Origin of the sequence: Pseudomonas sp. PA27(2017), assembly GCF_001945445.1 — a bacterium.
Classification (GTDB): domain Bacteria; phylum Pseudomonadota; class Gammaproteobacteria; order Pseudomonadales; family Pseudomonadaceae; genus Aquipseudomonas.
In genome coordinates, this window is sequence record NZ_MSXW01000015.1 from 1 (window position 1) to 57671 (window position 57671).

At 60.8% G+C, this 57671-nt stretch carries 48 protein-coding genes, 3 tRNA genes and 1 pseudogene (1 of these 52 running past the window's edge); 22 read left to right on the plus strand and 30 right to left on the minus strand.

Annotated features, from left to right (window positions below; translation table 11 throughout):
* Positions 1-741: 741 nt before the first annotated feature.
* Complete coding sequence (locus BVH06_RS07360) at positions 742-948, minus strand: hypothetical protein (RefSeq protein WP_073266986.1); 207 nt, start codon at positions 946-948, stop codon at positions 742-744.
* Between the two features lie 326 nt (positions 949-1274).
* Here BVH06_RS07360 and uvrY point away from each other — a divergent pair, with 326 nt between their 5' ends.
* From uvrY to BVH06_RS07385, 5 genes are all read left to right on the plus strand, one after another.
* Positions 1275-1919, plus strand: a complete 645-nt coding sequence (gene uvrY / locus BVH06_RS07365) for a UvrY/SirA/GacA family response regulator transcription factor (protein WP_075930171.1) — start codon at positions 1275-1277, stop codon at positions 1917-1919.
* 1 nt (position 1920) lies between these two features.
* Positions 1921-3744, plus strand: coding sequence for an excinuclease ABC subunit UvrC (gene uvrC, locus BVH06_RS07370; protein WP_075930999.1), 1824 nt, complete (start codon positions 1921-1923; stop codon positions 3742-3744).
* Between the two features lie 33 nt (positions 3745-3777).
* Complete coding sequence (pgsA, locus tag BVH06_RS07375) at positions 3778-4338, plus strand: CDP-diacylglycerol--glycerol-3-phosphate 3-phosphatidyltransferase (protein ID WP_075930172.1); 561 nt, start codon at positions 3778-3780, stop codon at positions 4336-4338.
* Between the two features lie 66 nt (positions 4339-4404).
* Positions 4405-4480 (plus strand) — tRNA-Gly (locus BVH06_RS07380).
* A 38-nt stretch (positions 4481-4518) separates the two neighbouring features.
* Positions 4519-4592, plus strand: a tRNA-Cys gene (locus BVH06_RS07385).
* A 274-nt stretch (positions 4593-4866) separates the two neighbouring features.
* Here the strand turns inward: BVH06_RS07385 and BVH06_RS07390 are convergent.
* Positions 4867-5301 carry a hypothetical protein gene (locus BVH06_RS07390; protein ID WP_075933649.1) on the minus strand — a complete coding sequence of 145 codons (435 nt, stop codon included), beginning with the start codon at positions 5299-5301 and terminating at the stop codon, positions 4867-4869.
* 232 nt (positions 5302-5533) lie between these two features.
* On the minus strand, positions 5534-5824 hold the full coding sequence (locus tag BVH06_RS07395; protein ID WP_013791523.1) for an Arc family DNA-binding protein: 291 nt from the start codon (positions 5822-5824) through the stop codon (positions 5534-5536).
* 253 nt (positions 5825-6077) lie between these two features.
* On the opposite strand from BVH06_RS07395, the gene BVH06_RS07400 reads away from it, so the two are divergent.
* The 6 genes and pseudogenes from BVH06_RS07400 to BVH06_RS07425 all read left to right on the plus strand — a co-directional run.
* Complete coding sequence (locus BVH06_RS07400; protein WP_075930174.1) at positions 6078-6281, plus strand: hypothetical protein; 204 nt, start codon at positions 6078-6080, stop codon at positions 6279-6281.
* Between the two features lie 258 nt (positions 6282-6539).
* Positions 6540-6788, plus strand: coding sequence for a DUF1652 domain-containing protein (locus BVH06_RS07405; RefSeq protein WP_075930175.1), 249 nt, complete (start codon positions 6540-6542; stop codon positions 6786-6788).
* 79 nt (positions 6789-6867) lie between these two features.
* Positions 6868-7119, plus strand: a complete 252-nt coding sequence (locus tag BVH06_RS07410) for a hypothetical protein (protein WP_075930176.1) — start codon at positions 6868-6870, stop codon at positions 7117-7119.
* Positions 7120-7211: 92 nt separating this feature from the next.
* Positions 7212-7547, plus strand: a complete 336-nt coding sequence (locus BVH06_RS07415; protein ID WP_013791518.1) for a YqjD family protein — start codon at positions 7212-7214, stop codon at positions 7545-7547.
* Between the two features lie 176 nt (positions 7548-7723).
* Positions 7724-7810: transfer RNA gene (locus tag BVH06_RS07420), tRNA-Leu, on the plus strand.
* A gap of 161 nt (positions 7811-7971) precedes the next feature.
* Positions 7972-8184 (plus strand): annotated as a pseudogene (locus BVH06_RS07425) (integrase arm-type DNA-binding domain-containing protein); the annotation flags it as partial.
* Here the strand turns inward: BVH06_RS07425 and BVH06_RS25045 are convergent.
* The 19 genes from BVH06_RS25045 to BVH06_RS07515 form a co-directional block, all read right to left on the minus strand.
* Positions 8141-8488, minus strand: a complete 348-nt coding sequence (locus tag BVH06_RS25045; RefSeq protein WP_083651911.1) for a DDE-type integrase/transposase/recombinase — start codon at positions 8486-8488, stop codon at positions 8141-8143. The pseudogene BVH06_RS07425 and the gene BVH06_RS25045 overlap by 44 nt on opposite strands.
* Positions 8489-8536: 48 nt before the next feature.
* Complete coding sequence (locus tag BVH06_RS26250; protein ID WP_371915271.1) at positions 8537-8785, minus strand: IS3 family transposase; 249 nt, start codon at positions 8783-8785, stop codon at positions 8537-8539.
* A 322-nt stretch (positions 8786-9107) separates the two neighbouring features.
* Positions 9108-9965 (minus strand): class I SAM-dependent methyltransferase, encoded by an 858-nt coding sequence (locus tag BVH06_RS07435; RefSeq protein WP_075933650.1) that lies wholly within the window; start codon positions 9963-9965, stop codon positions 9108-9110.
* 39 nt (positions 9966-10004) lie between these two features.
* Positions 10005-11438: an isochorismate synthase gene (locus tag BVH06_RS07440; RefSeq protein ID WP_075933651.1), complete on the minus strand. Its 1434-nt coding sequence runs from the start codon at positions 11436-11438 to the stop codon at positions 10005-10007.
* Complete coding sequence (locus tag BVH06_RS07445) at positions 11435-11740, minus strand: isochorismate lyase (protein ID WP_075933652.1); 306 nt, start codon at positions 11738-11740, stop codon at positions 11435-11437. The genes BVH06_RS07440 and BVH06_RS07445 overlap by 4 nt, the downstream gene beginning before the upstream one ends.
* The gene (locus tag BVH06_RS07450) at positions 11737-12483 is read right to left on the minus strand and encodes a thioesterase II family protein (protein WP_075933653.1); all 747 of its coding nucleotides are present in this window, start codon (positions 12481-12483) and stop codon (positions 11737-11739) included. Before BVH06_RS07450 ends, BVH06_RS07445 begins: the two co-directional genes overlap by 4 nt.
* Complete coding sequence (locus tag BVH06_RS07455) at positions 12477-14084, minus strand: (2,3-dihydroxybenzoyl)adenylate synthase (protein ID WP_075933654.1); 1608 nt, start codon at positions 14082-14084, stop codon at positions 12477-12479. Before BVH06_RS07455 ends, BVH06_RS07450 begins: the two co-directional genes overlap by 7 nt.
* Entirely contained in the window at positions 14077-14811 is a 735-nt protein-coding gene (locus BVH06_RS07460) for a VOC family protein (RefSeq protein WP_075933655.1), read from the minus strand. The genes BVH06_RS07455 and BVH06_RS07460 overlap by 8 nt, the downstream gene beginning before the upstream one ends.
* A complete protein-coding gene (locus BVH06_RS07465) occupies positions 14808-15953 on the minus strand; it encodes a Gfo/Idh/MocA family oxidoreductase (protein WP_256575145.1) in 1146 nt (381 codons plus the stop codon). Before BVH06_RS07465 ends, BVH06_RS07460 begins: the two co-directional genes overlap by 4 nt.
* Positions 15950-17134, minus strand: a complete 1185-nt coding sequence (locus BVH06_RS07470) for a cytochrome P450 (RefSeq protein WP_075933656.1) — start codon at positions 17132-17134, stop codon at positions 15950-15952. The genes BVH06_RS07465 and BVH06_RS07470 overlap by 4 nt, the downstream gene beginning before the upstream one ends.
* Positions 17131-18849 (minus strand): class I SAM-dependent methyltransferase, encoded by a 1719-nt coding sequence (locus BVH06_RS07475; RefSeq protein ID WP_075933657.1) that lies wholly within the window; start codon positions 18847-18849, stop codon positions 17131-17133. Before BVH06_RS07475 ends, BVH06_RS07470 begins: the two co-directional genes overlap by 4 nt.
* Positions 18846-19910, minus strand: coding sequence for a class I SAM-dependent methyltransferase (locus BVH06_RS07480; protein ID WP_256575146.1), 1065 nt, complete (start codon positions 19908-19910; stop codon positions 18846-18848). Before BVH06_RS07480 ends, BVH06_RS07475 begins: the two co-directional genes overlap by 4 nt.
* A complete protein-coding gene (locus BVH06_RS07485) occupies positions 19907-21028 on the minus strand; it encodes a hypothetical protein (RefSeq protein WP_075933658.1) in 1122 nt (373 codons plus the stop codon). The genes BVH06_RS07480 and BVH06_RS07485 overlap by 4 nt, the downstream gene beginning before the upstream one ends.
* A gap of 58 nt (positions 21029-21086) precedes the next feature.
* Positions 21087-26543: a non-ribosomal peptide synthetase gene (locus BVH06_RS07490; RefSeq protein ID WP_075933659.1), complete on the minus strand. Its 5457-nt coding sequence runs from the start codon at positions 26541-26543 to the stop codon at positions 21087-21089.
* A gap of 36 nt (positions 26544-26579) precedes the next feature.
* Positions 26580-33074 (minus strand): non-ribosomal peptide synthetase, encoded by a 6495-nt coding sequence (locus BVH06_RS07495; RefSeq protein ID WP_075933660.1) that lies wholly within the window; start codon positions 33072-33074, stop codon positions 26580-26582.
* 263 nt (positions 33075-33337) lie between these two features.
* Entirely contained in the window at positions 33338-35113 is a 1776-nt protein-coding gene (locus BVH06_RS07500; RefSeq protein ID WP_075933724.1) for an ABC transporter ATP-binding protein, read from the minus strand.
* Entirely contained in the window at positions 35106-36803 is a 1698-nt protein-coding gene (locus BVH06_RS07505) for an ABC transporter ATP-binding protein (RefSeq protein ID WP_075933661.1), read from the minus strand. Before BVH06_RS07505 ends, BVH06_RS07500 begins: the two co-directional genes overlap by 8 nt.
* Before the next feature lie 14 nt (positions 36804-36817).
* The gene (locus BVH06_RS07510) at positions 36818-38068 is read right to left on the minus strand and encodes an MFS transporter (RefSeq protein ID WP_139315595.1); all 1251 of its coding nucleotides are present in this window, start codon (positions 38066-38068) and stop codon (positions 36818-36820) included.
* Positions 38069-38147: 79 nt separating this feature from the next.
* Positions 38148-40262 carry a TonB-dependent receptor gene (locus BVH06_RS07515; RefSeq protein ID WP_139315596.1) on the minus strand — a complete coding sequence of 705 codons (2115 nt, stop codon included), beginning with the start codon at positions 40260-40262 and terminating at the stop codon, positions 38148-38150.
* Here BVH06_RS07515 and BVH06_RS07520 point away from each other — a divergent pair.
* Both BVH06_RS07520 and BVH06_RS07525 read left to right on the plus strand, forming a co-directional pair.
* Positions 40261-41325 carry an AraC family transcriptional regulator gene (locus BVH06_RS07520; RefSeq protein ID WP_168172897.1) on the plus strand — a complete coding sequence of 355 codons (1065 nt, stop codon included), beginning with the start codon at positions 40261-40263 and terminating at the stop codon, positions 41323-41325. The two genes, BVH06_RS07515 and BVH06_RS07520, sit on opposite strands and share 2 nt — an antisense overlap.
* A gap of 334 nt (positions 41326-41659) precedes the next feature.
* Complete coding sequence (locus BVH06_RS07525; protein WP_075933662.1) at positions 41660-42229, plus strand: GNAT family N-acetyltransferase; 570 nt, start codon at positions 41660-41662, stop codon at positions 42227-42229.
* A gap of 52 nt (positions 42230-42281) precedes the next feature.
* On the opposite strand, the gene BVH06_RS07530 is transcribed toward BVH06_RS07525, so the two are convergent.
* Positions 42282-43070, minus strand: a complete 789-nt coding sequence (locus tag BVH06_RS07530) for an outer membrane protein OmpK (RefSeq protein WP_075930178.1) — start codon at positions 43068-43070, stop codon at positions 42282-42284.
* A gap of 247 nt (positions 43071-43317) precedes the next feature.
* Positions 43318-43569: a hypothetical protein gene (locus BVH06_RS07535; protein ID WP_075930179.1), complete on the minus strand. Its 252-nt coding sequence runs from the start codon at positions 43567-43569 to the stop codon at positions 43318-43320.
* A 147-nt stretch (positions 43570-43716) separates the two neighbouring features.
* Between BVH06_RS07535 and galU the strand changes: the two genes are divergently transcribed.
* Positions 43717-44553: a UTP--glucose-1-phosphate uridylyltransferase GalU gene (gene galU / locus BVH06_RS07540; protein WP_075930180.1), complete on the plus strand. Its 837-nt coding sequence runs from the start codon at positions 43717-43719 to the stop codon at positions 44551-44553.
* A gap of 76 nt (positions 44554-44629) precedes the next feature.
* On the opposite strand, the gene BVH06_RS07545 is transcribed toward galU, so the two are convergent.
* A complete protein-coding gene (locus BVH06_RS07545) occupies positions 44630-45052 on the minus strand; it encodes a VOC family protein (RefSeq protein WP_075933663.1) in 423 nt (140 codons plus the stop codon).
* Between the two features lie 117 nt (positions 45053-45169).
* On the opposite strand from BVH06_RS07545, the gene gorA reads away from it, so the two are divergent.
* Together gorA and BVH06_RS07555 are read left to right on the plus strand one after the other, a co-directional pair.
* On the plus strand, positions 45170-46525 hold the full coding sequence (gene gorA / locus BVH06_RS07550; protein ID WP_075933664.1) for a glutathione-disulfide reductase: 1356 nt from the start codon (positions 45170-45172) through the stop codon (positions 46523-46525).
* Positions 46526-46532: 7 nt separating this feature from the next.
* Positions 46533-47156 (plus strand): trimeric intracellular cation channel family protein, encoded by a 624-nt coding sequence (locus BVH06_RS07555; RefSeq protein WP_075930183.1) that lies wholly within the window; start codon positions 46533-46535, stop codon positions 47154-47156.
* 48 nt (positions 47157-47204) lie between these two features.
* On the opposite strand, the gene tcyN is transcribed toward BVH06_RS07555, so the two are convergent.
* The 4 genes from tcyN to BVH06_RS07575 form a co-directional block, all read right to left on the minus strand.
* Positions 47205-47966 (minus strand): L-cystine ABC transporter ATP-binding protein TcyN, encoded by a 762-nt coding sequence (gene tcyN / locus BVH06_RS07560; protein ID WP_075933728.1) that lies wholly within the window; start codon positions 47964-47966, stop codon positions 47205-47207.
* 11 nt (positions 47967-47977) lie between these two features.
* Complete coding sequence (tcyL, locus tag BVH06_RS07565; RefSeq protein WP_075930184.1) at positions 47978-48646, minus strand: cystine ABC transporter permease; 669 nt, start codon at positions 48644-48646, stop codon at positions 47978-47980.
* Positions 48643-49440: a cystine ABC transporter substrate-binding protein gene (gene tcyJ, locus BVH06_RS07570; protein WP_075930185.1), complete on the minus strand. Its 798-nt coding sequence runs from the start codon at positions 49438-49440 to the stop codon at positions 48643-48645. Before tcyJ ends, tcyL begins: the two co-directional genes overlap by 4 nt.
* A 104-nt stretch (positions 49441-49544) precedes the next feature.
* Positions 49545-50543, minus strand: coding sequence for a D-cysteine desulfhydrase (locus tag BVH06_RS07575; protein ID WP_075933665.1), 999 nt, complete (start codon positions 50541-50543; stop codon positions 49545-49547).
* 219 nt (positions 50544-50762) lie between these two features.
* On the opposite strand from BVH06_RS07575, the gene BVH06_RS07580 reads away from it, so the two are divergent.
* The 6 genes from BVH06_RS07580 (at position 50763) to BVH06_RS07605 (ending at position 57066) form a co-directional block, all read left to right on the plus strand.
* The gene (locus BVH06_RS07580) at positions 50763-51542 is read left to right on the plus strand and encodes a MetQ/NlpA family ABC transporter substrate-binding protein (RefSeq protein WP_075930187.1); all 780 of its coding nucleotides are present in this window, start codon (positions 50763-50765) and stop codon (positions 51540-51542) included.
* A 490-nt stretch (positions 51543-52032) separates the two neighbouring features.
* Positions 52033-52926: a TauD/TfdA family dioxygenase gene (locus BVH06_RS07585; RefSeq protein WP_075933666.1), complete on the plus strand. Its 894-nt coding sequence runs from the start codon at positions 52033-52035 to the stop codon at positions 52924-52926.
* 214 nt (positions 52927-53140) lie between these two features.
* Positions 53141-54184, plus strand: a complete 1044-nt coding sequence (locus BVH06_RS07590; RefSeq protein WP_075933667.1) for an ABC transporter substrate-binding protein — start codon at positions 53141-53143, stop codon at positions 54182-54184.
* Positions 54185-54190: 6 nt separating this feature from the next.
* Positions 54191-55054: an ABC transporter ATP-binding protein gene (locus BVH06_RS07595; protein WP_075933668.1), complete on the plus strand. Its 864-nt coding sequence runs from the start codon at positions 54191-54193 to the stop codon at positions 55052-55054.
* 13 nt (positions 55055-55067) lie between these two features.
* Positions 55068-55934, plus strand: coding sequence for an ABC transporter permease (locus BVH06_RS07600; protein ID WP_075933669.1), 867 nt, complete (start codon positions 55068-55070; stop codon positions 55932-55934).
* Positions 55935-56049: 115 nt separating this feature from the next.
* Entirely contained in the window at positions 56050-57066 is a 1017-nt protein-coding gene (locus tag BVH06_RS07605; RefSeq protein ID WP_075930192.1) for an ABC transporter substrate-binding protein, read from the plus strand.
* Positions 57067-57293: 227 nt separating this feature from the next.
* Here BVH06_RS07605 and BVH06_RS07610 read toward each other — a convergent pair whose 3' ends face one another.
* A protein-coding gene (locus tag BVH06_RS07610) for a formate/nitrite transporter family protein (RefSeq protein ID WP_075933670.1) crosses the window boundary here: on the minus strand, positions 57294-57671 show its 3' end. 519 nt of this gene lie beyond the right edge of the window; the window shows 378 of its 897 coding nt (coding positions 520-897); the start codon falls outside the window, past its right edge; the stop codon is at positions 57294-57296.

Here is a 57671-nt window from a genome sequence, read left to right on the forward strand (position 1 = left end):
AAGTGCTGAGGTCGGAGAAGTTGAAGAGATCGCCGAGGTCGAGCAGTTGCTGCTGAATGGGCATAAAAAATCCGATACCAGGAGGCTGGTATCGGATTTTCTAGAAACCCCGGCTTGGACTCAAATGCTTAAGTGAACAGCATTACGGCACTCGCCGGGCTTTTTCATTCCTGTCCTGCCTCTGCGCAAATCCTCGACCGTTTACTTTTGCCGCGAGATCACAGCGTCATTCGCTCATGCGTTCGAACATGCATCAGTGCGCCGTGCCGTGCCCGGGCAAGTCTGTATGCGGCCATGCGCGGCTGATATGGCCCGATGAACTGCGAGGCTCAGTTCTGGCTGAACTCCCCGAGGATCTGCAGCAGCGAATAGATGCCTGCGCCCAGAAGCGAGGCGAGTGACAGGGCGACGCTGAGTGCTATCCAGATCATGGTCATGCTCTTCTATTGCTGGTTACGAATTGCCCACTGGCCACTGGCGCTGGTCGGGACATGATCGAAATAGAATGGGCACTTTGCGGGTTCGTTCAGGGAATTTGTGCGACCGATCGGTCATGTTTTGCGCAATTGATGGATAGCTGGCTATCTATCGCTCAAGAGGCGTATTGGTGGCCGGCATTCGTTGGGCGGACTCGGATTCAAAAGTGAGAGCGGGGCAGAGGACGTTGCATGGACGTGCAGGTTTTCAGCGCGGCTCAAGCGTGCCGAGGCCGCGCTGTGATTGCGGCGATGATCACCTCGATCAGTAACCCAGCGTACCTTTCAGATCGGCATACACCGCCGTCATGAGGATCTTGTTCTGCATCTGGGCGGCGGTCAGGCGGCGTGTCGCCACCAGGTTACACTGCAGATCGAGGCAGTCGACCTGCAAGCCCTCAGCAGAAGTTTCCGTGACGATGTGATAACGGCCAGCGGTTACGGTTTTGAGCTGCTTGATGAGCATGTCCATGGAAAACCCCTCGGTATGGTTCGCGTTCTGTAAATTCAGAGCAATGCCTCGGGAGTCGCGTTCCGAATAAATTATTCGCGGGTCGATTTCCCGTTGCGGCGCTGGTGATCAGGTGCGTGCGGCGTGGGGCCAGCGCATGTCGTAATGACCAAAGGGGAAGTGTGCCGAATACGCAAAGATGTACGTTTGTCAGATTCCGCTGCCTTCGGGTTACTTGACGCTTGTAAGTTGACGCTTATGGCTAACTCACCCGTCAGGTTTTTTGTTATGGTGTATTTCTCTCAGGTAGTCGCCGTGCGGCGCTCGCGCAGGTACGAGGTGTTCGTTTGATTAAGGTATTGGTTGTCGATGATCATGACCTCGTTCGTACGGGTATCTCGCGCATGTTGGCCGACATCGACGGCTTGCAGGTCACCGGTCAGGCCTGCTCGGGCGAAGAAGCGCTGAAGAAGGTTCGTGAGCTCAAGCCTGACGTTGTGTTGATGGACGTGAAGATGCCTGGCATTGGCGGGCTCGAGGCTACCCGCAAGTTGATGCGCAGCCATCCCGATCTCAAGGTCGTGGCGGTTACCGTGTGCGAGGAAGACCCGTTTCCGACTCGGTTGCTGCAGGCTGGCGCCGCAGGCTACCTGACCAAGGGCGCTGGCCTTGAAGAAATGGTGCAGGCCATTCGCATGGTGTTTGCCGGACAGCGTTTCATCAGCCCGCAGATCGCCCAGCAGTTGGCCCTGAAATCCTTCCAGCCGCAAAGCAGCAATTCGCCATTCGATCTGCTATCCGAGCGTGAGATCCAGATCGCTCTGATGATCGCCGGCTGCCAGAAAGTGCAGAGCATTTCCGACAAGCTGTGCCTGTCGCCCAAGACGGTCAATACTTACCGCTACCGGATCTTCGAGAAGCTTTCGATCACCAGCGACGTGGAGCTGGCGCTGCTCGCCGTCCGCCATGGCATGGTCGATGCCACCAGCTGAAGTGACGCCCGTGTTCGATTCCAGTGCTTTTCTCGCTACCTGCAGTGGGCGTCCGGGCGTCTACCGCATGTTCGACGCGAGCGGCAATCTGCTGTACGTCGGCAAGGCGAAGAACCTCAAGAAGCGACTCGCCAGCTACTTTCGCAAAACCGGGTTGGCGACCAAGACCATGGCGCTGGTGGGCAAGATCGCCCAGGTGGAAACCACCATCACCGGCAACGAGACCGAAGCGCTATTGCTCGAGCAGACGCTGATCAAGGAATGGCGGCCGCCGTACAACATCCTGCTGCGTGACGATAAATCCTACCCCTACGTGTTTCTGTCTGACGGCGATTACCCGCGTCTGGACATTCACCGTGGCGCGAAGAACCGCAAAGGTCGCTATTTCGGCCCCTATCCCAGTGCCGGCGCGATCCGCGAAAGCCTGGCGTTGTTGCAGAAGACCTTTCTGGTTCGCCAATGTGAGGACAGCTACTACCGCAATCGTACACGCCCGTGCCTGCAGTATCAGATCAAGCGCTGCAAGGCGCCGTGCGTAGGCCTGGTCGAACCGGCCGAATATGCCGAGGACGTGCGTCACTCGGTGATGTTTCTGGAAGGGCGCAGCAATGCCCTGAATGCCGAGCTTTCCACCAGCATGCAGCAGGCGTCCGCCGCGCTGGATTTCGAGAAGGCCGCCGAACTGCGTGATCAGATGGCCCTGCTGCGCCGCGTTCAGGATCAACAGAGCATGGAGGGCGGTAGCGGCGACGTCGATATCATCGCGGCGATGGTCAATCCCGGCGGTGCCTGCGTGCACCTGATCAGCGTGCGTGGCGGGCGTGTGCTGGGCAGCAAGAATTTCTTTCCTCAGGTGGCAATCGAGGAAGAAGCACAGGATGTGCTCGTCGCCTTTCTCGGCCAGTACTACCTGGGTAGCCATGAGCGGGACTTGCCCAGCGAGTTGATCGTCAATGCGCCTCACGAAGACTATCCCGTGCTGATCGCGGCGATTCAGGAATTGCGCGGTCGTGAGCTGGCCATCAGCTATCGGGTTCGTGGCACCCGTGCGCGCTGGCAGGCGCTGGCGGTCACCAATGCCGAGCAGGCGCTGGGCGCACGGCTGGCCAATCGCGAGCATATGGCCGGTCGCTTCGACTCGCTGGCCGAGGCGCTGGAGATGGATGAGGTGCCCCAGCGCCTGGAATGCTTCGATATCAGTCACTCCAGTGGCGAGGCGACGGTGGCGTCCTGCGTGGTATTCGGTCCGGAAGGCCCGATCAAGTCGGACTACCGACGCTACAACATCGAAGGCGTGACGGGCGGTGACGACTATGCAGCCATGCACCAGGCGCTTACTCGGCGTTTCAGCAAGGCCAAGCAGAACGAAGGCAAGCTGCCGGACATTCTTCTTGTCGACGGCGGCAAAGGCCAGCTGGCGATGGCCCGCGAGGTGTTGACCGAGCTCGAGGTCCCGCCGTTGATCCTGCTCGGCGTGGCCAAGGGCACCACCCGCAAGCCCGGCCTGGAAACCCTGTACCTGAACGATGCCGCCCATGAATTCACCCTGCCGGGCAATTCGCCAGCCTTGCACCTGATTCAGCAGATTCGCGACGAATCGCACCGTTTCGCCATTACCGGCCACCGGGCGCGCCGCGGCAAGGCGCGTCGCACCTCCAGTTTGGAGGAAGTGGCTGGCGTCGGGCCGAAACGGCGTCGTGAACTGCTCAACCATTTTGGCGGTCTGCAAGAGTTGTCCCGTGCCAGCACGGAAGAAATCGCCAAAGCACCCGGCATCAGTAAAAAGCTCGCCGGTTTGATTTATGCGGCACTGCACAGCGAGTAGAATGCCGCCTCACCTAACCGTCCAGTCGAGCCGATGAATATCCCCAACCTCCTAACGGTGCTCCGCGTTCTGCTGATCCCGATCTTCATCCTGTTGTTCTACATGCCATTTTCATGGAGCTATTGGGCTGCCAGCGCCGTGTTCGCCTTCGCTGCGCTAACCGATTGGCTGGATGGTTATCTGGCGCGCCGCTGGGAACAGAGCACGCCGTTCGGTGCGTTTCTGGATCCCGTTGCCGACAAGCTGATGGTGGCCACCGCGCTGGTGCTGCTGGTGGCTGAGCATGCCAATCTGTGGCTGACGCTGCCGGCAACCATCATCATTGGCCGCGAGATCGTCGTATCGGCACTGCGTGAATGGATGGCGGAGCTGGGCGCCAGGGCGCATGTAGCAGTCTCCAATCTGGGCAAATGGAAGACCGCTGCGCAGATGGTGGCGTTGGTGATCCTGCTCGGCAACCCGCCATTATTCGGTTTCTGGGTGTTGATGGGCTATGTGCTGTTGATCGTGGCCGCGGCACTCACGCTGTGGTCGATGGCGCAGTATCTGCTCGCGGCCTGGCCGCATCTGAGCGTCACCGCAGAAAAGAAATAACTTTTTTGAATCAAGGGCTTGACTGGGCGTCGTGAAGATATAGAATGGCGCCCGTCGACAAGACAAGCGGGAATAGCTCAGTTGGTAGAGCACGACCTTGCCAAGGTCGGGGTCGCGAGTTCGAGTCTCGTTTCCCGCTCCAGTTTCAACGGGCCGTCAGGTACGGCCCGTTCAGTTTAAGGCTGAGTAGCAGAGTGGTTATGCACCGGATTGCAAATCCGTGAACGCCGGTTCGATTCCGACCTCAGCCTCCAAACGCAAAGCCCCGTAGCTAATGGCTACGGGGCTTTTTTATTGCGTCTGAGAAAGTATGCGTCAGCTACTCATCCGTTCAGGTGCGCCAGTGTACTCAAAAGCTTGGCCCGGCTTTCGCTCAAGCGTCGTTAGATGCCATGAATGATTTTGACTGCGAGAGACGCTGGCGATCCGGATGCGGTTCAGATCAGGAAGCGCTTCAGAATGCCCAGATCTCAACGCTGTGAGGGCAGGAATCCCAACGCGCTTTATGCCCAAACAGTCAGGCTTGATTCAAACCGCTCTCGAGCGAGGGTAGCTGGTGAGAAAACGAGAGAGCTCGTCCCGGCCTGGTGCGCGGTGCGGGGCGCCGGGGCCGTCATTGGGGATATAGAACTTGTCGGAGCGGGGGTGCTTTTCCTCGGCCAGGGACACGGTCTGCAGTGATACCCAGGGCAACACGATTGCGCCATCCTCGAAACCGTAACAGCCGGAAAGCGAGGCCAGGTGAATGGTCTTTTTCTTACCGCCTGGCAGGGTCAGGGTGGCCTGGCGCTCATTGAACAGGCGACGGGCGAACCCCGGGCCCAGAAGCTTTTCGATGTGCTCGTTCAGGCTGCTGAGGATTCCAGGAACCAGCATGACCTCGTCATGCTTGTTCATCGCCAGATCGAGAACGCGCGAGAACTCTTGCAGGCAAGCGCCGTACTTCAGGGTGTGGTGCATCATGGAGGGTGTGTCCTTACTCAGTGTGGCTCCTGTGTAATAGCGTAGCCCCCCAGCACAAATCTTGAAAGCTGCAGCCGTTGTGCAGGACAACAATCCGACGATCAGGCTTCCGTGCCTCAAGTCATCGCCCGTGGTTTTCACGGTTTCGAGCGCGGTTCTCGGCACGAGCTCAGCCGAAAATAAAAAGCCCCGAATACTCGGGGCTTTGTTTGACCTGACGCAGCTTGCGCAGTCAGCGTGTGCCTGTCTTGAGGCCGTCGAGGTAATCGATATTGGCTTCCTGAGCTTTTTTGCCTGGTTTCGCCGCGGTTTGCAGCTCGCTCTTCAGCTTGGCTTCCAGGGCATCGATCAGCAGGGTCTGCCTGGCCTGGCCCTCAAGGTGAGCCTCGATGGCACGGATGATTTCGGTGTTCATGCTCGTGTAGTTGTCATTGGCCAGATCTTCGATGCGCTTACGCATTCCATCAGGCAAACGGACGACGAACTTGTCCGCGGTGCGGGCATTGAAAATGGGTTTGCTCACGATTGGTTCCTCCATATCGAGTAATACTAGCTATTTGATGGTATCTGAAGCGATAGTTCAGTCGACCGGACGATTGGTCGTAAATAAGTCGCCGAGCCATCACTTACCGACCGAAAACCCGGCCCACGCAAGAAATGATTATTATACGCCGGGTAATGTGGCATAGTGATATCGCCTGTCAACTCAGTTCCGGCATGGAAAGCCGGTAGCGTGATGCATGCATCACTATCTGAACGAACGAGAAGGACCTCGCATGACTGTTCACATCCCGTTATTGAAGATCGCCTCTGACATCGGCCTCAGCGAGAGCATGCTCTCGAGCTGGGTCACCCATTCGCGACCTTACGCGGACGGCAGCGGCTACCGTGTGTTTTTCAAGGTCGAGACGCCAGGCGATGTCCGTCAACTGCTGCCGCGAATCACGCCCACCAATATGTTGATCGTCCTGGCGCGCTGATCGACAAGGCGTAAGGGCGAGATCGTGTCGTTGGGCGGGAAAGTCCCCTCTAAGCATGTTCTTGAGAAGGCCGTCCACACAGTCTTGTTCGATGCCGTTCGCCATTCTTATCGTGCCCACAGCGGAGTGGGGCGGCTGACGAGCGGCCCCGAAGAGAGCCGAAATGGCCAGCCGATGGACGGGACAAAATGCCTCATGCCAGATCTTGCACGACAGCTAGACTCCACTCGTCATCAACGTGAGGAAGGAGTTTCCAGGATGATGTCCGTTCTCGAGCAGCGTCATATAGTCGAATGTGCCTTCTTGCCGTTGGCGTGCAGTTGCTCCATTGGCAGTGAGTCGGTGACGATTCAGATCAGGGACCCGGTCACCGCGCAGGTCTACCTCAATGTCACGGGTATCTCCCGCGCTGAACTGTCTACCTCGCGGCAGATTTCGCAGTTGGTGATGCAACTTCGCCAGGATCTGCTCACCCTGAATTCCGGCACCGCCAAGCGCCAGGCCTGAATGGGTGTGAAAGACAGAGGGAACTGCCAGCCCGGGCGGGCGGCCTCAGTTAGCAACACTGACTGAGGAGGGCGACGATATGGACGGTGGCAAATTCGATGGCTTCGACCTCGAGCGTTTCAACGCCTTGCTGGCGCAGGAGCTGGGCCTGACCGAAGATGAGCTGCAAACGTGGATGCAGGATGAGCGCGAACGCGTGGACGAAAACGGCCAGCTGATCGGTCATGCGGTTACTTTCAAGCCGGATATGCCCTTCGATCTGCGTGCGCGGGTGCGGGGTATGGCGGGCGACCATGTGGCTCATACCGGCATCATCCCGCTCGATGCCTGAGGTCTTGCAGGTCGCAAGCGGCAAAAAGCCTGAACTCTGCCGCTTGGCCAGGCCTCCAAAAAACGTCAACCACTGTTATGGAGCACTCGCCAATGGCACGTAAAACTTCGCTTGAGAGCGGCCTGGATCAGTTTCAACAGGAAAGCGCCAAGGAACTGAAGAAACTTCTCGATCAAGCCAGCAAGGCGCTGGGCGATGCTGAGTCGTTCTCCGGCGACAAGGCTCACGAAGCTCGTGAGAAAGTGATCGCGTTGCTGAATGAGGCCAAAGGCACCATCACCGACAAAGGTCGTGAGGCTGTCGAGCTTGGCCGTGAGACGATCGGCAACGCGCAGGATCGTATCGAAAGCAACCCGTGGACCTCGGTAGCCGTGGCCTCTGGTTTCGGCTTGCTGATTGGCCTGCTGGTCGGCCGTAGCAGCAAATAACTGCCGAAGCGCAGCTGCCTGAGCCCCGCAGAGCCTGCCAACGCTGTTGAGCTGCCAAGCCGGCCGCTCAGCGCATTAACCCCGTAGATCACTGATTTACGGGGTTTTTTAATGCATGCTTTAAACTTGCGGCGCTGCCTGGGGGTGTATATAGTCCTGCCCTCGCATATTTCGCCGCCCCGATGGTGAAATTGGTAAACACAGCAGACTTAAAATCTGCCGGCCGCAAGGCCTTGCCGGTTCGATTCCGGCTCGGGGCACCATTTAGCTTTCCATGATTGTCTTCTGACTTCCATGAAGCCCAATAGAACCGGCCATTTGAGCCGGTTTTTTTGTCTTTGGGGTTCCGCTGATGGTTATGTACATCTGGCCAATATAGGGGTATTTTTTGGGGTCTGTTGGTTCGATATTGGAGCGTACCCCAATGGCGCGTACCGTTACCCCATTGACAGTCCCCAAGTGTGAAGCCGCAAGACCCCGTGAGAAAGATTACAAATTGTTCGACGGGCAGGGTTTGTTTCTGCTCGTGAAGACCTCCGGTGTTAAAACTTGGCGCCTCAAATATCGACGACCCGACGGACGCGAAGGTCTTGCTACCTTTGGCAATTTCCCCGCTGTTGGTCTGCGAGCGGCCCGAGATCATGGCTGGGCACGATGTAATGTCGCCGCAGCAAGGCCTGGTAATCGTACGCGCAGTATTGGCTACCACGATCCGAGTGCAGCAGTGCCTCGGTTTGCGGCTGTCGGCGAGCCACGGCCATCTCCAGCGCGGCGTGTACTAGGGCCTGCTGTATTCGATGGTGCGTCGTCCAACCGACGACAGCGCGTGAATAAAGATCGAGCACGACGGCCAGATACAGCCGGCCTTGGGCCATCCGCACGTAGGTCATGTCCGAGACCCAGTGCAGATTAGCGCGATCCGAGGCGAACTGGCGATCCAAGTGATTCGTGGCAATCGGCAGGGCATGACGACTGCTGGAAACCAGCCGCTAGCGTTTGCGCGAGCGAACGCGCAGACCGGCTTCGCGCATCAGTCGAGCCACTCGGTGTCGACCACACACATACCCCATGGCCGCCAACTCGGCCTTGATTCGGCGATGGCCATAGATTCCATTCACCTCATGGTGGATGGCGCGGATCTCCTTGCTCAGACGCCGATTCGCCATCTCTCTCGCTGAAGGTGGCCGCTGCTGCCAGGCATAGAAGCCGCTGCGTGATACCCGCAGCAGCCGGCACATCGGCGCTACGGGATAGCGACCGGTCAGCGCCTTGATGGCGCGGAACTTCACTTCGCGGGCTGCGAGAAGATGGCGAGCGCTTTTTTAAAACATCGCGCTCCATGGTGACCTGAGCCAGTTGCTGGCGTAGCTGGCGCAACTCCGCACTCTCGCCACGCTGCTTGCCATTGCCCGGAAAGGCATCGTCACCTTGCTGTTCGTACTGGCGCTTCCATTTGCCCAGCAGGCTTTCAGCTCAGCCCGGGACAGACCAGTAGAGGTGGTAGCCAGGAAAGGTATCGGACCACTTCGCCAGGTCTATGCGGTTTAACGGTAGGGGGGATTAATCACCGTCGACTTTCAATTCGTAAACTCCGTAGAAAGACACTCCGAAGATGGCTTGAAAGATGGGCCCCATGAGGTTGTAGGGCAGTCCGTATTCTTCCATGACCCGATGCACCACCGGCTTCTGCAATCGGGAATGTGCGCCATGAATGTCCTGCAGACGACGCGGCCCCCAGCCAAACTGAGCCTTGGTGTGCTTGACCGAGCGATGCTGGTGGGCGCGTCCTGCGATCAGCCAGCAAATCGCATCGAAGGCAAAGGTCGAACCTGCGGGAGCACGTTCACCGAACTCCTGCAGTACGGCGCGGACTACCCCGGGCTGTAAGTACATAAGAACGCCCTCGCTGAAAAGAAATACCGGATCAGCGTTTCGGCTCTCGGGCAAGCCCAGACGATCCCACCAGCCTTTTTCGCACAGATCCAGGTCGCTCAGGCGCTGGCGCTCGCCAGCCTCACCCAGCAGGGCACGACGTTGCACCATCACATCCGGCAGGTCGGCATCCAGAAAGTTGGCCTGGCCATTGTCGAGCCACTGGCTGTAATCGCTCAGCCCGCACCCCAGGTTGGCGACCAGACCCGCGGGGCGGCGCTGCAAGTAGCGCGCGGACAGTTCTTTGAATAAGCAGGTTCGCTTGAGCACACCAAACACGCTTTGACGATCGGCCAGCCATGTGCTGCCGTCGTCGCCCAGGCGCGCGAGCGCCTGGCGGGCGTTGAGGTCATTTACGGCTACGCGGGGGAACAGGCTATCGCCCAACGCCCGCGCTGCCAGAGGGATGCGTAGGGTTTCACTGATGGCCGCCTGTTCCACTGTGGCGGTGCTGGGCTTATCGATGATTTCGGCGTTGGCTGACATAGGGTCTTCCTGTAGAAAAACGATTGAAAACGGTGGTAATCAGGCGCTGAGGTAGTTTGGTGTAGGGCTTGGCTCACTGCTGGATGACGTCAGGTTTCCCGAGGGCTGCTTGGTAAGGCCAAGCGCCTGCTGCATGGTGAGCAGCTTGCTGTCGATCTCGCTCCATTCCAGAGCGGCGCTTGAGCCCTGAACGATTCCGCAGCCCGCGAACAGGTGGCAGTGTTTGCCGCGGAGCAAAGCCGAACGCAGTGCCACTAGCAGATCGCCATCACCATTGGAGTCGATCCAGCCGATGGGGGCGGCATACCAACCGCGGTCAAAACCCTCATGCTGGCGGATGAAACCCAGCGCATCTGCAGTAGGCGTGCCACCGACTGCCGGCGTGGGGTGCAGTCGTGCTGCTAGTTGCAGCAGGTTGCCACCTACCGGCAGTGAGGCCTGAACGGGGGTGCTCAAGTGCTGCACGCTCTTCAGTTTCAGCAGGTTTGGCGCTTCGGGGTACTGCACATCGCAGGCGTGCGCATGCAGTACGCGCGTGATGTGCTCGACTACCAGGCGGTGCTCGTCGCGCTCCTTGGCATTGGCGATCAGGGCCTCACCCAACAGCACATCCTGCTCGGCATTCAAGCTGCGGCGAGTTGTACCGGCCAGTGCATGGGTGAACAGGTGACCTTGATCTGATCTGATCAAACGTTCTGGAGTGGCACCCAGAAAACAGGCGTCTCCTCGGCGAATTGCGAATACATGGGCTGCCTGTCGAGACTGGCACAGCTGTTTGATGATCGCAGCGCTGTCCAGCGGTTGTTGGAGTTGATAGTCAACGTGGCGTGCCAGCACGGTCTTTTCCAGCGCACCGGTTTCGATGCGTTGCAACAGCCGCTCCACCATTGCCTGCCAGTGGGCTTGGGAGGTCGATGCACGTTTTACTATCCGCGGAGTGTGATTATTTGCTGCGCAAGCTACGCCGCGCACCCAGGACGTATAGCGTTGCAAGCCTTGTGTGGCCATGGCCTGAACATCGCTGTCGGCCTCCACCACATATTGGCCGCTGAGGCTCACGCTATCTTCTCGCTGGATGAACAGCCATTCGGCCAGGACAAAACTGGCATCGTCAAAGGCTTGCCAATTTTCACTGCGTGGGCTGCAGCTGTCGAATCGTGCTCCGCCAATCAACAGTGCAGGAGTTTCGGTGCTCTGAATTTCGCAGAGCTGCGCCCAGCGTTCGGCAATATCCTCAAGAGCACCGCCCCCGCTGGAACTGAGGTGCAGGCTGCAGCCCAGGCCTAGCAAGGTAAGATCCGGATGTTGGCTGCGCAGGAAACTCGCGTGGTTGACTTGCCCGTAGATAGCAGCCAGATCAGTGGCTGGCATGGCATAGCGTGCGACTGCCAGGACTGACCGTTGCTGGCGAATGGCTTGCTCGCGTGCCGTCTCAAGCACGCTTTGCAGGGATTTCCGATCAGGGCCGTTCATGGCTGTTCTCGCTGGTTGAGCCAATGAGCGGTTTGCTGCTCGATGTACCAGGGGATGATCGTGCCGAACAGTCCAAGGATGAACTTGCTATCGAGGCCGGCATCTTCTGCCCAGCCGCGCCGCTCGGCGAGCATGCTGGCGACTCGTTCAGGGGCGGCGATGCTCGCTTGATCGGGTTTGAAGGCCGCCGCTGCCAGCACATACTGCATGCGTTGGCGCAGGAGCTCGACGAGTTGCGCGTCCAGGCTGTCGATGCCTTGACGTATGTCGTGCAGGCCTGTGCATTGCTGTGGCGATTTCATGAACCGGTTCCTCGAGTAGGGGCGATTTGTCTGAGCAGGTGGCGCACGACTTTGCCGGGCTGATGCTTGAGGTAGAAATGATCACCGTCGAACCAGTGCAGCGAGGCATCTGCCTCGGTCAGGTCATGCCAGGCTAGTGCCTCTTCGGCACTGACTTCCCGGTCATCGCGTGCCAACAGCACATCGATCGATGTACTCAGCGACTGAGCGTTGCTACGCCAGGTTTCGATGGCCTGGTAATCGCTTCGTAGCACCGGTAGGAACAGCCGTCGCAAGTCGGCGTTTTGCCAGAGGTGGGCGGTATCACTGGCTTGGCGGCAGATGTCGTCTATCAGCGCCTGATCCGATTGCCGGTGCAGGTCGCTCCTGCGCTGTCTGTGAGGCGGCGGGTGGGCAGAAACGAACAGCCGAGCGGCCGGGCGTCCTGCTGCTTCCAGGCGCAGGCCAACTTCGTAGGCAACCGCTGCGCCCATGCTGTGGCCGAATAGCAGCAGGGATCTTACGGGTCTGGCCAGCAGGGCGTCGCTGATATGCTGGGCCATGTCCACCAGTGAAATGCAGGCCGGCTCGTTAAAACGATCTTCGCGCCCGGGATACTGAGCTGCCAGCAGTTCGATCCCCGCCGGGAGCTCATCACGCCAGTCACGAAAGAAACTGGCGCTACCACCGGCGTGTGGCATGCAAATCAAGCTGGTCGTGGCTTGCTCGCTCTGCTGCCAAGCACGCAACCAAATACTCATGATGCGGCCACCTGCTCGGCCAGTGCCTTGCGGTTGATCTTGCCCAGCGACGTCTGTGGGAAATGACGCAGCAGTAACAAACGGTCAGGCAGCTTGTAGGACGCCACGCCCTGCTGGCTGAGAAAACCGTTGATTGATGGCAGGTCGAGCGTTTGTCCGACACGGGGCAGCACACAGGCACAACTGCGCTCGCCGAGCAGCTCGTCGGGGAGGCCGACCAGAGCTACATCGCCGATGCTCGGATGGGCGAGCAGCAGGTTCTCAATTTCCTCGACGGGGATTTTCTCGCCGCCGCGGTTGATTACATCCTTGATACGGCCTTCCACCACCAGAAGCCCACTGGCCAGGCGCCTGACCAGATCACCGCTGCGGTAGTATCCGTCGTCGCTGAAGGCACGCTGATTGTGCTCTTCGGCGCGGTAATAACCGCGAATTGTGTAGGGGCCACGCACCAGCAGCTCACCTACCTCACCCGGCGCCACATCGCGGTCTTCGATGTCTACCAGGCGCACTTCGTCGTCGGCGGTCAACGGCACGCCCTGAGTCTGGAAGACCTCGGCCTGGTTCGCGTCCAGCGGGGTGAAACACAGTAGGCCTTCGGCCATGCCATAGACTTGCTGCAGGTTGCAGCCCAGCAGTGGCTGGATGCGAGCGGCAGTCTCGGCCTTCAGACGTGAGCCCCCCACCTGCAACCATTGCAGGCTGCTCAGATCACGCGCATCCCACTCCCTGGCTTCCAGCCAGAGCAGTACCAGTGGCGGAATCAATGCGGTATGGGTGATGCGTTCGCGCTCGATCAGCTCGAAGGCAGTGTCGGGGCTTGGTTCGGGACACAACACCACCGTGCCCCCCACGCTAAACGTACCCAGTGCGCCGGGTGACGCCAGGGGAAAGTTGTGTGCCACGGGCAGGGCTGCCAAGTAACGAGTCTGGGCATCGAAACCTGCGGCTTGGGCAGCCCTACGAGCATTGCACAGGTAGTCGTCATGGGTTCTCGGAATCAGTTTGGGCAAACCGGTGGTTCCACCTGACAGTAGAAGCACGGCAACCTCGCGAGGTGAGGGAGGCAGCGTAGGTGCGGTGGACGACAGGTTCAGGCAGTCCTGCAGTGCGGTGAACTCCTCAGCTTGTCCAACCGCCACGATCTGACGGATGCCCTTCACCTGATCCCGCAAGCGTCGTGCCAGTGGGCGGTAATCGAAGCCCAACCAAGTGTCCACGGTGATGTAAGCAACGGCGTCACTGATCTGCGCCAGGTGCAGCAACTCGTTCTCACGATGCGCCGGCAAGACGAAGACCGGAATCGCCCCCAGGCGCAGTAGGGCGAAGGTGACGCTGAAGAACTCCGCGATGTTTGGCAATTGCACCAGCACGCGCTGACCCGCAACGATCCCAAGTGAGGCCAGCCCGGCAGCAAGGGTGTGGGCTTGTTGTTCGAGCTGAGCATAGGTCCAGCGTCGGGGGCCATCGATCAGCGCTTCGCGGTTAGGGGTCTGTTGCGCCTGATCGCTCAGCACGCTATGCAGGGGTTTTCCAGCCCAGTAGCCTGCGCCCTGGTAGCGTTGAATAAAGTCACTCGGCCAATCGTTGCAACCTTCAAGCATGTCGTTCTCCTGAGGCTTTGGAAGGGGAGGCGGGAAGCAGACGGGCGCCGTGCAGTCGCTCGTCGTCCAGCGCCCGGTCAAGGCCGTCGATCTCGACGCCAAGCAAACCGGTATGGGTGGCGCTATGCAGTTGTATGAGCGGATCGTCAGCGACCAGGCGTTGCACGGCGTGCCGATCATGCAGGCTGACGCCCAGATGAATGGTGGCCAATCCGGTTGCGCCGTTGCTGTGCGTTATCCGATCGGGGTGCTGAGCCGGGCGATAGGGCGTGACCAGAAAGGGCAGGCGGTCATTGCGCGGGTAGACAAAAGCGAAGCGGGTCTGCCGACCGTCTTCGCAGGTGCGCCGCCAGTTGACGACACGCCCCATGGCAACACCGTGCTGACGCAGCTCACTTAAGCGTTGTGGCAGTTGCTGATCATCGCAACACAGCGCCAGATCACAGAGTCCTTCGCCCTGTGCCGGCCAACGCAACATGCGTCGGCCGGCACCACGCCCAGCGAGTAAGTCGATGGGCCATTTGAACCAGCGGGCATTGGCCGGAGTTGTCAGCAGTTCGATGATCGGTCCGTGGGTGAACCAGATATGAGCGTGCTGGGCGCTACGTTTCGGCGTGGCGTAGGTCACCTCGAAACCCTGTTGGCGAAAGTCCTCCACGGCCTGATGGAGGTCGCGAACCCACAGCAGGACGTGACTGCAGTTCGAGGGCGAAGTACCTGGTGTCATGATGGCAGTACTCCAAGCAACTGCGCCTGTCCCGTGCTATTGACCCGGTCTACGCGGTCAATGCAGCCTTGCAGGCGTGTGAGCGGCAACGAGGCAGGAACCGCAGGCTGAATCAGCTCGGGCATGCCGATGATGCCGTTGAGGTCGCGCCAGGCCAGTGATACATCAGTTGCCCAGCGGCCACCTTGCAGGCGATTGCGCGGCTCATCGATAGACGCGCAAAGCGCATCCAGGGCGCTGATGACCGCGTCAGGCCAGTACTCGCGGAATACTTGGTGGTACGACTGAGGATACTGATCGTCCAGAGTTACCAACGTCGGACCTGCCAGGTCTTCGCTGCCTGGGCCAGCCATGATCAGGCGATCGGTGATATCCCTAGCAGCATGCAGTCTAGGATTCCACAGTACCGGTCCATGAGTTTCGGCCAGGCTCAGCACCCCGGCCTCACAACCTACTTCGAGTCGATGTAGTAAGTGCGAGTGATTGTCCGGATCGCCAGGATGCACCTGGTTCTGTACACGCAGGCCAATCGGTATGCCATTGAACTCTGCGTTCAGATAGCGCCAAGGCGAGCGTGCAGTTCGGCTGGCATTGGCCGGTTCGGCGAAGTGCCAGGGACGCAGACCTCCACTGAGGCGCCCGAGAATATCCAGCAGCGGATAGGCCACCTGGCTGTTGCAAGCAGCCTCGATATAGGCAAGGCCGTATTCCTGTTTGAGAAACTGAGCCGCAGCAATGAAGCGGCGAACCGCCAGGATATTGGGATACAGAGTATTGACCGCGTAGGCGGCATTGCCGGCACGTGCGGCCTGCAGACATGCCGCGATTTCGCGGTGATGCACCGGGTGTTCCTGTAGCACATGAATGCCGCGCGCTAGCAGACGCTGGGCAAGCGCGCTTCCTGGGCCGCCGGTCGCACCGGAGCGCACGACCACGCAGGCAATGTCGGTGTCTTCCGGCACTGCATCGGCGTCCTCGAATAACGGTACGCCATAGTGATCAGCACAGGCACGCGAATACGTATTGCCTCGTGACAGGATGCCTGCCAGTTGGAAGGCACCGGAAGAGCGTGCAATGGCTTGCAGGTAGATACGACCGAATGCCGTTCCGGCGACTACCACTTTTCTGGGGACCGCTTTCACCAGGTCACCTCCATGTAGGTGGCACCACGAAAGAAGGTCGATTGCTTCCACTCCAGACGTGAGCCCAGGCGCAGGTCAGGCAGATAGCGGGTTAGCGCCGTCAGGGCCTCCTGCAGCTCAACACGTGCCAGGGCGGCACCGATGCAGTGATGCAGGCCGTGACCGAAAGCAACGTGACCCTGGGCATCGCGCTTGAGGTCTAGCCGCTGCGGCTCGTTGAATGCGGATGGATCATGGTTGGCCGCACCAATCGAGGCGAAAACCGGCTCGCCTTTGCGCACCAGGGTCTGGCCAACCTGAATGTCTTCCTGAGCGTAGTGCACGAACATGGCGGCAGAGGCCAGCGGTATGAAACGCAGTAGCTCTTCCACCGCACCCGGAATCAGCTCGGGCTGCTCTGTCAGTTGCAACCATTGATCACGATGTTGCTGCAGCACCATGACGAAGTTGGGGATCTGCGAGGCGCTCCCTTCGTAACCGGCGATCAGGATGGCCATGCACAGCAGGATCAGTTCCTGCTCGCTGAGGCGTTCACCCTGTTCATGGGCTTGTACCAGAGCCGTCATGAAGTCATCACGCGGCGTCTCTCGACGTGCGCTGATCAGTCCCATGATGTAGCTCGCCATGTCTCGTTGAGCACCCTGCAGAACGTGCGGCTCTAGATTCTCAGTGGACAGCAGCAGGTCGCTCCACGCCTTGAACAGGTTGTGATCCTGCTCGGGTACGCCGAGCAGTTCGCAGATCAGTGCAATCGGCAGAGGCAGGGCGAAGGCCTCGACCAGATCTGCAGAGCGTCCGGCCTGTTGCATCGCTTCGATGAGGCGCAGCGCGTGGGCACGCACGGCCGGGCGTAAGGCCTCCACCCGGCGCCGGGTAAAAGCCTGAGCGGCAACAGAGCGAAGTCGGTTCAGATGAGGCGGATCCATGGTGACAATGCCCCCGGCGATGCGCGAAAACGCCCGGGGGCTGTCTTCGTGGCGGAAGGCCTCGGCACGGCTGAAGCGTCGCTCGGCAAGCACCAGACGGACTTCTTCGTTGCGGGTAGCCAACCAGGCGGGTGTACCAAACGGCATCTGAATACGAAGCAGACCAGGTTGCGCCAGCGCAGCCTTATAGGGGCCGGCCAGATCCAGTGTGGTGAAACGGTTGAACGGGTACGCGACGGGGCATTGCTGATTCATGCCTGCTCCTTGAGATGACTGGGGCGTTGCTGCATGTTGGCGGTGTCGTCAAGACGATCGGGCAGTTCTATATTCAGTTCTGCATCGTTCAGCCACGTGGCCAGGGCCTCGCGGCTTAGCCGTGCGAGTGGTGCCCGGGCAACGAACAGGCGATGACCGAGGGGGGTGAGAGGGTGCTGTGCTGTAGGCAGGCTGCCGCCGTCATCGAAGCCGGCGCGCTGTAGTGCGCTGCGCCACTGCGGCAGATTGAGGAAGGTGCTTAGGTTGTTCTGGCGTTCGTCGCTGGCAGGTTCGAGCATGAATGCTTGGGAAGCCATGACCCAGTAAGCCTCCCGAGTAGGTTCGCTGAACACCAGCCAGCCGCCTGGCTTGAGCAGGCTGAGCAGAATGGCCAGGGTAGTGTCGGTATCCCGGGCGGCATTGAGCACGCCGCCGGCGATGATCAGGTCCCAGTCCTGAGTGGCATATCCTTGCAGGAGCGCCGGTTTGTCGATATTGAAGGTAGCCTGGCGAACCCAGGGCCAGGCTCTGAGTGTTTCGCGAGCCTGCGCGTTGAAGAAGCGTGATACATCCGTGCACAGGTAGTCGATGGAATGCCCCTCCAGACGAGGAAGTACATGCTCGGTGGTTGAGCCGGTTCCGGCGCCGACTTCCAGAACCCGAGCAGTGCAGCCGCTAGGGCGTTCTTCTGCCCAGTGCGCTACCCACTCGGCAAGCGCAGCATGCTGATACTGGGCTGCATGGCTTTCACGGTACAAGGCCGCAGCCCGCTCGGTGCGTCCTTCAGGAAACAGTAGGTGGACAGCGTCCACTTCACCGCGCATAAGTGCGGGAAGATGAGCAGCGTTTTCACGGGCGTATTCGAGGGTTCCTGCACCTCCGGTATTACGGTGCCAGTCCTCCTCCAACTCTTGCCAGGCTGCGTCGAGAGCGGCTGCTGACCATTGATCTGCGGGCACGTTCGCCTGTAGTAACCCATCCCTGGCGAGCAAAAGTCCTTCATGTTGCAAAACCTGCAGCCAGCGACGGATCAGCTTGAGCTGTCGGTCCGCGATACCCCCTGCGCGCAGATGACGTACGCAGTCTGACTGCGGCACGGGTAGCAGACCGCAGGCCTGCAGACCCGCCAGCATCGAAAGCAGCGCTGTGGCTTCCAGTCGTTCGCTGAGGTGCACGGCCTGTTCCACGTTCGCCGCGTTGAAACGACTGTCGACTGCCTCGGCCACTGCAGCCAGGCCGGATTCGACCTGTCCTCCAGGCACGCCTGTAGCCACCACATGCAAAGTGTTGCCGCAGAGTGCCGCGGCACTCACTTGTGGGTGTGCGAGTGCGCGCTGCAATGAGCCTCGCGGGTCTTCAGCTCTGTACTCTTGGTGACGTTGTTGCGCGCTCGGCACGACCAAACCGTCAACCTGGCACCCCAGCAGCCGGCTTGCACGCTCGCTGAGCGGGTTCAGATCGATGTCGGCCTCTTCGCTGACCACGATCAGGCGTTGCAGCGCACCGAGGTCGGCCAGCGGCAGTCCGGCAAAATCCAGCAAGTCGAGTAATTGCGTCGCACTGAGCAGTGCACAGAGTGGCTGCCTGCGCTCCAAGGTGGCGAGCAGTCGGCCAGGGCTGTTGCAGTCGAGCAGTCGACAATCATCCGGCGGCAGCTGCCAGCCATCCGGTAAACGGGGCAGGGCGGTGCACATCAGGTCGATGACATGTTTCATTGGGGTCTCCGGGCATGGAACAGTCGTTGTCCGCCCTGTGCCAGCGGGTGTTCGTCGTCGGGATAACAGCCGATCACCTGAAAGCCTGCGCAGCGCAGCGCTTCGTTCCACCGCGTCGTATCGAGGAATACGTCACTTCGACGCCGTTGTGGGGCCTGTGCCGGTGGTGACAGGAGCAGGTGCATGAAGGTGAGCATGGCGAGGTTGTCCTCGATCGACTCGGTGAACAGCAGCATGCCGCCGGGACGCAGGCACGCGTGGATATGGCGCAGGGTGAGCAGCGGGTCGGCTGCGTTGTGCAGGACGTTGCCTGCCACGACCAGGTCATGGCCGGCGTGTGCGACCTGCTGCTGGTCGAAAGCGATATCGATATCCAGCACGCTAACCTCGAATCCAGGCTCCAGGCGAAAACGTCGTCTGGCCGCCGAGGTGAAAAGGGAGCTCAAGTCGGTGAAGTGATAATTCAGAGAATGTCCGTCAAGATGCTCGATCAGAACCTGAGTCAGCGTTGCGGCGCCACCGCCCAGCTCCAGAACTCTCAGCGGCGATCCTTCGGTGGCGAAGCCAACGGCGTACTCGGCACATAACTGATTGAGCGAGGCAGTGAATAGGTTGCATTGGTAGCGACCCAGGGCCGCGACCGGATCGTTGCCGGTCAGCAGCATCTGAGTAAGCGTCAGGCGGTCGGCGAGCAGAGCGGGTAGTTGCGCGATGACTTGCTGGTGTAACCCAGCCATCTGTGCGTCAAAACCCAATTGTGGATAGAGCTGCTCAAGCTGGATCAGCTGTGGTGCGTGGGGCGGGTCGATCCAGGCATAGCCATCGCTGTCGCGCTGCAGGTGGCCGTGACGCTGCAGTGCCAGCAACCAGCGTTCGATGATCCAGGCATGCCGCGGCGCCACCTGCAGCCGCTCCACTACCTCTGCCTGGGTGCAACTGCCAGACACTGGCAGGGCGCCCTCGCGTTGCAGTATGTCACCCATGACCTGCAGGCTTAAATTGTCGAGCTGACCCAGTGCGTCACGCCCGTGCAGAGTCTCGTTCGAACCTGATGCGCTCACAGGCAACCCTCCTCGACAGGCTGAGGCTCGTCGAGCGCATTAGCCGTAAGGCGTGGTGCTTGGCAGGCGCCGGTCTGTAGCAGACGTTCCAGTGAGCCTTTGACTGGCAGGATCTCAGCGGCCAGATGACATCCCGACGGTAAGCTATGCTCGATCATGGCCAGTGCGGTTACCGCGGCGAATGCACCACTCAGCGCAGCATTGCTGCTGCCATTCAGGAGCAGGCTACGCGCCATGGGAGACTCATCTTTCCAGCCGCTTACAACCAGCAGAAAGCTGACGAACTCGTCTCGGCCCGATAGGTCCAGGCGACTTGCCTCGCACAGTGCCTTGACCGCCTCATTGCGAGGTCGGGCGTGGGCTTGATCCAGAGCCGCCAGCACATATCCGTCTTCGATCACGCTGTACCAATTGCCTTGCTCGAGTTGCAGGTCGCGCGCCAGTCGCTCGGCTTCTTGATCGAGAGCGGGCAACAGCCGTGAACGCGGAGGGAAGCCAGGCAATCCGGGATTGTCCCGGCGTGTCAGTACACGGCTGCAGCGCCGTCCGCGCCATGCCGCAAGCGCCTCGTTATCACCGCTTACGGCACTGTGCAGGAAATCGTTGGCCGCCACCTCGGTAAAGAAGGCACGTACTCCGAGGTAGCTGTTCAACCGAACGACGCGAGTCAGTTCCTGGGCGACCAGCCATCGTGGCAGCCATCCAGTAAGGCCGGGCATGAGACCGGCGCCCAGCAGAGCGCGACGTCCGCGTCGTTGCCATTGCCGATCATCGAGCCTCTCGAGCAAGCTGCTATCGGCGGCTACATCGAGGTAATCGCAGTTCGCCAACTCTGCGGCGCGGGCGACCTTGTCGGCGATCTGCCAAGCCGGCCCAGCACAGTTGACCAGCAGGGCACAGCCATGTGCGAAGGCAGCCAGGCTGGCTGGCTGCTCGGCATCCGCAACCTGCCAATGCACCTGTACCGTGGTGAAGCGCTCTTGCAACCTGGCGACGCTCCGCTGGCCGCGTTTCGCATCACGACCGCCCAGTCGCAGCTTTTCATGACCCAGGCGCAGCAAGGCCAGGGCCACAGCATGGCCGATATCACCGCTCGCACCGAGGATTGCGATCAGCATGGCTACGCCTGCGAGTTGGCACGGCACGCAGCCGCTGGCGATAGTTGCAGAACCGGGCTCATGCGCGGGCCTCCAGCGCCTGGAGCAGATGCTCGGTCACCAGCTTGACGTGAGGCGGTTCGATCACGCTGAAGTGATTGCCAGGCACGTCGATCAGGCGGAAATCGCCCAGGCAGACCTGCTCCCAGAAGGGCGCAGAGAGGTGTCCGACACCGGCTGTAATCCCGAATGACTGCTGTTCCAGACAGCGCAGGTAGGTGATATTGCCCAAGTAAGGCGGCGGATCGAAACGTGCCGCGCGCATACTGTGCCGACAGACGTTGAACAACGTCGGAATGAGTTCCGCACTGATCGGCACACCTGCCTGGCCGCTGGCCAGTTCGGCATAGTGGGCCAGCCGTTGCGCCTGGCTCAACGCACTGCGCTGGCGCACTGCCTGAGCGACGGCCTGCAGCCCGGCATCGCCCTGCAGAGCGGCCATGGCACCTTGTGCTACCTGTCGGCCGGGATTGTCCATCAGCAGTTCGATGGCACGGTAGACGTCGTCGTCGCGCACCTGTTCGCCAAACACGGCCTTGACTGGGTCGAGGTTGAGGTTGGGGACGAAAATCGCCTCGTAGGCTAGCTCTTCATCGGTGTCGATAAACATGGGAATGCTGTCGATCAGGCTCAGGTCCAGCACCTCGGCGCCTCGTTCACTGAGGCGTCGGGCCACCTCGGTCGCAAGGAGCCCGCCAAGGCAGTAGCCGATCAGCTGAAAGCGGCTGTGGCCTTCGTCGAGCAGCCGCTGGGCGTAGTCGTCGGCTACGCGCTCGATGAGCTGGTGCGGGGCGTGGGCAAGGTACTGCTCGGTATCCGCCACGGCAATGCCCACCACGGGGCCGACCTGCTGCTGAGCCAGCGCCTGGCCAAGGTGCTGGAAGTAGTCGAGGGTACCCAGAGCCGCATGGAACATCACCCGTAATGGCCCCTGATCGCCACCACCGAAAGGCACCAGAAGGGCATTGCTACCGGTGCGACGACCCTGGTCAGGCTGCAAGGACATCGTTTGCATTTGCAGGCTTTCGCCACCTTGCAGGCGCCGTTGCAGAGCAGCTACGGTAGGTTCATTGAGCATCTGTCGCAGCAGGCTGTCGTAGGTGAAGGCCTGTGCCTGGCTGACTTCTTCGCGAAGGCGCCCGGCGACCATGGCCAATATCAACGAGTCAGCACCCTTGTCGAAAAAATTGTCTTCGGTGCCGATACGTTCGATGCCCAGTGCCTCGGCCCACATGGCGCATAACTGGGCTGCGAGCGGGTCCAGAACGTCCTGGGGGGCGTCATCGTTCAGTGTATCGATGGCTGGGCGCCAGCCTGCCAGGCGCTTGCGATCGACCTTGCCGTTGGTGGTCAGCGGCATCTGATCGAGTATCTGTATGTGCGCGGGCACCATGTAATCGGGCAGACGGCTGTTCAGGTGCTGGCGCAGGGGCTCGGGCAGCAGGCGTTTGCGTGAGCTCTTGAAGCGCACGGCATACAAATGGCTGCCCAGCTGTGCCAGCGGGTGATCGGTAGCAGGCCATTGTGCCAGCCATTCGCCACCGGCCTGGGTCATGCGTGTCTGCCAGATATGCGCGTCCTGCAGGCCAGCACTGGTCTCGCCGGATTGCATCATGAAGCCCTGGCTGAGCAGGATATGTGGCGAGTCGCTTCCAGGCTCGGTGAACAACAGCCAGCCACCTGGAGCCAGAAGCTCGGTGATGTGCGTCAGTGTGGTGTCGATCTGCTGCACGCTGTTGAGCATACCGGCGCACAGCACGATATCGGCACTATGGCTGGCCAGCCCCTGAGGGCGAATGTCCTGGTCGATGTCCAGTACCGAAAAACGAACCCAGGGGTAATCGGCGAAGCGCTGGCGTGCCTGGGCAATAAACATCGGTGTGATGTCGCTGAACAGGTAGTCCACTTCCAGGCCATCGAGCAGCGGGATGACGCTTTCGCTGGTGGCGCCGGTTCCTGCACCGATCTCGATGATACGCAGAGGACCTGGCCCTTGGTGATGCGTCGCCAGGCGGTTGATCAACGCCGCGGTTGCCTGGATGGTGTAGCGTGAAATGGCATCGTCACGGTATAGCGCACGGGCCATGCTCTGATCGCCCTGGGGGAAGAGCAGGTCGAACGGGTTGACCTCGCCACTCAGCAGTTGCGGCAATTGGCGCCCATGGTCACGCAGGTAGTCGAGGAGAGTCTGGCTGCACAATTCCTGCTCGACGGCACCTTGCAGGTCATCCCAGCTCGGAGCCTGCGGCTTGTGCTGGGAGCGGTAACCGCCGGTTGCAGGGTTGCGCTGCAGCCAGCCGGCGTCACACAGCAGCTGCAACCAGCGGCGTACCAGCCAGTGATGGCGCTCGCTGGTCTGCAGCGCTGCGATGACTTGGCTGTCATTCACATCGACGTCCGCTGTCTGGAACAGTCCGACCTGTTGCATCACCTGCAGCAAGTTAGCCAGAGCGGCCTGATGCAGACCGTCGCGATAGGCCATCACCTGTTGATGAGTGAACTCAGGAACCTGGCGGTCTGCATAACGTGTCGCCGCCGTCACCAAGGCTTGCCGGTCGACTTCACCGGGCCTGGTGCTGGCCGGGGTGACGAATGCCAGCAGGCTACGCTCGCCGTTATCGCCCGTAGTCAACAGGCTGACGGCAGTTTCCACATCCTGGTGTTCAAGCAATGCCGATTCGACTTCACCCAGTTCGACGCGGTAACCGCGAATCTTCACCTGGCCGTCGTCGCGACCGAGAAACTCCAGTTCGCCGCCCGGGAGGTAGCGTGCGCGGTCGCCGGTGCGGTACAGACGCTGGCCGTCGACAGGGTGAGGGAAAAAGCGCTGTGCACTCAGCGCCTCGTCACCCAGGTAGCCGTCGGCGAGCCCTGTACCGGTGATGAACAGCTCGCCGGCGACCCATGTCGGGGCGTCGCGCCACTGGCTGTCCAACACACGAAAGCCTTGGTTGCTCAAGGGCTTGCCATAGGGAATGCTGCGCCAGCTTGGGTCGACCGTGACGATGCGATGGTAGTTGGACCAGATAGCGGCTTCCGTCGCGCCGCCGAGACTGATCAGTTGCAATTCGGGCAGCAGCGACTGCACGCTGGCCGGGAGGTTGAGTGGGATCCAGTCGCCGGAAAGCAGTCCCAGGCGCAAGCTGCTTGCGGCCCCTGAGTCGCCTTCACGGCGCAGGTAGTCGCTGAGCATCTGCATCTGCGCTGGCACCGAGTTCCAGAGGGTGACACGTTGCTCGCGAATAACCTGCGCCCAATGAGATGGGTCGGCTCCACGGGCAGGGTCTGGCAGGATCAGCGTGGCGCCGGCGTCGAGTGCACCGAACAGGTCATAGACCGACAGGTCGAAGCTCAGTCTGGCGAGGCCGAGAATGCGCTCCTGCGCGTTGACGGCAAAACGCCGATTGATGTCCTGCACGGTGTTGACGGCCGCTCGGTGGGACACCATCACGCCTTTAGGCTCGCCGGTGGAGCCCGAGGTATAGATCACGTAGGCCAGATCCTCTGCATGCAGGTCTATTGGCTGATAGCTTTGTGCATCCGGCAACTGGTCGAGGCACAACAGCGTGACTGCTTCGGGCAACTCGCTGCTCAATGGGTGTCGGCCCGCAACGGCCAGGCGTACACCGGCGCTGTTCAACACGCGGTTGCGACGGGCGCAGGGCATAGCAGGGTCGATTGGCAGGTAGGCACAGCCCGCCAGCAAGGTGCCATAGACGGCGATCACCTGTTCTATACCCTTGTCGAGCAAGATGGCGATTGGCTCGTGCACATGGCAGCCGGCGTTCTGCAAGCAGGCTGCCAGGTTAATCGCCTGCTGGTACAGCTCTGACCAGGTCAGTTGACCATCGCTGGCAATCAGTGCAACGTCGTCGGGACGCTCCAATGCCAGCACGGGTAGGCACTCATGCAGCAGTCCTGAGGGCAGGGGCGCGCAGGTGGCATTCGCGCTGTCGCGTTCCGCCTGCTGCCAGTCTGGCAGGTGTGCGAGCAGGGGCGATTGCCAAGCTTCGGGCGTATCGGCAAGGGCCTGCAAGCTTCTGGAAAAGGCGTTCAGCATGTCCTCGATCAGACCGTCGGGGAATACGCCTTGGCGCACGTCCCAATGGATATGCAGGCCGTCGGCATCGTCCATCACCTGACAATCGAGGGTCACCTGAGGCGTCTGCGTGATGCCATAGCCCAGGGTACGCTGACTGCCTGGCAGTGAGGTGGCCCCTAGGCCGATGGCGCTGGTGAACACCACGGGCATAGCGCCGGCTTCACGGCCGTGGCGTCGACCGATTTCGCGCATCAGTTGGATACCGGAGAACAGCCGGTGCTCAAGGTCGTTGAACAGGCGCGCGCCTATCTCTCGAGCCTGTTCGACAAAACCATACTCGCCATGTGTTGCCACGTGCAGCAAGCTCACCGAGGTGAAATCGCCAACCAGCTGGTTGACCTGTGCGTGCAGCGGCATGCGGTTGAGCAAGGTGACGTTGAGGGTAAACTCGGGCTGCTCGCTCCAGCGCTGCAGAACGCTGGCATAAGCGGCGAGCACCGTCACCGAAGGAGTCAGTCCTCGTTCGCCTGCGGCCTGACGTAATGCTTGCCACTGGCTGGCCGGCAAGTTCGCGGGGTAACGACGAAAGCGCGCCGGCTGTTCGTTCTGGCCCAATGGAACAGGCAGGCACGGAGCCGCAGGAAACTGATCCACCCGGGCCATCCAGTACTCGCGATCGCGCTGAAAGCGGCTGCCCTGTAGCAGCTTACGTTCAGCAAGCAGGTAGTCGCGGAAGCTGATCTGTAAGTCTGGCAGCGGGGTATCAGCAGCAACGATCAGTTGCTCCAGCTCGCTGAACAGAATCTGTGCGCTGGCCCAATCTGCCAGCAGCGAGTCCATGGAGAAGTGCAGTGTATCGCGCTGTTCGGTCTGGCTCAGGCGCAGTTCGAACAGCGGCCATTGCTCGGTTGGGTAGACCTTATGCGACATGCTCTGGCGAAGGGTTTCGAGGCTCTGAGTCTGTTCCTCGGCGCACTGACCACGCAAATCAAGGGTTTGCACTTGGTATTCGGGCACTTGATCCAGTACGCGCTGCGAGCCCTGCGCCGATATCACCGCGCGCAGCATGCCGTGGCGCTCTATCAGGCGATTCCACGCCCGCTGCACCGCCACTGGCTGCAGGCGCGGCCAGCTCAGTTCCAGGTAACCATGGCAGGCGACGTTGCCGTGGCCGAAGGATGCTTCGCGCCCCAGCAGATAAGCACGCTGCACATCGGTCAGCGGAAACGGTTCACCGGCGTCTTGCGGCGCTGCCTGGACGCTGACGCTGTCCTGTTGCAACAGTTCGAGAATCTGCTCTTTGTGCTGACGCAGCCGCTGGAAGTGCTCCTCCTCCAGCAGGCCGGGGGCCGCTCGGTATTTCAGTTGGCCCTGCTGCGGCCAGAGTTCTACGCCCATGGCGCGGAGTTCGGTGATCAACTTGACGGCTGACATGGTGTACTCGCTTGCTGTGAAACGTGAGTGAGAGACTTAGATGACGCCTTCCTGAAGCTGATCGCGCTGAGCCTGCTGGGCGACGTGGCGTGCCACGTCGTTCAGGGTGGCCGCATCGAAAAGTGCCCCCATGGGCAGATCTACGGCGTGCTGGCTACGCAGACTTTCGAGAAACCGGGTGGCCAGCAGACTGTCGCCACCGAGGCGGAAGAAGTTGTCGTGCCGGTTGATGTGTGCCACCTGCAGCAACTCCCGCCAGATATCCGCTACCTGCTGTTCGTACGCATCCAGCGGCGCCTCCTGTACGTTGTCTACAGCCGTCGAGCTGGTGGCCTGCAGGTGGGCGAGCAGGGCGCGGCGATCCACTTTGCCGTTACTGTTGAGCGGCAGTTGCAGCATCACTTCGATGTGCTCGGGCTGCATGTAGGTGGGTAGGTGCTGGCGCAGGTGATCCGCCAGTTGCACGGCCAGCTCTCTACCCTCATGAGCACTGGTGACGGCTGCCAGCAAACGACCGGGTCTGGCCAGCAAGACCACGGCGCGACCGACCTGCGAATGGCGTTGTAGTGCCGCCTCGATTTCTCCCAGCTCGATACGGTGCCCGCGTACCTTGACCTGCGTGTCGGTGCGGCCAAGGAACTCCAGAATGGCACCCGGGCGGTAGCGGCCCATATCGCCGGTGCGGTACCAGCCTCCGATGAAACGTTCAGCTGTCAATTCGGCGGCATTGCGGTAACCCAATGCCACGCCAGCGCCGCCGATCCACAGTTCGCCAGCTACCCAGTCCGGGCAGTCACGGCCCTGGTTGTCGACTACTCGGTAGGCCTGATTGCGCAGTGGCCGGCCATAAGGAATGGAATCCCATCCAGCCAGTGGCTCAGCGACTTCGTACCAGTTGGACCAGATGGCCGCCTCGGTAGCACCACCCAGGCTGATGAAGCGACAACCCGGAACCTGTTCATGCAGGCGCCCTGGCAGATCCATGCCGATCCAGTCACCTGACAGCAGAACCGCACGCAGGTCCAGTCGCTGGCGCTCATTGGCATTGGCCAGCAACAACATGTCCAACAGCGCCGGTACGCTGTTCCACAACGTGACACGGTGGTGTCTGAGGATGTCCAGCCACGCCCGTGCATCTCGGCGTTGCGATTCGTCGAGCAGAACCACTGCGGCTCCGACGCCGAGCAGACCGAACAGGTCATAGACCGACAGGTCAAACTCCAGCGCCGAAATAGCCAGTGCGCGGTCGGCTGGCGTTGTCTGAAGGCGCTGGTTGATATCAGCGATGGTATTCATTGCTGCCCGGTGGGTTATTTCCACTCCTTTGGGCTCGCCGGTTGATCCCGATGTGTAAATCACGTAGGCCAGGGAGGTTGCCGACAGCGGCACAGGCTTTTCGAGGGGGGGGCAAGCATCGGCCATACATGGATCGAGGTGTATCGTTTGAACCTGTGCCAGCGCCTTTTTAGCCAGGCGCAGACGCGCTCCGGAGCGTTGCAGTATCTGAACGACACGTATGTCTGGCTGGTCGATGCCGATCGGTAGATAAGCACCGCCGCAGGCCAGAATGCCCAGCACGCTAGCAACCTGCAGTGGGCCGCGCGGCAGCGAGACTGCGACTAGGTCACCCGGCTGGACGCCATGCTGCTGAAGCAGCCGAGCGATACGTAGGGCCTGGAGCGATAGCGCTGCATAAGTGACGTTTTGCTCGCCCAAGAGTGCCGCAGCACCGGGCTGCGCCAACGCCTGGGAAAAAAAGCCTTGATGCAGCAACGGATCACCGGCGACCGGCTGTTGCTCACGATTACTCTCGGCTCGGGCCTGTTGTTGGTAACCAGGCAGTAAATCAGCGGGAGGGCAGTGCCAGTCGCGATCGGCTAATTGCTCCAGTGCGGCCAGGTAGGCCGCGAACATGCTGTCCGGCAGGCCTTCGGGGAACAAGCCAACGACATAGTCCCAGTTGAAGTCGAGGCCGCCGCGCGCCTCCACCACCTGATGGTCGAGCCATACTTGCGGTGTCTGGCTCAGGCCAAACACCTGTTTCGAAAATGGCCCATCGAGCGGGGCCTCGGTGCCATTCGGGACGCCCAGGGCGCTGGTGAACACCACGGGCATACTGGCTTGGCCATTGCTGTCCTGCTGAGCCAGGCGGCGCAGCAGCGGAACCGCCCCCACGCTGCGATGTTCAAGCGCTTCGGCCAGCCGCAGCTGGGTTGTTCGTGCGCGCTGCAGCCAGCTATCCCCAGGCTGGGGCCGGTAGCCCAGCAGCACTAGCGAGGTGAAGTCTCCCATCACTTGGTCGATCTGGGGATGCAGTGGTTTACGGTCGAACAACGTCAAATTGAGTGTCAGGTCGGCGCGGCTGCTCCAGCGCCCCAGTACTTCGCAAAAGCTGCACAGCAGCAATGCGGAGGCGGTCAGGTCATGCTCACGGGCGCGTTCGCTCAGGCGCTTCCAGGTGGCGGCCGGCAGGTGCCCTTGGAGCCGCGCAAAGCGCGGCGCGCCGAGCTTTGCCGGATCGCAGATTAACGGCAGTTGCGGATGCTGGGGGAGGCTGGGCAGGTGCTCCTGCCAGTAGGCCTGCGCGGCAGCCAGTTCACGCTCCTCAGCATGGGCCTGCAGCTGGTAGTCGCGAAAAGATAGTTTGATTACCGGCAGGTTTGCCTGCGGCTTGCGGTACAGCTGATCCAGTTCCTTGTAGAAATTCAGGATGCTCAATGCGTCCAGGATCAGGTTGTCCAGGCCGATTGCCAGGCGGCTGGTACGCCCGCAGGTCGCTACGGCGACAGTGAAAAGAGGCCACTGGGCGGGATCGAATACCCGTTCCGAGTAAGTGGCCCGCAGTTGGGCAAAACCCTGTAGCGTATCCTCTACCTCCAGGTGATCGATGACCGGACGGGGTGTGCTGGCAAGTATGCGTGCCTGGCCGTCTTCAAACACGGTGCGCAGCATTTCGTGGCGCTCGACCAGGTGCTCGAGTGCTTGCTGCAGGCGTTGCAGATCCAGATCGTCGACGTCGTATTCGCGGTAGAAGTGGCAGCTCACGCCGCCGAGAGGCAGGCTTCGATCGCGCCCTAGATAATAGGCCTGCTGCACCTCGGTCATCGGGAACGGCAGCAGGCGATTGTCCAGGTCTGCCTCGATCAGCCGTTGCCCTTGACGTTGACCGCTACTGTGCAGCGATGCGCAGAAGTCCTTCAGCACCGGGGTGGCATAAAGTTGCGGCAGGCCGGCATTGACGATGCCCTGGTCGGCTAGCAGGCGCATCAGGCGGGTTGCACTGAGCGAGTCGCCACCCAGGCTGAAGAAATTGTGTTCACGGCCAACGTCTGGGCAATCGAGCAGTTGTTCCCAAGCCTGTGCTACCTGACGTTCGATTGGGTTGGCAGGTTCACCGTTGAGCTCGGGGTCACTGAGCCCGAACTGATCGATCTGTCGAAGCAGCGCCTGACGATCGAGCTTGCCGTTGCCCGTGAGTGGCCATTGCGTCCAGATCAGATAGCGTGACGGCAACATGTACGCCGGCAACAGCTTGCCAAGCTGCGCCACCACTCTGGTCTGCTCGTCCGGATCCATCTGAGTAGGCATATCGCCTGCTTGAGGCATGCGCAAACAGGCCACCAGTCTCTGTCCGATCATCAGCACCAGGGCCTGGGTGACGCCCTGGCACTGTTGCAACGCATGTTCCACTTCACCAGCTTCGATGCGATAGCCGTGAAGCTTCAACTGGAAGTCGCTACGACCAAGGAACTCGACCGTGCCGTCGGGGTGGTAGCGGGCGTTGTCGCCGCTCCGGTACCAGCGCATCCCTGCATGCTCGACAAAGCGCTCTGCCGTGCGTTCGGTGTCGCCACGATAACCTCGGGCAACGCCAGCACCACCGATCCACAGTTCGCCGCTGACCCAGTCGGGGCAGTCGTTGCCGTGAGAGTCGACCACGCGCAGCGCGACGTTATCCAGGGGTTTGCCGTAGGGCATGCAGTGCCACTGATCCGCCGCTCGCTGCCCGGCAGGCAATTCGTACAAGGTGGAGTGAATAGCGGCCTCTGTGGCCCCCCCCAAGGCCATGAAACGGCAGGAAGGTGCCCGTTGCCAGAGTCTGGGAGCCAGTTGCGGATCGATACGGTCACCGCCAAGCAATACGGCCCGCAGGCTTAGAGAATGCTCAGGTGCGCTGGCGCTGAGTAGCATGTCCAGAAGCGCCGGCACGCAGTTGAGCAGCGTGGCCTGGTGTGCCTCCATCAGCTCCAGCCAATGCGCAGCATCACGACCGTGGTCGGCACCCACGCAGATCACGGCAGCACCGCTACCCAGTGCAGCGAAGATGTCGAACACCGACAGATCGAATTCCAGGGCGGAAAGCGCCAGGGTTCGGTCGTGTTCATCGATCTGTAGCCTGCGCTGTAGATCGAAGAGGGTATTGAGTGCGGCTCGGTGGCTGATCTCGACGCCTTTGGGTTGTCCGGTGGAACCCGAGGTGTAGAGGATGTAAGCGAGATCGTCCGGGGCGCCGGGAAGCGGTTGCGGCAAGGCGGTTGAGTGCGTGGGCAAGGCTTCGAGCAACAAGCGTGCGCCAGCGGCTCTACATATAAAGTCTCGGCGGGCAGCGGGCTGATCGGCGCCGATGGGCAGGTAGGTCGCGCTGCAGGCAAGAATGCCCAGTACGGCGATGATCTGATCGGGCCCTTTGGGCAATTGCAGGGCAACCACATCGTTATGTTCGACTCCCTGCTCGCGCAGGTAGGCGGCGACGTGCAAGGCACGGCGAGCCAGCTCGCCATAACTCATGGCGCCGGCGTCGTGTAGCAGTAGTGCCGGTCGCTGCGGGTATTCGCGGGCGATGCTGAAAAAACGGTCGTGCAGGCGTTCGCTGGGCAGTGCGACCACGTGCCCCTGATGCTTTGCACGGCACTGCAATTGTGCGACTGGAGCCAGGCCAGGTACGGGGTCATGCCAGGCAGAGGCTGATTCGCACAGGCGCAGTAACAGACCGCTGTAAGCACTGAAAAGCCCATCCAGCACACCCTCGCAAAATAGAGCTTCGCGTGCATCGAGATTGACCAGCAAACCTTCGTTCAGCTCGGTGACCTGGGCGTCGAGCCAGACCTGCGGGCCTTGCGATACTATCCAGCTGGCCGTGCCGAAGGTTTCGTTGACGCCGGCCGGAAACAGGTCACCCAGTCCCAGCGCGCTGGTGTAGACCACCGGCGCCAGTACCTGCTCGCCACGTTCTCGCGATAGTTCGCGCAACACCTGTAGTCCACTGAAGCTGGCGTGTTGAACATCGGCGTGAAAGCGCTGTTGCAAGGCCATGGCGCGCGCCGCGAAGTGACCTTTATGAGTACCCTCCCAGGCCAGCAAGATGGAGGAAGTGAAGTCGCCGACCAGGCGATCGACGTCCGCATGCCAGGGGTTGCGGTCGAACAACGGCAGATTGAGCAGAAAATCGGGACTTTCGCTCCAGGTGGCCAGTGCCTCACAGAATACGGTGGCCAGGGCCATCGCTGTGGTCAGGCCGTTTTCCCTTGCATGGTTCTCGAACGCCTCGCGCTGTTCCGGGCGTAGCCAGTAATGTCGACGCACCACCTGGGTACTGTCGCAATGATTCGTCTGCAGGGGGAGGCGAGGGGGCAGAGGCAACTGTGCAATACGCTCCAGCCACCAGTCGCGATCAGCCTGGGTACGCGCCTGCCACTGCGCGTCATGTTGTCGGCCGGCTTGCTGCTGCAGGTAACAGCGGTAGCTGTAGTTCAGCGGTTCGAGTGGCTCACCACGGTAGAGGTTGGCCAGATCGGCCAATATGACCCGCAGGCTCAACGCATCGGCGGCCAGCATGTCGAGATTCAGGTGCAGGCGTGTGCCGCCTGTGCGCAGACTGTCGGGTAGCAGGCTCAGTTGAATATCGAATACTTCGCCATGAGCGACATCCAGTTGACGGTGCGAGAGACTGGCACGTAACTGGTCGAGGCGCTTCTGAGCTTGTTCTATAGTCAGGTCACGCAGGTCATGAACCACCAGGTTCTTGGCCAGTCGGTTAGCCTCGATGCGCTGACGGCCATCGGCCTGGAACACTGCACGTAGCATGTCATGGCGCTGCAGTACATCGCGGAGGGCTTGCTGCAGGCGCTGCGGATTCACGCTTTGACCATCGAATTCGTTGTAGAAGTGTGCAGCGACGGCCCCCAGCGGTTGGTCGGGTTGGCGACCAATCCAGTAAGCGTATTGCATGGGAGCCAGCGCGAAATCCTCCTGTGAGGTGTCAGCGCTTGGTTCTGATGCCGTTGCTTCCTGAGATGCTGAGCACGACAGGACGTCAAGCCAGGCCGCCAGAGTGGGCTCGGCGATCAGGTCGGCAAAGCGTGCATTCACCCCCTGCCTGCGCCATTGGCCGGCTAGACGGATCATGGTCACCGAGTCCAGGCCAAGTTCGATCAGGTTGGTCTGGGCTGGAATGTCCTCGGCTGGCAGATCGAGCGCTTGGGACAAGTCATCACGCAGCAGCTGTTGCAGGGTGTTGGGCGAAACGGTCATGGTCACGTCTTCTCGTGTAGTGGCGACCAGGCCGGAGAGGCCGGGAATCAGAAAGCTCTCAAATGATAATCCTTATCGTTACTGTCACTGCCCGGATCAGGTCGTTCTTGACCCCGATCCACCATTTCGAGGGCGTCTGTTGGGTGACAGGAAGATCAGCGCTGCGAATGCTTTCTGAGCGTGCCAGCTGAACCCCGGGGCACGGCCGTTTGTACCGCTGATGTGCAGCGGTGATGCGGTTACGTATGAAGAGATGAGAACGATCAGTCGAAAGCGTGCGTTTCGGGGTAGTGCCAGTGCTTGACCTGTTCCTGGGCCTGCCACAGGTTCCGATATCGGCCTGGGAGTTGGCACAGTTGGCTGTGAGTTCCCTGCTGCACGATACGTCCTTGTTCCATCACCAGGATGTGATCAGCGCCGACGATACTGTGCAGGCGGTGGGCGATGACGATGACCGTACGCTCTTTCACCAAGGCGTCGATGGCGCGTTGCACGGCCTGTTCGTTTTCGCTGTCCAGCGATGCGGTGGGCTCGTCGAGTATCAGGATTGGGGCATCTTTGAGCAGCGCCCGGGCTATCGACAGGCGCTGGCGTTCGCCCCCGGATAGCCGGCTTGCACCTTCGCCCAACTGGGTGTGCCAGCCTTGTTCGAGGCGTTCAATGAAGGGCATGCACTGGGCGGCCTGCAACGCGGCGAGGATCTGTTCATCACTGGCTTGCGGTCGGGCCAGGCGCATGTTCTCCAGCACGCTATCGTCGAACAGGTAGACGTCCTGAAACACCACGGACAGGTGGGCGGCCAACTGTGTGCTGTCGAGGCTACGCAGGTCCTTTCCGTCGATCAGGATACGTCCGCCCTCCACATCGTAATGACGCATGATCAGACGGGTGAGGGTGCTTTTACCGGAGCCCGACGGGCCGACCAGGGCGGTTACCGTGCCCGGTGCGAAAACCGCATTGATGGCGCTGACTCCCGTGTCACGGCTGCCGGGGTAGGCGAACTCCACATCTTCGAAGACGATGCCTTGACTGCCTGGCACTGTGTCGAGGGGCTGCTGCGGCAGTGGTTGTAGGGCGAGCAGCGCCTCGATGCGCTGCAGAGCGGCTTCGATAAGGTCGAAGACCGCTGTATAGGTGATGAAGGCGGACAGTGCGTCGGCGGTGCGGGCGATGATGATCAGTGTGGCAGCCAGCACAGGTACGGAAAGATCACCCTGCAGCACCCAGTGAATGCCCAATCCGGCCACGGCCAGCAGGCCCAGTTCGACCAGGCTGGAGGTCAGCAGCTTGGGCAGCAGAGCGCTGCGCTGGTCATCGGTCTGCACCTGTTGCAGGTCGCGAAGGCTGGCCTGTAACTCGGCATTGCGCGTGCCGGTCTGGCAGGCTGCGCGCAAGCTCGGTAGCCCTTGCAGGTACTCGATGATGGTGGCGCTGGTACGCTGATGGGAACGATCCAGACGCTGCATGCTTGCACCAAACCCGCTGCGTTGCAGGCGATAGAAAGGGATCAGGGCGGGAAACAACACGAGCATGGCCAAGCCAAGGCGCCAGTCGGCGAAGAACAATGCCAAGGCAGCGACCAGCGGAGTGAACACGGCGCAGACGATCAGGTTGCTGACGGTGAGCACGTAGTTGAGGTTTTCATCCACGTTACCCAGCAAGGTTGCGTTGAGCTCACCTGCGCGTTTGTGCTGGAGGTGCTGCAACGGCACGCGACGTAATTGCTGGCCCAGGCGAACGCGGAGTTCATGACAGGCCAGCGCCATGTTGCCGCTGTAATCGAATCCCTGTGCCCACCAGCGTAACCCCAGGCTGCTGGCTGTGAGCAAGGTCATCAGCGTCAACCAAATCGCAGCCAGCGGCCAATCCCCCGCCAAGGCAGCGGGCAATAGCGGTAGCAGACAGCTCAAGGCCAGACCTTGCAACAATGCTGCGCAGGTAAGCGTGAGCAGAGCACGGCGCAGGGCGCTGGCCTGACTGCCGGCACTGTTCATCAGTCGGCTGTAGGTGTGCATGAGCGGGGGCGGCGAATCAGCCATGCTGGTCAAGGCTCCAATCCTGTGCGCGGTGGTAGCTGTGCCAGAGGCGCGTATATATTCCGCCCTGATTCAGCAGTTGTTCATGGCGACCGATTTCGCACAGTCGACCCTGATCCATGACCAGGATCTGGTCTGCGCCACGAATGGTCGACAGGCGATGCGCAATCATCAGTACGGTCTTGCCCCGCATCAACTGAGCCAAGGCTTGAATCAGTTCGGCTTCGTTTTCCGGGTCGTTGAACGCTGTGGCCTCGTCCAGAACCAGAATCGGTCGATCCTGAAGAATGGCGCGGGCAATGGCGATGCGTTGGCGCTGCCCCCCTGAAAGAAAAATTCCGCGCTCGCCTACGGCAGTGGCATAACCTTGCGGTAACTCTTCGATGAAGGCGTGAGCCTGCGCCGCTTTGGCTGCTGCCTGCACTTCGGCGTCATTGGCGGGCAACCCCAGACGGATGTTGTCGGCGATGCTGCCGGCAAACAGAAAGCTCTCCTGAAAGACGAAAGCGACCTGCTTCATCAGCGTATCGCTGCGCAGCTCGCGGATGTCTTTCCCGCCGATGCGAATACTGCCACTGCTGACGTCCCAGAAGCGCGGTAACAGGCGGGCCACTGTACTCTTGCCTGCCCCAGACGGCCCCACCAGCGCGTTGAGCGTGCCGGGGCGCAAGTGAAAACTGAGCGCGCGCAGGGCGTCATCCTGATGATCGGCATACTGAAAGCTGACATTGTCGAAACTGACGCTGGCGTCGATTGGCCGCGTGTCCAGGGTCGATTCGACCAGCAATGGCAGCGCCATTACTTCCTGGATGCGCACGACGCTCAATTGGGCCTTGTTCACCAGATGTTTGAGTGCCATCAATGGCATCATGGATTCGGCCATGGCTGTACCGATGAGCAGGGCCGCCAGCCAACCAGTGAGCGAACCGGGTAGCAACAGCCCAAAGGCAAGCAGTACCAGCAAGGTCGGCAGCGGGTTGAGTAGCGCCAGGGAGAAACGGGCACTGAAGCTGACGTCACGGTACCAACCGCCAAGCATCTGCAAGTAGCCATCCAGCGCCTGCTGGTAACGGCTGAACGTGTTGTTGCCCGCATCGAAACTGCGCACCACCGGCATGGCCTGAACGAACTCCAGTACGGCGGCATTGACCTGTTCACGTGCCGCGTTGTACTCGGCAATCCGAGGCTGATTACCGCGCATGGCTACAGCCAGCACCGTGAATCCTGCCAGCAGCACGGCGAGCGCGGCCAGCGCCATGCGCCAGTCGAGCCACAGCATGAGCAGCAGCGCAGCGACAGGCGTCAGGTAGGCTCGTGCCAGCAGCGGCGTGCTGTCGGCAACGAAGACGTGCAGCGCCTTGACGTCATCCTGCAGCACCTTGGCCAGGGCACCGGCGCCCAGACGCTGTACCTCGCCCAGCGGTACCCGTGCCAGGTGCTCGCTGAGCTCGCTGCGCAGAATGCGCTCCAGTTCGAATGCGGCCAGATGCGAATGATGAAAGGACAGCTGGCGCAGGCCGTACGCTGCCAGGGTGCTGAGAATGACCAAGGCGAAGGGCCAGGGCCACTGCGTCGGTTCTTCGAGCAGGCGTTGCAGGGTAAAGGCCAGCAGTACCAGTGAACCGAGCCCGCACAAGCTGCTCAGGCCGCTGAGGGCAACACCAAGATTCACCCGGCCACGCACTGGCCGCATGATCGACCAATCATTCACGTGTCCGGCCCCTCACTGTAGAAACTGGCCAGCAAGGTGGCCAGAGCCGACGCGATGGCGGCCAATGCCAACACCGCCAGGTATCCCAGGGAGCCGGCCAAGGCGGTACCGACACCGATCATACCCATGCCGAACACCTGGTTGACACTGAACTGCAGGCTGTAGTCCGTTGCTGGGCTGTGCGCAGAGGCACGATCCATCATCAGTGTGGCCAGCACGGTCGCTGCCGGGTTGTAGCAAAAGAAGTACAGCCCCACGGCCAGGGTCACACTGGCTATGTCCACATAACCCAGAACCGGCAGCGCGAGAATGGCCACGCCGGGAATCTGTAACCAGGCTGCTAGGACCATGGCGCGGCGCCTGCCAATACGCTGGATCAACAGGCCGCTGCCCAGGGCGGCGGCGATGCCCAGCAGGCAGCCAAACACGTTAACGACCAGGCCGATATTCGGCAGCGACCAGCCCGCATCTACCAGAATCGGTGTGAGCAGGGCGTAGCCCAACGCACCGCCGATCGGGTAGACCATCAGTACGCAGAGCCAGTAAAAACTGCGCGGCTGCCTCCAGAACGAGACGCAGCGAGCGAACAGCAGCCCATAGGTCAGTGCCGGTGTGCGCCGTTGCGGCTCGTCGAACAACAGCAATTGCAGCAGCGAAACGGCCATCACCGCTGCCAGTATCCAGGTGCAGCCAGCCCAGCCAAGGAAGGGATAGCACATCAGCAACACGCCAGCACCCAGTAAGGTGCCCAGCAGCCCGCCGGCAATCTGGATGCCATTGCCGCGGCCTCGGCTGGCCGGCGGCAGAAGGGAGCAAGCCAGGCCATCGGCGGCGATGTCCTGGGTGGCCGAAAGCAGTGCGATCAGTGCACAGAGCAGGTAGATGTGCTGGAAATCCTCGACCACATCCAGTGTGCCCATGGCGACCAGTACCACCACCATCGAGCCCTGTGTGGCCAGCAACCAGCCCTTGTAGTGGCTTCGCCGGGCAGCGCCGATGCGATCCACCAGAGGGGCCCATAGGCATTTGAGCGGCCAGATCATGCCGAGCATGTAGATGAGGCTGATTTGCTCCAGAGAAACACCCTGGCTACGCAGGATCGCCACCAGCGTCACGACGATGAACATCAGGCTCAGCGACTGCGTGGTATACAGACTGGCGAAGAGGGCCCATAAACGCAGCGGCAATTCATGCTCTGCCGGGCTGGATGGTTTGGCAGCGACGGCGGCAATCGATGAAGACGTCATTGTGGCTAAAATCCTCAAAAACGAAGGCAGGCGAGCACGTCACATGCTCGCCCCGAAGTGCGTGGGGGAAACTGGTCGGTCAAAACCGATAGGCGTAGCCCATTCCAACGGTACGCCCTCGCGCTGGGGCGCCATAGGTCACGTCACCCGAGGCTCCTGCGCTGTAAAAACCGTACAGCTCGTAGCGCTGGTTGAGCAGGTTGTCGGCAAATGCGTAAACCTCGGAGCCACCGATCTCCAGACCTACGCGTAGGCTCAGGTCTTCGTAAGCTGCCAGGTCGAAGCGGTTTTGCGGATCGGCTTCTCGAGCGCCTACGTATTGATAGTCGGCGCGGGCATTGAATGCCGCCTGGGGCAGGTTGCCGAGCGTCAGGGGCTGGCGGTAGTCGACGCCCAGGGTGCCGTTCCAGCGCGCGGTGTCCGGCACCCGGTTGCCGGACTGCACTGCACCGGTCGGTGCCTGGGCGTCCGTAGTGATACGTGCATCGATGTAGCTGACAGCCGCCTTGAACGTCAGCATTTCCTGCGGCCGCCATAGGCCTTCCAGCTCGGCCCCGCGGCTGCGGGTGTCGGCATTCAGCGCCGTGGTGGCGAAGGTATTGGGGTTGTAGGAAAGGATGTGATCGTTGCGGGTGCGCGTTACATAGAGTGCGCCGTTAAGGGCGAATTGTGCGTCCTGGGTCTCACTCTTGAAGCCAACTTCCAGGCTGTCCAGATTGGCCGCCTTGTATGCAGCGCTGTCCGCAGGGGAACCGGCATAATCGTTGAAACCGCCGGCCTTGTGGCCGTGGGATACCAGGCCGTAGATGCTGCTGTGCGGCGTAAGTGCGTAGGTCAAGCCGATACGTCCGGTGCTGTAGTTTTCGTTATGACGATGGGCATCCGTTACTGTGGAACCAGGTGCATTGTATTCGCCCTTGTAGGTTTTCCGTTCCCAGGTATGCCGCAGGCCGGTAGTCAGCTTGAGGCTCTCGGTGAGTGGCAGAGTCGCCTCGCCGTAGGCGGCGTAACGATTGCTAGTGAAGTCACGGTACTTGGCCGAAGCACTACCGAAGGTATTGCTCGGCGTGTCGTAGCTGCGCTCGTTGCGAGAAGCCATTAAGCCTGCCTGCCAATCAATAGCGGAACCAGCGGCCGACGCCAGATTGAAGTCCTGGCTATAGGTCCTCTCCACCGATTCGTCGACATTCCAGAACACCGAAGGTGAACCGTAAAGTGCCTCGTAAAGGCGGTTGTCATAGACGACCAGGCCGCTGAAGTCGGTTTTGGTCGTCGCTGTGGTGGAGGTCAAGCGCATGGCGTCGAAGTCGTGCTCGACACGCAGTGAATAGCGCTCGGTGGATTTTTCGTTGTCGTCGAACAGCCCCTCCGGCACATCCAGCGAGGGGGCACTGCCGTAAGGTCTCAGCATCAGGTTGTTGAAGCGCTTATCTGCATCGTTGCGCTCAGCCGTGAGCAGCGCACGGGTCGACTCATTGATATCCCACAGCAGGCTGCCCCGCACGGCCTGGTCACGAGGCTCGCTAACCGGATGGCCGCTGTTGCTGTTGTCGATCCACGAGTCTTCGCCACTGTTGCGCAGGGCGATACGCGCGCTGAGTTGTTCGCTAAGTGCACCGCCGATGGCACCTTCCTGTAGAAAGCGACCCTTTTCAGCGATTTCTGCCCGCACATAACCCTCGGTTTCGCGAGTGGGTTTGCGTGTGATGACATTGATCAGACCGGCAGCCCCCGAGGCGCTGGATGAGGTGCCCTGTACCCCTTTGAGCACTTCGACCCTCTCCACATCCAGGGTGCCTAGGGAAAGGTTGCGGGTAGAGAGGTCGATACCATCCAGGCTCATACCCACGGAGCTGTCGTCCATGCTCATCTGGTACAGCGAGCCGACACCGCGAATCATGATGTTGTAGTCATTGGGGCCACCGGAGGAATACACGCTCACACCGGGTGTGCTCCGCAGCGTTTCTGCGAGATTGTCTTGACGCCGGGCCTGTAACTCCTTGCCCTCGATAGCCGTTACAGCATAGGGCTTTTCCTTGTATGGCGTGCTCGTCGCATCCGCATTGATAAGAGTCAGGGGCAATTCTCGTGGGTCATCTGCAGCACTGGCCTGTATGCAGGCTAGCGACAGCGCCAGAGACAGGGTGGTGCGGGGCCAGACCTTGGCGTGCGAGTGGAAAGAGGGGGGCGTCATGGGAATCCTTGAAGATGAGAACCAGGCAGGTTCTCAAATGATAATGCATTGCATTATCCTGTCTGCCCGTATCCAATCTGCTTACACCCTGATCGGAGCTATAACAATGTCTGAATCACAAGCGGCAGTCGCCATGTCCGATGTGATCACCAACGCCCTGCCACTGCGCTTTGCTGAAACGGAAAACTGCCAGATCAGATCGGTACAGCTTCAGACTGGCGTCGAATTGGTCAGTTGGTGTGGGCATTTTCAGGAAACGGTTGAAATGGAGTTGAGGGACGATACGGATCGTATCCACTTCAGCTTCAACAACCGACTGGATGGGCGTGCTGCCTGTCGATTCGACATGGAGGGAAACGAGCGCGAATACCGTGTGGAGGAGGGAAGTGGCAATATCAGCTTCGGCCAGGGGCGTACGGGTAGATACCTTCAACAGGGGCACTTGCATAACGTTACGGTCATGGTCAGGCCGGATATCGTTAACAGCTGGCTGGAGCCGGACGACAAGGTATTTTGCAAGTTGCTGCAGCGCGGTAGCTGCTATGTCGGGGGACACCGCAGCGGTGAGTTACGCGCTACCGCACAAACCATCGAGCAGGCCATGAACAGTGCCACGCCTGGGGCTATACGTCATCATCTCTGGTTGCAAGGACAGGCGATGACCATGGTGAGCCTGTTTCTGGAGGCACATCGCGCCAGATTCGGAGCGCCTGTCGACAGAGAAAAGAAGCTTTTACTGGCAGCCCGAGACATTCTGCTTTCTGACCTATCAAAAGCCCCCAGTCTGTCTTACATAGCAAGTGAGGCGGGCATGAGTGCATCGCGGCTGGAACGCGGCTTTCGTCAGTTCTTTGGGACCAGCGTGTATGGCCTTTTCCAACGTGAGCGCATGCATGTGGCCCGGTTGCGTCTGTATCGTGACGAAGCACCGGTTACCCAGGTCGCTCTCGATCTTGGTTACAGTAATATCAGCCACTTTGCAGCCGCGTTCAAAAAGCAATTTGGGCTGAATCCATCCGCATTCAAGCAAACGGCCCGCAGCGGTAATATCGGTCGCCCTTAGCCTACAACTCATCTCATTGTGAGAGTGCGTCTGATCAATTCGGGGGAGGCGAGCTGGACGCTATCTGGCTCTATATTACCGTCCTGCTTTCTCAGGGTTAGGCTCCCCGTATCAAGCTCTTTATAGCGGCCTTCGCTTTGAGACGATCAATGCGGTGCAGGGCTAGGTTTTGCTTTAGGGGTATGTTTAGGGGTTCGCGTAGAAGATATTTCAGCGGGCTTCCCGGCTTTGTTGGTCTGCAGGGATATGTTCGACACCGGCTCGGGCACCATTTCCAGCGTCGGCCCGTGCTAAGCCCTCGCGTCCTTCCACTCGTTCCCCTCGGGCGTGAAGCATGGACGGCACACTCGCTACGTTTCCCGAATTCTCCTTCGCCAATGGCCGATTACGGCGTATTCGCCCCGACGATATCGGTCAGATCTATGCCGGCCTGTCTCACCCGCAGGTGATCGCTCATTACGGCGTTTCCTATGCCAGCCTGGCCGCTACCCGCGAGCAGATGCACTGGTACGAGCAATTGCTCGAAGACGATATGGGAATCTGGTGGGCTCTGGCGGATGACGACGATGCACTGATCGGCGCCTGCGGCTTCAATGATCGCAATCACCAGCATCGTCGCGTCGAAATGGGGTACTGGTTACTGCCGCAGCACTGGCAACGTGGCCTGATGGGGCAGGCGTTGCCGGCAATCCTCAGGCATGCATTCCAGGCCATGGGCGTGCACCGCATCCATCTCGATATCGAGCCCGACAACATCGCCAGCTGGCGACTGGCCGAGAAGCTCGGGTTCAGCCGCGACGGCACCTTGCGCGACGTCGAGTTCAAGGATGGCCGATATCTCAGCCTTCATCAGTACAGCTTGCTCGCTACCGACCAGGCCGCCCGCGCACTGCTCGGGGACTGAGCAGCGCCGATCGTGAAGGCTGGCCGTCGGCGATGACGGCCAGTGCGTGGCGTCAGAAGTGCGCCTTGACCAGCAGGCTGATGGCGCTCTGGTTGGTGCCACCGAGCACGTCATCACCGAGCGGGCTGTCGTTGTCGATGCCGTACTTGTGCTTCCAGTAGTCGTATTCGACGCCTACGTAGAATTTCTGCCCCCAACCCATGGCCTTGGCCAGGTCATATTTGATCTGCGGGTTGATGTGCAGGTTGGCGTGGTAGCTGTCGTCGTTGTCCACCACCCAGTCGATGAAGCCGTCGATCACCAGGTCGGAGCGGCCGACCGGGATGGTATAGCTCCACACTGGAGTGATCTGCCACACGTTGCGGCCGTCGCGCTTGCCGTCCGGGCGGCGCAGGTAAGTGTTGAGCTGGAAGTAGTCGAAGCCGGGTATGGCCAGATCCACTGCCGGGCCCAGCAGGTAGGCGTCGACATCGTCCTCGCCGAATTCGTAGGTGGCGGACAGCAGCACATCCTTGACCGGCCCGAACGACAGGTCGGCACCGCTGAGTTTGCCGAATGACAAGCGCGGGCTGATTTCACCGTAGAAGGTGTGGCCGTCACCGGCACCGTTGGTGGCGTCGGTGTTGTACTTGATGCCGTCGACGAACAGGAACAGGTCACCGAAGCTCCAGCCGCTGGCGTGCTCGAAGGTCAGCGTCTGCTGGCGTGGCGGATCGATCTTGAAGTCGATGCCGTTGAGGTAGGTCAGGCTGTTGTCCTGCCACAGCAGGAGATCGGCCATGGCCTGGGCAGGCGCCAGCAGGCTGCCCGCCAGCAACAGGGAGGTTGCGGTGTGTTTCATCGAGAGGTGTTCCGGCAAGTGTTGAATAGTCGCTACGCAGCGCCGCTGCGCAAAGCCGCCCTGGCTATCCGAGGCGTTGGCGCGGGCAGGCGAGGGCTCTGCAATGGCCATCCCGGCTGCGCGCGGCGCGGGAGTTTACAGGATTTGCCGGTATCCGATACGGCGCCTCTCGGCCTGGCCGCAGAAACAGCTGCGCCGCTGCCCCTTGAAGGGGAAGCGGCGCAGGTTGAATGGTATTCGGGGCGGATCAGACGTCGAGTTGCTTGGCCGTCTCGACGCCGGATGAGCTGAGTTTGATGGGGTAGTGGATGGACAGCTCGCCGCCCGATTCGGAAAGGTTGCCATCGTGGATCAGGCCGCCTTTGTGAAGGTGCCTCAGCACGTCCACGACCGCGTACTCGCCGCGGAAATTGTCCAGCACCTCTTTGCCCAGGCCTGCCGGATGCGCGTGCAGCAGACGAGTGAGAACTTCTTTCTTCAGGTCATTGTCGATGGACATGCGAACCTCGCGTTGCGGTGGGTTTCACCTGTTGTGACTGCCCGCTGCCGCAAACGTTTGAGCTGTTTGCATTGCTCCCGTTGTAAGCCTTGCGCGTCCTGCTAGACTGCTGCGGCGTCGATAACCCTCTCTCATTCAGGGACTTCCATGATCAAAAAATGCTTGTTTCCTGCCGCTGGCTACGGCACTCGTTTTCTCCCGGCAACCAAGGCCATGCCCAAGGAAATGCTGCCAATCGTGAACAAGCCGTTGATCCAATACGGTGTGGAGGAAGCGCTGTCCGCCGGCCTTACCGAAATCGCCATGGTGACCGGTCGTGGCAAGCGTTCGCTGGAAGATCATTTCGACATCAGTTACGAGCTGGAAGAGCAGATCCGCAACACCGACAAGGAAAAGTACCTGGTCGGTATCCGTCGCCTGATCGACAACTGCACCTTTTCCTACACCCGCCAGGTGGAAATGAAAGGCCTGGGCCACGCCATTCTCAGCGGCCGTCCGTTGATCGGTGACGAGCCGTTCGCCGTTGTCCTGGCCGATGATCTGTGCCTGAACCTGGAAGGCGACAGCGTGCTGACCCAGATGGTCAAGCTGTACAACCAGTTCCGCTGCTCGATCGTGGCGGTGCAGGAAGTGCCGATGGACGAGATCCACAAGTACGGCGTGATTGCCGGCGAGATGATCCGCGACGACATCTTCCGCGTGAACAGCATGGTCGAGAAGCCCAAGGCCGAAGATGCGCCGTCCAACCTGGCGATCATCGGCCGCTACATCCTGACCCCGGACATCTTCGAGTTGATCGAGAAGACCGAGCCGGGCAAAGGTGGTGAGATCCAGATCACCGACGCGCTGATGAAGCAGGCCCAGGACGGTTGTGTGCTGGCTTACAAATTCAAGGGCCAGCGCTTCGATTGCGGTGGCGCCGAGGGTTACATCGAGGCGACCAACTTCTGCTTCGAGAATCTGTACAAGACCGGTAAAGGCTGAGCCTCGCCAGCCTCATGCTTGGAAAAACCGCCTTCGGGCGGTTTTTTTATGCCTGCCGTATTTAACCAGGGCCAGTTCAGCTGGCGTTGATCGGCGTCGCACCGGGGCCAAGCGGCTGGCCATAGCTGAACTCGACCTGATGGCCTGCCGGATCGTGGACGCCGCAGTAATAGCCAACCGGGTAAGGCTCGTCGCGTTGCGCCCAGAGCAGGCATCCGGCGGCTTCGGCCTTGGCGACCACCGCGTCGACCTCATCACGGCTCTGCAGGGCAAAGCCGAAGTGGCTGTAATCGCCAGGCGCCAATCGGCGAGGCTCGCCACCGGGCATGATGACGAAGATGAATTCGCTCTCACGTCCCGGCTCGGCCATCCACACGATCTGCGAACCCTTGCCAGGGCGGCGGTGGATGACCCGCATGCCGCAGAAATCTTCGTAGAAGCTGATGCAGGCCTGCAGGTCCGGTACGTGCAGGGCAAGATGGGTGAGAATCGGGCGCATGGTCTGGTTCCTCCTCTCGGCTCTAGACCCAAGGTGGCGGTGACAAGTTTGCCCCATGTGCCAGGCGGGCAGGGCGCTGCGTTTACGGTATGCTCTGCGTCTGTTCAGGAGGCTTCTATGACCTACGATTTCGATCTGTTTGTAATCGGTGCCGGCTCCGGCGGTGTACGTGCGGCACGCTTCGCGGCGGGCTACGGCGCCCGGGTGGCCGTGGCGGAAAGCCGTTATCTGGGCGGTACCTGCGTCAACGTTGGCTGCGTGCCTAAAAAGCTGCTGGTCTATGGGGCGCAATTCGCCGATGAGTTCGAACACGCCGAAGGTTTCGGCTGGACACCCGGCCAGGCCAGCTTCAGCTGGCCGACGCTGATCGCCAACAAGAACCGCGAGATCGAACGCCTAAACGGCATCTACCGCAAACTGCTGGTGGGCAGTGGCGTCACCCTGGTCGAGGGCCATGCGCGCCTGCTCGACGAGCATCGGGTGGAAGTCGACGGCAAGATTTACAGCGCCGAGCGTATCCTCATCGCAACCGGCGGCTGGCCCCATGTTCCCGAGATCCCGGGCCATGAGCATGCGATCAACTCAAACCAGGCGTTTTTCCTGGAAGAGCTGCCCAGGCGCATCCTGGTGGTCGGCGGTGGCTACATCGCGGTGGAGTTCGCCTCGATCTTCAACGGTCTTGGCGCGCAGACTTCGCTCTTGTACCGCGGCGATTTGTTCCTGCGTGGCTTCGACAATTCCCTGCGTACCCACCTGCATGAAGAGCTCGGCAAGCGCGGCCTGGACGTGCAGTTCAACACCGACATCGCACGCATCGACAAGCAGGCCGACGGCAGCCTTAAGGCGACGCTCAAGGATGGCCGTACGCTGGAAGCCGACTGCATCTTCTACGCCACCGGTCGCCGCCCAATGCTCGACAACCTGGGCCTGGAAAACACCTCGGTCAGCCTGGACGACAAGGGTTACATCGAGGTCGATGACGAGTACCAGACCAGTGCACCGTCGATTCTGGCCATCGGTGACGTGATCGGTCGCGTGCAGCTCACCCCCGTGGCGCTAGCCGAAGGCATGGCGGTGGCACGGCGCCTGTTCAAACCGGAGGAATACCGCAAGGTCGACTACCGGATGATCCCAACGGCGGTGTTCAGTCTGCCGAACATCGGCACCGTGGGCCTTTCTGAGGAGCAGGCGCGTGAAGCAGGGCACGAGGTGAAGATCTTCGAGAGCCGCTTCCGGCCGATGAAGCTGACCCTGACCGAGAGCGACGAGCGCACGCTGATGAAGCTGGTGGTCGATGCCAAGACCGATCGCGTGCTGGGCTGCCACATGGTCGGGCCCGATGCCGGCGAAATCGTCCAGGGCCTGGCGGTCGCGCTCAAGGCTGGGGCGACCAAGCAGGTATTCGATGAAACCATCGGTGTGCACCCCAGCGCGGCCGAAGAGTTCGTGACCTTGCGTACGCCGGTGAACTGACTTGTCGATGAACCAGCTGTTCTATTTCGCGGATCTGTTCGGGGTGGCGGTGTTCGCCATCACCGGCGCGCTGATGGCCGGACGCAAGTCCATGGACCTGTTCGGCGTGCTGGTCATCGCCATCATTACCGCCCTGGGCGGTGGCACCCTGCGCGACGTGATTTTGGGTAACCACCCGGTCAGCTGGATTCGCAACGACACCTACATCCTGGTGGCTACCCTTGCGGCGCTGGGCACGGTGGTCTGGGTGCGCATGACCCGGCCGATCCATGAAAAGGGCTTGCTGATCGCTGACGCGTTCGGGCTGGCCGTGTTCACCGTGATCGGCACCGAGGTCGCGCTGCAGTACGCGATGCCCTCCAGCACGGCGGTGATCATGGGCATCATGACCGGCGTCGCCGGCGGTGTGATGCGCGACGTGATCTGCAACGAGATCCCGCTGATCTTCAAGAAGGAGATCTACGCCACCGCCTGCCTGGCCGGCGCGGTGACCTTCGTGCTGCTGCGCATGTTGCAAACCCCGCACTGGCTGGATACCGGCTTGGCCATGCTGGTGGTACTGGGCATTCGCCTGGCCGCCATCCGCTGGCGGTTTTCGCTGCCGAGTTTTCATCTGCTCGACCGCGAATAAAAACGCGCCAGGAATGGCGCGTTTCATTTGGCTGCGTCGAGGTTCGCTTCAGGGACGTGTGGGCTCGTTACCGAGAAACTTGCTGAGAAACTGCTGGGTGCGAGCCTGCTTGGGTGCGCTGAACAGTTCGCGGGCGTCGCCCTGTTCGACGATCACGCCGCCGTCGATGAAGATGGCTCGGTTGGCCACGTCACGGGCGAAGCTCATCTCGTGGGTGACGATCACCAGCGTGCGATTCTCTTCGGCCAGCGCGCGGATGGTCGCCAGCACTTCGCCGACCAGTTCCGGGTCCAGCGCCGAGGTGGGTTCGTCGAACAGGATCACGTCCGGCTCCATCGCCAGCGCCCGGGCGATGGCCACCCGCTGTTGCTGGCCGCCGGACAGGCGTTTGGGGTAGGCGTCTTCCTTGCCGGCCAGACCGACCTTGGCCAGTAGTTGCTTGCCCAGTTCGATGGCCTTGTCGCGCGGCTGCTTCCTGACCACCACGGGACCTTCGATGACGTTCTCCAGGGCGCTGCGGTGGGGAAACAGGTTGAAGTTCTGGAACACGAAACCCACGTGTTGGCGCAGCTTGCGGATCAGCCCCTGTTGTTGGCCGATCGGTTTGCCGGCATCGATTTCGATGTCGCCGACGCGAATGCTGCCGCCATCGGGCGTTTCCAGCAGGTTGAGACAGCGCAGCAGGGTGGTCTTGCCCGAGCCGCTGGGGCCGATGATGGCAACGACCTCGCCGGGGGCGATATCCAGGTCGATACCCTTGAGTACGGTCTGGCCTTTGAAGGATTTGCTCAGATTGCGAACGGTGATCATGCTCGAAGCCATCAGTTGTCCGCCTCGTGACGGTTGACGCGTGCTTCCAGGCGGTTCTGCAAGTGGGCGAGCAGGCTGGAGAGAATCCAGTAGATCACCGTTGCCGCCAGGTACATGGCGAATACCTCATAAGTGCGCGCGGTGATCAACTGGGCCTGCCGGAACAGCTCCGGCACCTGGATGGTGGCCGCCAGGGCGGTGTCCTTGACCAGTGAGATGAAGCTGTTGCCCAGCGGTGGCAGGGCCGTACGCATCGCTTGCGGTAGAATGGTGCGCAGCATCGTCTGGCTCTTGCTCATGCCGATGCTGGCAGCTGCTTCCCACTGACCACGGTCGATGGAGGCGATGGCCGCCCGCATGATCTCGGCGACATAGGCCGCCATGTTCAGGGAGAAACCGATCAGCGCCGCGGTCAGGGGCTCGAGTTGCAGCCCCAGTTCAGGCAGCCCGAAGTAGATGACGAACAGTTGCACCAGCAGCGGCGTACCGCGGAAGAACGAAATGTAGACCCTGGCCAGCCAGCCCAGTGGGGCGATGGCATAGAGCCTCACCAGGGCAAGGCCGAAGCCCAGCAGCATGCCGAAGAACATGCCGCCAAGGCTCAGAACGATGGTCCAAATCGCGCCCTTGAGGAGAAAGGGCAGGGAGTCCAGCACCAGCTGGAAGGTGTCCGGCATCATTGAGTGACGTCAGCCTTGAACCATTTCTCGGAGAGTTGCTTCAGGGTGCCGTCGCTGCGCAGCTTGGCAAGGGCCTTGTCGATGGCTGCGAGCAGTTCCGGGTTGCCTTTGCGCATCGCGATCCCCGACTCCTGACGGGAGAACGCGTCACCGGCAACGGCCATGCGCTCACCGGTCTTGGCAACCATCTCGAACGCGGCCAGGCGGTCGACCAGTACGACGTCGATGCGGCCCACGTTGAGGTCCTGGAACTTGGTCGGATCATCGTCGTAGGTACGGATGTCGGCCTGCGGCACGTTCTCTTTCAGCCACTGCTCGTAGTTGGTGCCCAGGCCCACACCGACTTTCTTGCCGGCCAGGTCCGCGGCGGTTTTCACGCTGTCCGCTTCGCTCTTGCGGGTCAGGGCCTGGATGCCCGAGACGGTGTAGGGCGTGGAAAAATCGTACTTTTTCTTGCGCTCGTCGGAGATGGTGACCTGGTTGATCACCACATCGATGCGGCCCGATTCAAGGGAGGCGAGAATGCCGTCCCATTTGGTCGGCTGGAAGCTCGCGGTCACACCCAGCTCTTTGGCCAATGCGTTGGCCAGATCCACTTCGAAGCCGGCGAGCTTGCCGCTTTCGTCCTGGAAGTTGAAAGGCGGATAAGTGCCTTCCAGGCCCACCTTGATGCTGCCGCTGTCCTTGATCTTCTGTAGGTCATCGGCTGCGTAAGCCTGGCCACCGAAGCCGGCGAACAGCGCCAGACCGAGGCTGCCAATAAGGAAATGTCGACGCAGGGTGGCGATTATCATGATCGAGCCTCGATGGTTTGTTTTGTTAGGTGCGGTTGGGACGCGGCACTCTACGGTTGCCTGGGTAGTCGAGAAAATAATAAAAAATTATTTGTATATGCCGTTCAGAGAGTCAAGGACTGATACGCGAACAGCGCCGGCGCGCCGCCGGTATGCAGGAACACGATCGGCTTGCCTTCCTCGAACGCACCTTTCTGCACCCCGTCGAGCAAGCCTGCGAACGCCTTGCCGGTATAGACCGGGTCGAGCAGCAGGCCCTGGCTGCTCGCCAGCAGACGGATGGCATCAAGCGTACCGGTGTTCGGCTCGCCATAACGCGGCCCGTAGTACTCGTCCCACAGCTCGATGGTCAGCGCTTGCGGCACGTTGACGCCCAGTAGCTCTGCGGTGCGTTGCACCAGGCCCATTACCTTGGGGCGTTGCAGATCGGCGGGGCGCGATACGGTGATGCCAAGCACGCGCCATTCGGGCAGCACGTGGGCCAGGGCCAGCGCCAAACCCGCATGGGTCGCTCCGCTTCCCGAGGCCAGCACCAGGGTGCCGCTGTCGAGGCCCTTGGCGGCGACCTGCTCGGCGAACTCCAGCCCTGCCTTGACGTAGCCCAGGGTACCAAGTGCATTCGAGCCGCCGATCGGAATCACGTAAGGGTTCTTGCCGGTGGCACGCAGGCGGTCGGCCTTGGCCATCAGCATCAGGTCCGGCTCCTCGAGGTTATCGACGTGCTCGACGCGTGTGCCGAACAGGTCCAGTAGCAGGCGGTTGCCGTTGTGCAGGTAGTTCTGCTCCTGCGTATCGATAGGGTTTTCCAGCAGGGCCACGCAGGCCAGGCCCAGCTTGGCGGCCAGCGCGGCGGTCTGGCGCACGTGATTGGATTGGATGGCGCCCGCAGTGATCAGCGTATCGGCCTGTTGGGCCAGCGCGTCGGATCCCAGGTATTCCAGTTTGCGGGCCTTGTTGCCGCCCAGGGCGAACAGGGTCAGGTCATCGCGTTTGACATAGATATCGCGGCCCACATGGTGCGACAGGCGCAGCAGGTGTTGCAGCGGGGTGGCATGGGGAACCAGTTCCAGACGCTCGAAACGGTTCAGGGCTTCGCTGATCATGTTCGTCAATCCGCAATGGGGAGTGTCTTCACTTTAGAAGTGACCGTCCGAAACACAACAAGTGCGCCGGTCCTGCTTATTCTGATAAGAAATATGACAATGAATTAAAAGTATTTTCCACGTATAACTGAGGGCCGTATTGTCAGCGCGCCGACCCTATCCGGCCCGGCCAATCATCCCATGCCGCTGTCGATCCAACGGCAACTACCGAGAATAAACATGAAAAAAACGCTTCTGTTGGCTGCATTGGCCTCTGTCCTGACTACCCAGGCATTCGCCGCGGAGAAACTCACTGTGGCCGCGACGCCGGTTCCTCACGCTGAAATCCTCGAGCTGATCAAGCCGAAGCTGGCGGAGCAGGGCGTCGACCTCGAGATCAAGGTGTTCACCGATTACGTGCAGCCCAACCTGCAGGTCGAGCAGAAGCAACTCGATGCCAACTACTTCCAGACCAAGCCGTACCTGGACAGCTTCAACGAAAGCCGCGGCACCCACCTGGTGATCGTCAAGGGCGTGCACGTCGAGCCGTTCGGCGGCTACTCGCGCAAGTACAAGAGCCTCGATGAGCTGCCCGATGGCGCCACCATCGCCATCCCCAACGAAGCGAGCAACAGCGGTCGTGCCCTGCAGTTGCTGCAGCATGCCGGCCTGCTTACCCTGAAGGATCCGGCCAACATCCAGGCCACCCCGAAGGATCTGGCCACCAACCCGCACAACTTCAAGTTCAAGCAGCTCGAAGCGGCCATGCTGCCGCGCGTGCTGGATCAGGTCGACCTGGCACTGATCAACACCAACTACGCGCTGGAAGCCAAACTCAACCCGAACAAGGATGCGCTGGTACTGGAGAACAAGGATTCGCCGTACGTGAACTACCTGGTTGCCCGCCCGGATAACCAGAACAGCGAGTCCATCAAGAAGCTCGCCGATGCGCTGACCAGCCCGGACGTGAAAGCCTTCATCGAGAAGAAGTATTCGGGCGCCGTGGTGCCTGCGTTCTAAGGACCTGTCCGCGATCTTTTTCGGCAACATGGAGAGGCGGCTGCAAGGCAGAAGCGGCCACTCAAACCAACCTGTGGGAGCCCCGACCTCGGGGCGAAACGATTGCAGCCTGACTGCCTATCCGGCGGTGCCTGAACGAATCGCCGCGAGGTCGCGGCTCCCACAATGGATCGGATAACGACCGCTCCCGCCAACTCTCAATCAAATTGCTCAGATCGAGCCGAAAGATCGTGAGCGAGCTCTAAAGCTCACAGCTGCTGTATCAGACGCCGACAGGGCTGAATCCTTTCGGCGTTTTCGTTTATGCAGGCGAATGCGGATCGCCATAAGCAAATGCTAAAAAGGTATTTAAATTAATCTTTTTATATCGATATAGTTCGCCCATGCGTACCCGCTGGCTAACCGGCGCGCCGCACGACTGAATACAGGTGCCGAACACCTGCTTCTGAGACGCGCCTCGTTGGCGCCCTTACCGTGTGGAGTTGCGCAAATGCCCGCCGTGTCGTTGAGTTCTGCCAATCACCAGCCAACGCAGAATTTTGAAATACGCCCGTTTTCCGCTGCAGTCGGTGCCGAAATCGTCGGCCTCGACCTCGGCCGCCCGCTGAACGACGCCGATTTCGCCCGCATTCACCAAGCGCACCTCGCCTACAACGTCGTGGTGTTCCGCGATCAACGCATCACGCCGCAGCAACAGATCGATTTCAGCCGCCGCTTTGGCGTACTGCAGATACACGTGCTCAAGCAGTTCCTGTTGGCCAACCACCCGGAAATTTTCATCATCTCCAACATCAAGGAGAACGGGCAGCCGATCGGCCTGGGCGATGCCGGCAAGTTCTGGCATTCGGATCTTTCCTACAAGGAATTTCCCAGCCTGGGCTCCATGCTCTACGCCCAGGAGCTGCCGGAGGAGGGCGGCGATACCCTGTTCGCCAGCCAACAGCTGGCCTTCGAGACGCTACCGGTCGAGCTGCGCCAGGCCATCGACGGCAAGCGCGCTGCCCATTCCTATACCGCTCGTTACGCCGATGAGGTGTTCGCCGGCATTCGCCGCCCAACGCTTACCGAGGCGCAACTGGCCGAGGTCAAGGCCGTGATTCATCCGGTGGTGCGCACCCACCCGGAAACCGGCCGCCGGGGCCTGTTCGTCAACGAGAATTTCACCACCCACATTCTCGATGTGCCCGAGGACGAGAGCCGGCAGATTCTCGCCGAGCTTTATGCCCACAGCGCTAAACCGGAATTCATCTACCGCCATCAGTGGCAGGACGGCGACATGGTGTTCTGGGACAACCGCGCACTGATCCACCTGGCCACGGGCTGCCCGAGTCATCTGCGGCGGCGCATGCACCGCACCACCATCCAGGGCGACGTACCGTTTTAAAAAGGCCGCCGGAAAACTACCTGCGTTGCCATCGCAACGTTAAAAACAGGCTTGGATGCGAGTCCAATCAAAATGCTCATGTACTCGCTTTCTCACCTGTTTTTTCGGGGCCGCCATCGGCCTTGCGCTGACTGCCTCGCCTACGTTTTTCAACGACCTTTTGCGCAATAGCCCGCCACACCCCATTTCTGCACTTTTTGACTGGAGCCTCGACATGTCGGCAGGTAAGCGCTTTCCCTTCGTTCCACGTTTTGCCCGGTTGACCGGCGGCATCGTCCTGAGTCTGAGCCTGCTGGCAGGCAGCCTGACGGCGCCGCAAGTCGCTCATGCCGAAGGGCAGATCCGTATCGCCGAGCAGTTCGGCATCGTTTACCTGCTCCTCAACGTGGTACGTGATCAGCAATTGATCGAGAAGCATGGCAAGGCCGAGGGGCTGGATATCAAGGTCGACTGGCAGCAGCTGTCCGGTGGCTCGGCGGTCAACGATGCGCTGCTTTCCGGCGCCATCGATATCGCCGGCGCCGGCATCGGACCGCTGCTGACGGTCTGGGATCGCACCCAGGGCAGACAAAACGTCAAGGGCGTGGCCTCGCTGGGCAACTTCCCGTACTACCTTTTGAGCAACAACCCCAAGGTCAAAACCATCGCCGACTTCACTGAGAAGGATCGCATCGCCGTTCCGGCGGTGGGCGTGTCGGTGCAATCTCGCTTCCTGCAATACGCCGCCGCCAAGCAGTGGGGCGATAAGGAATTCGACCGCCTCGACAAGTACACGGTGGCGCTGCCGCACCCGGATGCCACGGCGTCCCTGAAAACCGGCGGCACCGAACTGACCGGGCACTTCTCCAACCCGCCGTTCCAGAACCAGGCCCTCGAAAACCCCGACGTGCACGTGGTGCTCGATACCTACGAGTTGCTCGGCCCGAACTCGCCGACGGTGCTGTACGCCACAGAGAAATTCCGTCGCGACAATCCCAAGACCTACAAGGCCTTCGTCGGCGCCCTGGCCGAAGCAGCGGATTTCGCCCAGAAGGACAAGGGTGCGGCAGCCGACACCTACATTCGCGTTACCGGCGCCAAGATCAGTCGCGAAGAACTGTTGAAGATCATCGACAACGAGCAGTTCCAGTTCACCGTCACCCCCACCAACACCTACCCACTGGCCGACTTCCTGCACCGCGTCGGCGCCATCAAACACAAACCGGCCAGCTGGCAGGACTACTTCTTCGAAGACGCCGCCATCGGTCAGGGAAGCTGATAACCCATGAATGCCCCTCTGCAAGGCCACACGGCCAGCACGCTGAATCCAGGCGCCTTCGACACCGTTCTCCAGGTGGACAAGGTCAGCCTCGAGTACCGCACCCCGCAGCGCGTGGTGCGCGCCACCCACGAAGTCAGCTTCGAGGTGGATCGCTCCGATCGCTTCGTGCTGCTCGGCCCCTCCGGCTGCGGTAAATCCACTTTGCTCAAGGCAGTGGCCGGTTTCATCGAACCGGTCGCCGGCAGCATCCGCCTCGACGGTGCCCTGGTACACGAACCGGGCCCGGACCGCATCGTGGTATTCCAGGAGTTCGATCAGTTGCCGCCGTGGAAGACGGTCAAGCAGAACGTCATGTTTCCGCTGCTGGCCTCACGCACCCTGGGTCGTAAAGAGGCCGAGGAGCGCGCTCTGCATTACCTGGAGAAGGTCGGGCTGGCCGCTTTCGCCGATGCCTACCCGCACACCCTGTCCGGCGGCATGAAGGCGAGGGTGGCGATTGCCCGGGCGCTGGCCATGCAGCCGAAGATCCTGCTGATGGACGAGCCTTTCGCCGCCCTCGACGCGCTGACCCGCCGCAAGATGCAGGAGGAGTTGTTGGAGCTGTGGGAAGAGGTGCGCTTCACCCTGCTGTTCGTCACTCACTCCATCGAAGAGGCGCTGATCGTCGGCAATCGCATCCTGCTGCTGTCGCCACATCCGGGCCGCGTGCGGGCGGAAATCAACAGCCACCAGTTCGACCTGCACAGCCTCGGTGGTGTGGGTTTCCAACACACCGCGCAGCGGATTCACCGCCTGCTGTTCGACGAAGACGTCGACGGCGGCGCCGCTGCCGAGCTGGGTTTCCAGGATATCCGCATCGCCTACTGAGGAGCGTTCCATCATGAGTTTTTCACCCGCACGGCGTGAGGAATACGAAATTCCCCTGCAGCCGCTGCCCGGCCTCAAGCTGGAGCGCGAGCTGTCGCTCGGTCAGCGCCTGTGGCAACAGGGCTGGTTGCGCAAATCGCTGATTCTGCTGGCCCTGGCAGTGATCTGGGAGGCGGCTGCCCGCTACCAGGCCAACGACCTGCTGCTGCCCAGCTTCCTGCAGACGGCCAGGGCATTCATCGAGGGCATTGGCACCGGCGAGTTGCTGGAGAAGGTGGCGATCTCGCTATCGGTGCTGGTCAAGGGTTACCTGATCGGCATCGTTCTGGCCTTTCTGCTGACCAGCCTGGCGGTCTCGACCCAGCTCGGCCGCGACCTCTTGTCGACGCTGACCTCGATGTTCAACCCGCTGCCGGCCATCGCGCTGCTGCCACTGTCGCTGCTGTGGTTCGGGCTGGGCGAGAACAGCCTGATCTTCGTGCTGGTGCACTCGGTGCTCTGGGCCCTGGCGCTGAACACCTACGCCGGTTTTCTCGGCGTTTCCGAGACCCAGCGCATGGCCGGGCGCAACTACGGCCTCAAGGGCCTGCGCTTCGTGCTGTTCATCCTGATCCCGGCGGCGCTGCCATCGATCCTCTCGGGGCTGAAGATCGGCTGGGCCTTCGCCTGGCGCACGCTGATCGCCGCCGAGCTGGTGTTCGGCGCCTCCAGCGGCAAGGGCGGCCTGGGCTGGTACATCTTCCAGAACCGTAACGAGCTGTATACCGACAAGGTGTTCGCCGGGCTGGTGGCGGTAATCCTGATCGGCCTGCTGGTGGAGAATCTGATCTTCGCCAGCATCGAGCGGGTGACCGTCAAGCGCTGGGGGATGCAGCGCTGATCCTTAGGGTGGATCACGCTTCACCGATTCACCGTGTCGCAATCGCAATGGTGGATGAAAAGAGCGTCATCCACCCTACGTAACCAACTTACTGATCACATAACGAGAAACGACCATGACCAACACGTTCAAATTCGGCCGCCTGGCCACCGCGCTGGGCTTGCTCGGCGCCTTGGCGACTCCGCTGGCCGCTCATGCCGAAGGCAAGATCAGCATCGCCCAGCAGTTCGGCATCGGTTACCTGGTGCTGCATGTGGTCAAGGACCAGCAACTGATCGAGAAGCATGCCAAGGCCCAGGGCCTGGACAAGATCGACGTCGAGTGGCGGACCATCTCCGGTGCCACCGCGATGAACGAGGCGCTGCTGGCCGGTGCCATCGACGTGGTCTCGGCGGGCGTGCCGCCGATGCTCACCGTGTGGGACCGCACCCATGGCCGGCAGAACGTCAAGGCCGTGGCTTCGCTGGGCTCGCTGCCCAATTATCTGCTGAGTAATCGCGATGAAGTGAAGACTCTCGACGATCTCGGTGAGAAGGACCGTATCGCGGTGCCGGCCGCCGGCGTCGGCTTCCAGTCGCGCACCCTGCAGATCGAAACCGCCAAGCGTTACGGCAATGCCGACTTCCAGCGTTTCGACAAGATTTCCGTCAGCCTGCCGCACCCGGATGCCACCGCGGCACTGACCAAGGGCGGCTCGGAAATCACCGCGCATTTCTCCAGCCCGCCATTCCAGTACCAGGCGCTGGAAAACCCCAAGGTGCACAAGCTGATCAGCAGCTACGACATCCTCGGCGGCCAGGCCACTTTCAACGTGCTCTACGCCACCGAGAAATTCCACGACGCCAATCCGAAGACCTACAAGGCTTTCTACGACGCGCTGGTCGAGGCCTCGCAGATCATCAAGGCCGACAAGGCCGCTGCGGCCGAGACCTACATTCGTGTGGAGAACTCCAAGTTGCCGCTGGAGTTCGTGAGGAAAATCATCGAGGACCCGGAAAACGACTTCACCGTGTCGCCGCAGCGCACCTTCATCTACGCCGAGAAGTTGCACGAACTGGGCGTGCTGAAGAACAAGGCCAGCTCCTGGAAGGATTACTTCTTCGAAGAAGCCTACGCCAATCCGGGCAGCTGATCCGCGTTGAACTGGATAGCGCCCTGCTACTGGGCGCTTGACTTCTGAAAGCGTAGCGACTCGATTGACGCGTGACATCGAATGGCAACAGCGCTCTGCTGACTTACGCGCCACTGGCGTTGCCCAGGCGTTGCTGGTGCGCGTCGGCATCAGTGCGACGCCTTCGAAGGGTCGACTTCGAGAACGGCGGGCACCGAGGCCTTGAGGCCTCTGGCGATCTTGTAGAGTCAGTCCTTGCGATTGCGGCGCAACTCCTCCAGCAACTTGTGCTTGTCGCGCTCGCGCTTGGCAATCACGTCACGCTCGCTGCGGATCTGGGCATGGCTGAGCAGGGCAAAGATAAAGCTGCCGCCGATGATATTGCCGGTCAGGGTAGGCCCCGCAAACACCAGCCAGAAATCGCCCCAGCTCACTTCACCGGCATACACCAGATAAGACACCTCTACCGAGCCGACCACGATATGGGTGAAGTCACCCAGTGCCATCAGGTAAGTGATCAGCACGATAATGGCGATCTTGGCGCTTTCCATCGAGGCGATCATCCACACCATGGTGGCGATCATCCAGCCCGAGATGATGCCTTTGGCAAGCATCTTGGACACGTC

Coding starts and splice junctions, on each gene's coding strand:
- BVH06_RS07360 (WP_073266986.1), bottom strand. CDS start 948: ATGGACATGCTCATCAAGCAGCTCAAAACCGTAACCGCTGGCCGTTAT.
- pgsA (WP_075930172.1), top strand. CDS start 3,778: ATGAATATCCCCAACCTCCTAACGGTGCTCCGCGTTCTGCTGATCCCG.
- BVH06_RS07390 (WP_075933649.1), bottom strand. CDS start 5,301: ATGATGCACCACACCCTGAAGTACGGCGCTTGCCTGCAAGAGTTCTCG.
- BVH06_RS07400 (WP_075930174.1), top strand. CDS start 6,078: ATGACTGTTCACATCCCGTTATTGAAGATCGCCTCTGACATCGGCCTC.
- BVH06_RS07405 (WP_075930175.1), top strand. CDS start 6,540: ATGATGTCCGTTCTCGAGCAGCGTCATATAGTCGAATGTGCCTTCTTG.
- BVH06_RS07410 (WP_075930176.1), top strand. CDS start 6,868: ATGGACGGTGGCAAATTCGATGGCTTCGACCTCGAGCGTTTCAACGCC.
- BVH06_RS07415 (WP_013791518.1), top strand. CDS start 7,212: ATGGCACGTAAAACTTCGCTTGAGAGCGGCCTGGATCAGTTTCAACAG.
- BVH06_RS26250 (WP_371915271.1), bottom strand. CDS start 8,785: ATGTGCCGGCTGCTGCGGGTATCACGCAGCGGCTTCTATGCCTGGCAG.
- BVH06_RS07435 (WP_075933650.1), bottom strand. CDS start 9,965: ATGTCAGCCAACGCCGAAATCATCGATAAGCCCAGCACCGCCACAGTG.
- BVH06_RS07440 (WP_075933651.1), bottom strand. CDS start 11,438: ATGAACGGCCCTGATCGGAAATCCCTGCAAAGCGTGCTTGAGACGGCA.
- BVH06_RS07445 (WP_075933652.1), bottom strand. CDS start 11,740: ATGAAATCGCCACAGCAATGCACAGGCCTGCACGACATACGTCAAGGC.
- BVH06_RS07455 (WP_075933654.1), bottom strand. CDS start 14,084: ATGCTTGAAGGTTGCAACGATTGGCCGAGTGACTTTATTCAACGCTAC.
- BVH06_RS07460 (WP_075933655.1), bottom strand. CDS start 14,811: ATGACACCAGGTACTTCGCCCTCGAACTGCAGTCACGTCCTGCTGTGG.
- BVH06_RS07470 (WP_075933656.1), bottom strand. CDS start 17,134: ATGAATCAGCAATGCCCCGTCGCGTACCCGTTCAACCGTTTCACCACA.
- BVH06_RS07475 (WP_075933657.1), bottom strand. CDS start 18,849: ATGAAACATGTCATCGACCTGATGTGCACCGCCCTGCCCCGTTTACCG.
- BVH06_RS07485 (WP_075933658.1), bottom strand. CDS start 21,028: ATGCTGATCGCAATCCTCGGTGCGAGCGGTGATATCGGCCATGCTGTG.
- BVH06_RS07490 (WP_075933659.1), bottom strand. CDS start 26,543: ATGTCAGCCGTCAAGTTGATCACCGAACTCCGCGCCATGGGCGTAGAA.
- BVH06_RS07495 (WP_075933660.1), bottom strand. CDS start 33,074: ATGACCGTTTCGCCCAACACCCTGCAACAGCTGCTGCGTGATGACTTG.
- BVH06_RS07500 (WP_075933724.1), bottom strand. CDS start 35,113: ATGGCTGATTCGCCGCCCCCGCTCATGCACACCTACAGCCGACTGATG.
- BVH06_RS07505 (WP_075933661.1), bottom strand. CDS start 36,803: ATGCGGCCAGTGCGTGGCCGGGTGAATCTTGGTGTTGCCCTCAGCGGC.
- BVH06_RS07510 (WP_139315595.1), bottom strand. CDS start 38,068: ATGACGTCTTCATCGATTGCCGCCGTCGCTGCCAAACCATCCAGCCCG.
- BVH06_RS07520 (WP_168172897.1), top strand. CDS start 40,261: ATGGGAATCCTTGAAGATGAGAACCAGGCAGGTTCTCAAATGATAATG.
- BVH06_RS07515 (WP_139315596.1), bottom strand. CDS start 40,262: ATGACGCCCCCCTCTTTCCACTCGCACGCCAAGGTCTGGCCCCGCACC.
- BVH06_RS07525 (WP_075933662.1), top strand. CDS start 41,660: ATGGACGGCACACTCGCTACGTTTCCCGAATTCTCCTTCGCCAATGGC.
- BVH06_RS07530 (WP_075930178.1), bottom strand. CDS start 43,070: ATGAAACACACCGCAACCTCCCTGTTGCTGGCGGGCAGCCTGCTGGCG.
- BVH06_RS07535 (WP_075930179.1), bottom strand. CDS start 43,569: ATGTCCATCGACAATGACCTGAAGAAAGAAGTTCTCACTCGTCTGCTG.
- galU (WP_075930180.1), top strand. CDS start 43,717: ATGATCAAAAAATGCTTGTTTCCTGCCGCTGGCTACGGCACTCGTTTT.
- BVH06_RS07545 (WP_075933663.1), bottom strand. CDS start 45,052: ATGCGCCCGATTCTCACCCATCTTGCCCTGCACGTACCGGACCTGCAG.
- gorA (WP_075933664.1), top strand. CDS start 45,170: ATGACCTACGATTTCGATCTGTTTGTAATCGGTGCCGGCTCCGGCGGT.
- BVH06_RS07555 (WP_075930183.1), top strand. CDS start 46,533: ATGAACCAGCTGTTCTATTTCGCGGATCTGTTCGGGGTGGCGGTGTTC.
- tcyN (WP_075933728.1), bottom strand. CDS start 47,966: ATGATCACCGTTCGCAATCTGAGCAAATCCTTCAAAGGCCAGACCGTA.
- tcyL (WP_075930184.1), bottom strand. CDS start 48,646: ATGATGCCGGACACCTTCCAGCTGGTGCTGGACTCCCTGCCCTTTCTC.
- tcyJ (WP_075930185.1), bottom strand. CDS start 49,440: ATGATAATCGCCACCCTGCGTCGACATTTCCTTATTGGCAGCCTCGGT.
- BVH06_RS07575 (WP_075933665.1), bottom strand. CDS start 50,543: ATGATCAGCGAAGCCCTGAACCGTTTCGAGCGTCTGGAACTGGTTCCC.
- BVH06_RS07580 (WP_075930187.1), top strand. CDS start 50,763: ATGAAAAAAACGCTTCTGTTGGCTGCATTGGCCTCTGTCCTGACTACC.
- BVH06_RS07585 (WP_075933666.1), top strand. CDS start 52,033: ATGCCCGCCGTGTCGTTGAGTTCTGCCAATCACCAGCCAACGCAGAAT.
- BVH06_RS07590 (WP_075933667.1), top strand. CDS start 53,141: ATGTCGGCAGGTAAGCGCTTTCCCTTCGTTCCACGTTTTGCCCGGTTG.
- BVH06_RS07595 (WP_075933668.1), top strand. CDS start 54,191: ATGAATGCCCCTCTGCAAGGCCACACGGCCAGCACGCTGAATCCAGGC.
- BVH06_RS07600 (WP_075933669.1), top strand. CDS start 55,068: ATGAGTTTTTCACCCGCACGGCGTGAGGAATACGAAATTCCCCTGCAG.
- BVH06_RS07605 (WP_075930192.1), top strand. CDS start 56,050: ATGACCAACACGTTCAAATTCGGCCGCCTGGCCACCGCGCTGGGCTTG.